We start from the raw sequence: 55,518 nt of genomic DNA, 5'->3' as shown, positions 1-55,518 counted from the left end.
CGCCGTTCGCTGCGGCGGCCCGGCGGACCTACGAGGAGCTGGGCGTCTCCCCGACGCTGCTCGCCGAGGCGGGCACGGTCCGCTACAACCATCCGGATCCGGACTCGGGCCTGGTGGAGCAGGAGTACAACCACCTCTTCGTCGGTCTGGTGCAGTCCACCCTGCACCCGGACCCCGAGGAGGTCGGGGCGACGGCGTTCGTGACCGCGGAGGAGCTGGCTCAGCGGCACGCCGAGGACAGATTCTCTTCGTGGTTCATGACGGTCCTGGACGCGGCGCGGCCCGCGATCAGGGAGCTGACCGGGCCGTCCGCGGGCTGGTGAAGCGGAGGTCCGTCCGGCCCGTCCGGACGGACCCGTACGGTCCGCGGAAGCCGGACCGGCTCAGTGGATGTCCTTGCCGGCTCAGAAGACGCCCGTGGGCTTGAGCGGAAGCGCGGCCCAGATCACCTTGCCGCCGCCGGCCGTGTGCTCGACGTCGCACACCCCGCCGGCCTCCCTCGTCACCTCCCGCACCAGGAGCAGTCCCCGGCCCCCGGTGCGGCCGTGGTCCGCCTCCAGCGGGCTCGGGCGGTAGGGGTGGTCGTCCTCCACCGCCACCCGCACCCACTCGGGACCGACGGCGACCTCCACGGCGAGCATCGGCGACAGCAGCGCCGCGTGCCGGACCGCGTTGGTGACCAGTTCGGAGACGATCAGCAACAACGCCTGAACGGTGTCGTCCGAGACCGGCACGCCCTGGCGGACGAGCAGGTCCCGCACGGCGTGCCGCGCCTGCGGCACCGAGGCGTCCACGGCGGCGGCGGTGAACCGCCACACCCCCTCGTACGGCAGCGGCCCCGTCGGCCGCACGCCATCCGGCGCCCTTCCGCCGCCATCAGGGCGTGGGCCGGACCCTCGCCCTTCGTTCTCCATCGTCCGGTCGCCACCCTTGCGCTCGATTGTCACCACACCTCGAGTGTTGGGAATGCGCTGGTCCGTCCCAAAAGACTGAACACAAGTCAGCAGGTATCGACGACATCTGACCATTGGCGTATGACACGGTCAGTTGTGTGACCGCTCCTGGTCCTTGCCGCGCCACCTTGCGAACTCTTCGGGTTGTAGGCGTTAGTCGAGCCTTCGGCGGCTGCGGATAGCATCCGGCGTATGGAGCCCCAGCTGCTGCACCGCGTCGCCGACGGGGTCGCGACCGTCGTCATCCACCATCCGGCCAAGCGGAACGCCATGACGGCCGGCATGTGGGAGGCGCTGCCGCCGCTGCTCGACACCCTGGCCGCCGACCCCACGGTCCGGGTACTGGTGCTGACCGGGGAGGGCGGCACGTTCTGCGCGGGTGCCGACATCTCCACGCTGAGGGGGTCGCCGGAGCGGGCCCAGACGCTCGCGGTGCGGGCCGAGGAGGCGCTGGCCGCGTTCCCGAAGCCGACGCTGGCGGCGGTCCGCGGGCACTGCGTGGGTGGCGGCGCTCAGCTCGCGGCGGCCTGCGATCTGCGGTTCGCGGAGGAGGGCGCGCTGTTCGGGGTGACGCCCGCGAAGCTGGGAATCGTCTACCCGGCCTCCTCGACCCGGCGGCTGGTGTCTCTGGTGGGACCGGGCACCGCCAAGTACCTGCTGTTCTCGGGCGAGTTGGTGGAGGCGGAACGGGCGCTGCGCACCGGCCTGGTCGAGGAGGTGCTGCCCGAGGGGGAACTCGACAAGCGGGTCGCGGAGTTCACACGTGTGCTGGCCTCACGCTCACAGCTGACGCAGGCGGCTGCCAAGGAGTTCGCGAACGGGCGGACGGACCGGGACGCGTACTGGGCAGAGCAGGCGCGCGGCAGCGGCGACACCGCGGAGGGTGTCGCCGCCTTCCTGGAGCGCAGGCAGCCGCGCTTCGGCTGGACTACGTCAGGATGAAGCGGCTCTTGGAACGGAACTCCTCGACGAGGTGCGCGGGCGCCTTCTGCGGCGCGCCGGCGTCGTAGGGCGGCTGCGGGTCGTACTCGGTGAGCAGTTGCACGGCTTGGGCGTGTTCGTCGCCCGCGATGCGGCCGAGCAGCGTGAGGCCCATGTCGATGCCTGAGGAGACCCCGGCGGCGGTGACGTACTTGCCGTCGAACACGACGCGCTCGCCGGTGGGTTCGGCGCCGAAGGGCTTCAGGGCGTCCAGGGCCAGCCAGTGGGAGGTGGCCCGGCGGCCCCTGAGCAGCCCGGCGGCGGCGAGCAGCAGGGAGCCGGTGCACACGGACGTCGTCCAGGTACTGGTGGCGTCGGCGGCGCGCAGCCAGTCGAGGAGCACCCGGTTCTCCATCTGCCCGGTCTGCCCGGGGCCGCCGGGGACGACCACGATGTCGGGCCCCGGCACCTCGGCGAGCGTCCGGTCGGCGGTCAGCGCGAGGGCCCCGGTGTCGGTGCGCACGGGCCCGGTCCGCTCGGCGACGAAGACGGTCTGCGCGCCGGGGAGCCGGCCGAGGGTCTCGTAGGGGCCGACGGCGTCGAGGGCGGTGAAGCGGTCGTAGAGGACGATGGCGATCTGCATCGGGTTCCTTTCATCGGGCGGGCGCGGAACGAAAGCGGCGGCGGTACTCCGCCGGGGACGTACCGAGCGCCTTGACGAAGGCGCGGCGCATGGCCTCGGGAGTCCCGTATCCGCCGGCGCGGGAGATCTCCTCGATGCCGTCGGCGGTGTCCTCCAGGAGGCGGCGGGCGTGTTCGAGGCGGACGCGGTCGACGTAGCGGCCCGGGGTCATCCCCGTCTCGGCCTGGAAGGCGCGGGCGAAGTGCCGCGGCGACAGCCGGGCGCGAGCGGCGAGGGACTCCGCCGTCGATTCTTGGCGGGCGGCGACATGGCCGCAACGACGAAGACCCCACCTTTCCCGCCATGCCCGGCCTTGCGCTTTCCCGACGTACCGACCAGTCGGTAACCTGCCGGTCATGACCTCTTCCCTGCCGGAGCGCGCCGGGCGGCGCTGCCACAATGTGATCAATCCGCTGCACTCGACGCACTACTTCTCGCCGGATCTGAACCGGGAACTGACCGCCGTGGGCGTGTCCGACAGCAGAGCCGCCTACTTCGCGGTGCGGGCCGCCGCCATGGGCCCCGTGGGCGCGGGTGTGGTGACGGCCGCGTTCTTCAACTTCCACCCCGGGCTGGTGGCACGGCACGTGCCCGCCGTATGGGAGACGGCGTCCCCCCAGGTGGTGCTCGCGGCACGCGCGCGTGCCGTCGACGCGACGCTGCGGCGGCTGCTGGGCGAGGAGACCGTCGCCGCCAAGGAGATGGCCGAGGCGGCGGAGCTCGCGCTGCGCGCGACCGAGGCGTGCACCCGGCACGCGCGCCCGCTGTACGCCGCGCACGCCGATCTGCCGGTGCCCGACGAGCCGCACCTTGCGTTCTGGCACGCGACCACACTGCTGCGGGAGCACCGCGGCGACGGCCATCTCGCGGTGCTGCTGGCCGCGGACCTCGATCCGGTGGAGGCGCTGGTGACGCACACCGCGACCGGCAAGGGCATGTCCCCGAAGTGGGTGCTCGGCACGCGCGGCTGGAGCCCGGACGACTGGGACGCCGCGTGCGGGCGGCTGCGCGAGCGTGGACTTCTCGGTGCGGACGGCGAGTTGACCGAGGCGGGCACCGCGCTGCGCGCGGAGATCGAGGCGGAGACCGACCGCCTGGACCGGGCCCCCTACGAACACCTCGGCGCCGCGGGCGTGGAACGGCTGACGGATCTCGCGGGCGCGCTGCTGACCAGGGCTCTTACGGCCGGGGCCTTCCCGGAGGGCATGATCGGCAAGGGATGAGGTGCCCGGTCGTCTCCCGCTGGTCGACACCGGGAGACGAAAGGGGAAGCTTGTGTTCCGTGCGATCGCAGACGTACTGCGCCAGATCGGCGGCGCCGTCGCGACCGTCGTGACGCTGCCGTTCAGGGCACTGGCCCGGCTGTTCGGCGGGGCTTCGGGCTCCGCCCGCCGGGCCTGAGCGGGCCCGAGCACCCGATCACGGGGCGGCGGAGCCGGGCTCCGCCGCCCCGTGTCGTGCTCCGAGGGCCCGTGTCACATCCGCGGCCGGATCAGCGTGCGTGCCGGGCGGCGTGCGCCCGCCTGGGGGTGTGACACAGCCTGTGTGCCCCCGTTGTCGGTGCGACCTGCCACAATTGCCGCGCAACCTCAGTGGAGAAGGCGGTACGGGATCGTGACGACACCCGGGTCCCTCGGAGCAGGGTCCATCGAAGGCAGGATCGCCGAGGAGCTCGGCGTACGGGAGCGGCAGGTGAAGGCCGCGGTCGAGCTGCTGGACGGCGGCTCGACGGTGCCCTTCATCGCCCGCTACCGCAAGGAAGCGACCGAGATGCTCGATGACGCGCAGCTGCGCGTCATCGAGGAGCGGCTGCGCTATCTGCGTGAGCTCGAGGAGCGGCGCACGGCGATCCTCGAGTCGGTGCGCGAGCAGGGCAAGCTCACCGAGGAGCTCGAGGCGCGGATCCGGGGCGCGGAGACCAAGGCGCGCCTGGAGGACATCTACCTCCCCTACAAGCCGAAGCGCCGCACCAAGGCGCAGATCGCGCGCGAGGCGGGACTGGAGCCGCTGGCCGAGGGCCTGCTCGGCGACCCGACGGTGGAGCCTCTGGCCGCCGCGGCCGCGTTCGTCGACGGCGACAAGGGAGTGCCGGACCCGCAGGCCGCGCTGGAGGGCGCGCGGGCGATCCTCACCGAGCGGTTCTCGGAGGACGCGGACCTGATCGGCGAGCTGCGCGAGCGGATGTGGGTGCGCGGGCGCCTGGCGTCCAAGGTGCGCGAGGGCAAGGAGGAGGCGGGCGCCAAGTTCGCCGACTACTTCGACTTCGCCGAGCCCTTCACCGAGCTGCCCTCGCACCGGGTCCTCGCCCTGCTGCGCGGCGAGAAGGAGGAGGTCCTCGACCTCGTCCTGGAGCCGGAGGAGCCGACGGACGGCCCGTCGTCGTACGAGGGGATCGTGGCGCACCGCTTCGGGATCGCCGACCGCGGCCGCCCCGGCGACAAGTGGCTGCTGGACACGGTCCGCTGGGCGTGGCGCACCCGCATCCTGGTGCACCTCGGCATCGACCTGCGGCTCAGGCTGCGTACGGCGGCCGAGGACGAGGCCGTCAAGGTCTTCGCGGCCAACCTGCGCGACCTGCTGCTCGCCGCGCCCGCCGGCACGCGCGCGACGCTCGGCCTGGACCCCGGTTTCCGTACGGGCGTGAAGGTGGCCGTGGTGGACGCGACCGGCAAGGTGGTCGCCACGGACGTCATCCACCCGCACGTCCCGGCCAACAAGTGGGACGAGGCGATCGCCAAGCTGGCCCGGCTGGCCAAGGAGCACGCGGTCGAGCTCGTCGCGATCGGCAACGGCACGGCGTCCCGCGAGACGGACAAGCTCGCCGGTGAACTCATCTCCAGGCACCCCGAGTTGAAGCTGACGAAGGTGATGGTGTCCGAGGCGGGCGCATCGGTGTACTCCGCCTCCGCGTTCGCCTCGCAGGAGCTGCCGGACATGGACGTGTCGCTGCGTGGCGCGGTCTCCATCGCCCGCCGTCTGCAGGACCCGCTCGCCGAACTGGTGAAGATCGACCCGAAGTCGATCGGTGTCGGCCAGTACCAGCACGACCTGTCCGAGGTGAAGCTGTCCCGCTCGCTGGACGCGGTGGTGGAGGACTGTGTGAACGGCGTGGGCGTTGACGTCAACACGGCGTCGGCTCCGCTGCTCGCCCGGGTCTCCGGAATCTCCTCCGGGCTCGCGGAGAACATCGTGGCGCACCGCGACGCCAACGGCCCGTTCACGTCCCGCGCCCAGCTGAAGAACGTGGCGCGGCTCGGGCCCAAGGCGTACGAGCAGTGCGCGGGCTTCCTGCGGATCCGGGGCGGTGACGACCCGCTGGACTCCTCCAGCGTGCACCCGGAGGCGTACCCGGTGGTCCGGCGCATGGTGAAGACGACGGGCCAGGAGGTGGCGTCGCTGATCGGGAACACGGCGGTGCTGCGCTCGCTGAAGGCGTCCGACTTCGTGGACGAGACGTTCGGTCTGCCGACGGTGACCGACATTCTCAAGGAGCTGGAGAAGCCGGGCCGCGACCCGCGGCCCGCGTTCAAGACGGCCAGCTTCAAGGAGGGCGTGGAGAAGATCTCCGACCTGTCGGCCGGGATGGTCCTGGAGGGCGTGGTCACGAACGTCGCCGCGTTCGGCGCCTTCGTCGACGTCGGCGTCCACCAGGACGGTCTGGTGCACGTGTCCGCGATGTCGAAGACGTTCGTCAAGGACCCGCGGGACGTGGTGAAGCCGGGTGACATCGTCAAGGTGAAGGTGCTGGACGTCGACATCCCGCGCAAGCGGATCTCGCTGACGCTGCGGCTGGACGACGAGGCGGCCCCGCAGAGCCAGCCCTCCGGCGGCGCCCGGCAGCGCGGCGGGCGTCCCCCGCAGCAGCGCCAGGGCCGTCAGGGCACAGGCTCCCGTCAGGCGCCCCCGCCGTCCAACAGCGCGATGGCGGACGCACTGCGCCGGGCCGGCCTGCTCGACCAGAAGCCGGGCCGCCGCTGAGGTGCAGGGCCCGGGCCCTGCTCCGTCGCAGGGCCCGGGCCCGTGTTCGCCCCGGCCGAGCCGTGCGGGATCAGGCCGTCACACAATGTCGGCCAGGCGGGCCACCTGGGCCGGGTCGAGGCCGTAGCAGTAGAGCATCACCTCGTCGGCGCCGAGGTCGGTGAAGGCGGTGATCGCCTCACGGATCTGTGCCGGCGTGGTGAGCATCCCGGCGACCATCCGGTCGGCCATGCCGGTGAAGGCGTAGTACGCGTGCATGGCGGTCCGTGCGTCGTCGATCACGCCCCGCGGGCCGAGCGCCACATTGACCTGCGCGACGAGGCGGGGCTCGCCGTCGCGGCCGTACTGCTGCCAGAACCGGCGAACGGTGTCGAACAGGCCGCCCGCCCAGGAGGGAGGCGCGGCGGCCAGGAAGCCGTCTCCCCACCGCGCGACGCGTTCGAGCGCGGCCGGCTTGAAGCCGCCGAAGAGGACCTCGGGGCCGCCCTGACGAGCGGGCGCCGGTCCGACCGGGCCGACGTCCTCACCGTACGGCTCGCCCGACCACAGGCGCCGCATGACCTCCATCTGCTCGTCGAGGCGCCGGCCCCGGGTGCGCGGGTCGGTGGCCGTGGCCCGGTGGTCGTCGTCACGTCCGCCGATGCCCAGGCCGAGGACCAGCCGCCCACCGGTCATCCGGTCCAGGGTGGCGGCCTGCTTGGCGAGCAGGGCGGTGTCGCGCAGCGGGGCGAGCAGCACCTCGGTCTGGACGCGGATGCGGGAGGTGGCGCCCGCGAGGACGGAGAGCGCGACCAGGGGTTCGGGGTTGTCGTAGACGAGCCGGTCGAGCAGGCCGAGGGTGCTGAAGGGCCCGGTGTCCGCGTGCCGCGCCCAGGTGAGCAGGGTGGTCGGGTCGCCGATGGGCAGACCGATTCCGATGTTCATGCGGGAGACCTCCGGAAGGAAGGGTCGACAAGGACGGCTGCCGCCCCTCCGGCACCTCGGTGAGGTGGGACGCTCCCGCTCTGCGGCGTACTTCGGGGGAACATCTCATCGGAGTGAACTCACTGTAGAACTACGGGAGTTCGGGGAACAAGCCGATTACCCGTCGCGGTCACCGGTGTTCGGTCACCTTGCCGTCCGCCACCTCCAGGCGGCGTGTCACCCTTACCGCGTCCAGCATCCGGCGATCGTGCGTGACGAGGAGCAGGGTGCCCTCGTAGGAGTCCAGGGCCGACTCCAGCTGTTCGATCGCCGGCAGGTCCAGGTGGTTCGTCGGCTCGTCCAGGACCAGCAGGTTGACGCCCCGGCCCTGGAGCAGCGCCAGCGCGGCACGGGTGCGTTCGCCCGGGGAGAGGGTCGCCGCCGGGCGCAGGATGTGGTCCGTCTTCAGGCCGAACTTGGCGAGCAGGGTGCGGACCTCGGCCGGCTCGGTGTCCGGGACCGCCGCGCGGAACGCGTCCAGCAGGGACTCCGGGCCGTGGAACAGCTTCCGGGCCTGGTCGACCTCGCCGACCAGGACGCCCGAGCCGAGGGAGGCGTGGCCCGCGTCCAGCGGGACACGGCCGAGGAGCGCGCCGAGCAGCGTGGACTTGCCCGCGCCGTTCGCGCCCGTCACCGCCACCCGGTCCGCCCAGTCGATCTGGAGGGACACCGGGCCGAACGTGAAGTCGCCGCGCCGTACCTCCGCGTCCCGCAACGTGGCGACGACCGCGCCCGAGCGGGGGGCGGACGCGATCTCCATGCGCAGTTCCCACTCCTTGCGGGGCTCCTCGACCACCTCCAGGCGCTCGATCATGCGCTGGGTCTGCCGGGCCTTCGCGGCCTGCTTCTCGCTGGCCTCGCTGCGGAACTTGCGGCCGATCTTGTCGTTGTCGCTCGCCTTGCGGCGCGCGTTCTTGACGCCCTTGTCCATCCAGGCGCGCTGCATCTGGGCGCGGTCCTGGAGGGCGGACTTCTTGTCGGCGTACTCCTCGAACTCCTCGCGGGCGTGCCGGCGAGCCCGCTCGCGTTCCTCGAGGTAGGCCTCGTATCCGCCGCCGTAGAGGTTGATCTGCCGCTGGGCGAGGTCGAGTTCGAGGACCTTGGTGACCGTGCGGGTGAGGAACTCCCGGTCGTGGCTGACGACCACCGTACCGGCGCGGAGCCCGCTGACGAACCCCTCCAGCCGCTCCAGGCCGTCCAGGTCGAGGTCGTTGGTGGGCTCGTCGAGCAGGAAGACGTCGTAGCGGGACAGCAGCAGGGAGGCGAGGCCGGCGCGGGCCGCCTGCCCGCCGGACAGGGACGTCATCGGCTGGTCCAGGCCGACGCCCAGGCCGAGGGAGTCGGCGACCTCCTCGGCACGTTCGTCGAGGTCCGCACCACCGAGGGCGAGCCAGCGCTCCAGGCTCGCCGCGTAGGCGTCGTCCGCGCCGGGCGCCCCGTCGACCAGTCCCTGCGTGGCCTCGTCCATCGCGCGCTGGGCGTCGGCGACGCCCGTGCGGCGGGCCAGGAACTCCCATACGGTCTCCCCCGGCCGGCGCTCCGGCTCCTGCGGGAGGTGCCCGACCGTCGCGGTGGGCGGGGACAGCCGCAGCTCGCCCTGCTCGGGGCTGAGCAGTCCGGCGAGCATGCGCAGCAGGGTGGACTTGCCGGCGCCGTTGGCACCGACGAGCCCGATCACATCACCGGGCGCGACGACGAGGTCGAGCCCGGTGAAGAGCGAGCGGTCGCCGTGCCCGGCGGCGAGGTTCTTGGCGACGAGGGTGGCAGTCATCAGACCGCCGATCCTAACGGCCGCCCGATGCCGCCCGCGCCCGGATTCTCACCGCGTCATGGGCTCCACCAGCACACTTCCCGAGGTCCGCGCCACCAGGAACGCCTCGCCCTTCACCGCCTTGGGGTCAAGGGCGATACGGTGACGGCCCGGCTCCAGGATGCCGTCGAAGACCTCGCTGGTGTGGGTGCGGTAGAGGCGGTCGAGGCGGTGGGCGGTGAGACGGACGCGGCAGGCGGAGGCCACCTCGACGTACGCCGCGCCGTCGGTGGCGGCCAGTCCCGTCAGGCGGCGCTGCTGCACCGGGGCGCGGTCCAGCGCCTGTTCGATCTGGGCGACGAGGAGCGGGACGATCGGGGCGAGCCCGTCGACGTGGGCCACGTCCAGCCCGGCGTCCTCGAAGGAGCGGCGTACGGCGGCCCGTTCGTCCGCCGTGACCGCCCGGCCGAAGGCGACGGCACTGTACTGACGCAGTTCCTCGGCGGGGACGCCGGTCGCGTCATGGGTGATGTCGGCGCCGATGCCGATGGTGCGCAGGGCGGCGGCGAGCTTGGCGAGCACGGCGACACGGGCGCCGATCAGCAGCACGCGGCATCGGGACGCGGGGGCGCCGCCGTCCAGCAGCGCGCCCAGCGCGGCACGGTACTGAGGGCCGTGGAAGCGGAAGGGGCCGATGCCGTGGTAGCCGTTGAGTTCCAGATCGGCGGTGTCGTCGGTCTGCCAGGCGAAGTCCCGCCAGATGTAGTCGTCGCCGTCGCGTTCGATGACCGCGGTGACCGCTCCGCACCCGAGGTCCGCGCACTCGGGGCAGCCGTACAGGACGTACCGGCCGCCCGGCAGCGGCGCCCCGGTCTCCAGCAGCAGACCGCGGACCTGCGCGGCGAAGATCGCGGGCGGGATGTCGGAGGCCAGCGGGGAGACGGCGTCCAGGTCGGAGAGCCGGTGCAGCAGCGGGCGTCCGTCGACGAGGAAGTCCACGAAGTCCCGGTGCGCTTGGTAGTCACCACCGGTGAGGACGGCACCGGCCCGCATGGCCGGTGCCAGACCGAAGGCCGCGTATTCGGCAGACATGCCGTGAGTATCCCCACACGGGGGGTGATGTGAGCACGGCAGAACGGATTCGGTCGGCGTACCGGGGTGGCCGGGGGCGGCCGGGTCGTGGACCCGGCCGCCCGGGGTGGTGCCGGACGCCGTGCGCCGCCGTCAGATGCCGCCAGGGATGCGGTGGACCCTGTGCGGGCTCCGCAGGCCGTACGGCGTGGTGGGCGCCGCAGTGGGCGGCGTCGCCCCGGAGGTGGCGCCCGCGAACGCCGCGGCCCCTCCGACGAGCGGCACCCGGGCCGCCGTGCGGGACAGGTCCACGGTCAGGGTGGGCGTGGTGGACGGAGGGGCGATGAGGTCCTTGTCGGTGCCGGCGACGATCAGGGCCAGCCGGTGGCCCTTCGGGACGACGTGGTCGGTCGCGGCCAGGTCGAGCGTGATCGTGTAGGGCTTGCCCGGCGTCAGCGGGACGCCCTTCGCGTCCGAGGCGTAGTGGCCGAGGTCGGCCCAGCCGCGGCTGAACACCGTGGAGGTGACGTCCGCCTTCTTGGCCTGGGTGACCTTGAAGCAGGCGCTGTCGCCGGCCGTGCTCGCGCCCCAGCAGGTGCGGTCGGTGAGCGTGGTGATGCCCTCCGCGGAGTCGGCGTAGTCGCGGATCGTGTCGGGGCCGAGGTCGACGAGCACGGCGGACAGGTGGGCCGAGGAGGTGGTGGGCGTGACGGTGACGGTCACCGTGGAGGAGCCGGAGATCCGCAGGTCCTTCGACAGCGTCGGGGTGACGAACCCGGCCTTGTCCGGGGTGGACCGGTCGATGTGCGCGGCCCAGTCGGTCTCGGTGAGCCGCGGGTCGTCGGTGAAGGTCTCGGTGCCGGTGCCGGTGCGCAGACCGAGGGTGCCGACGCCGGCGCGGTCGCCGTGGCCGGGACGCAGCGTGGTCGTGGCCGTGTCGCGGGGCGGCCAGACCGTCGATGTGACCCACTGGTCGGGGTGGCGTTCCATGTCGGCCATGGGCTCGCGGTCGATGCCGTTGTCGTAGCCGAGGAGTTCGTGGTCGAACCAGCGGTGCAGGGTGTCCACCCACTGGGCGCGCCGGTAGTCGAAGGGGTCTACGTGCCCGGTCTGCGAGAGCCAGATCTTGCGCTTGACGCCGTGCTGGGCGAGGGCGTTCCACCACTGGCCGAAGTGCTTGGTGCGCACGTTGAGGTCCTGCATGCCGTGCACGAGGAAGACGCTCGCACGGACCTTGCCCGCGTCCTTCACGTAGTCGCGTTCGGTCCACAGCGGTGTCCAGTCACCGTTGCGCGGCGCGCCGTCGACGAGTTGGTGCTGCACGGCGGCGCACTTGGCGCGGGCGTCGGGGCTCTCGACGTAGTCGGACAGCCAGTTGGGGCCGGAGTCGTACAGGGGTGCGCCCTTGGCGAAGTAGTAGTCGTACCAGGACGAGATGGCGCTGATGGGCACGATGGTCTTCAGGCCCTTGACGCCGGTGGCGGCGACTCCGTTGGCGATGGTGCCGTCCCAGCTCTTGCCGATCATGCCGGTGGCGCCGTCGGTCCAGGAGGCCGTGGCGGGCGTGGTGCCGGTGCGGGTGGTGTAGGCCCTGGCCCGGCCGTTGAGCCAGTCGATCACGGCCTTGGCGGACCGGATGTCGGAGCGGCCGCCCACGTCAACACAGCCGTCGGAGCGATCGGTTCCGGCCAGGTCGACGCCGACGAAGGCGTAGCCGCGCGGTACGAAGTAGTTGTCGTAGAAGAGCGGCATCTGGACGACGTGGCCGCTCGAGTCGTAGGTCTTCTTCTGGCTCTCGTTGCCGCGCCCGCAGCAGGAGTAGTAGGGGCTGGCGTCCATGATGACGGGAACCTTGCGGCCGCGGGCCGCCGGTTCGCGGGGCCGGACGATGTCGGCGGCGACACGGTCGGGCTTCCCGTCGCCGTCGCCGTCCAGGCCGGTGTCCACCCAGACGGACTCTCGGATGGCGTTGTCGTACGAGTAGACGGGCCGGCTCTCCCGGGGCGCGCTGTGGGCGGCCGACGGGGTGAGGAAGACCGCCAGGAGCGCGGCTGTGGCCGCCGTCGCGAGCGGTCCGAAGGCTCTGAGGGGGGTGCTGATCCGCATGCGCGGGACGGTACCGGGATCAACTCTCGTGCAGAAGAGGGCACCTGAGGGCCAGTCGGGTCGAGCGAGGCCGGGGAGGCCGGATGGACGGGGTGGCTCATGTCGGCCGGATGGCGATCGTGTGACAGGGGGTGCCATGGACATGCCGGGGCATGCGGGGTGTGAATAGGGTCCGGACACAACAGACCTCGTGCCCCTACGACTTGGAGTTCTCGTGCACCGCAGACTCATCGCCCCGGGCGCACTAGCGGCGGCTTCCCTGTTGCTGGCGATCCCGGCATCGGCGGCCGCCTTCCAGCCCGGTGCCCCGGGTATCGGCGATCCCTACTACCCGTACTACGGCAACGGCGGATACGACGTCTCCCACTACGACCTGCGACTGACGTACCAGCCGAAGACGGACGAGTTGCAGGGCACGGCGACGATCCTGGCCCGGACGACACAGGATCTGTCGCGGTTCGACCTGGACTTCCTGCTGGATGTGAGCGAGGTGCGGGTGAACGGCGCGAAGGCGTCCTTCACCACCTCGGGCCAGCACGAGCTGGTGGTCACACCCGCCGCCCCGCTGCCGAAGGGCACGCCGATCACCGTCGTGGTCCGCTACAGCGGCGTGCCGTCCAGCAAGAGCGCGTACGGCTTCACCACCTGGCACCGCACCCCGGACGGCGCGGTCGCCGCGGACGAGCCCGAGTCGGCGTGGTGGTGGTTCCCGAGCAACGACCACCCGAGCGACAAGGCGACGTACGACGTGTCGGTGGCCGTGCCGGACGGCACGCAGGCGATATCCAACGGCACGCTGCAGTCGACGAGTTCCAAGCTGGGCTGGACCCGCTACAACTGGCGGGAGAACAAGCCCCAGGCGACGTATCTCGCCACCCTCGCGATCGGCAGGTTCGACATCACGACGAGCACCTCGGACGGCGGTGTCCCGATCGTCAACGCCTACAGCAAGGACCTGGGCGACAACGACGGGGCCGCGCGGGCGAGCGTGGAGCGCACCGGTGAGATCGTCGACTGGCTCAGCGGGTACTTCGGGCCGTATCCGTTCAGCTCGGCGGGCGGCTACGTGCCGAACACGACCACCGGGTACGCCCTGGAGACGCAGACCCGGGTGTACTACAGCCCGAAGCAGTTCGCGAACGGCTCCAACACCTCCGTGGTGGTGCACGAGCTGGCGCACCAGTGGTACGGCGACGACGTGTCGCTGAAGGGCTGGAAGGACATCTGGATCAACGAGGGCTTCGCTCGGTACGCGCAGTGGCTCTGGTCGGAGCACGAGGGCGAGGGCACGACGCAGGAGCTGGCGGACTACGTGTACGCCTCGCATCCGGCCGACGACGCCTTCTGGACCGTGAAGCCGGGTGACCCGGGACCGGACAACCAGTTCGACATCGCGGTCTACGACCGTGGTGCGCTGGCCATCCAGGCGCTGCGGAACGAGATCGGGGACGACGCGTTCTTCGCCGTCCTGAAGGGCTGGCCGAAGGAGCACGCCTACGGCAACGCCTCGGTCGCCGACTTCCAGGCGTACGCGGAGAAGGTGTCCGGGAAGCCGCTGGGGGCGCTCTTCGACACCTGGCTGTTCCAGCCGTCGAAGCCGGCGGCACCGGCGGCGCACGCCGCGTCCTTCGCACCGGCTTCGGCCGACGTGACGCAGCCGAAGTCCTGGAAGAAGATCGCGGCGACGAACCCCGTGCACTCCGGCTGATCGGCGGCCATCGGACCCGACCGGCTCGTCGGGTCCGATGCCGGCTCCGCGACGTGGACGTACGCGGAGCTCGGCCTCGGGCACGGCGCGCGACCCGGGCGCCGCTCCAGCCGCAGAGCGGTTACTTCGTGAGGTCGGCCAGTTCCTGGTTCGCGGCCTGTTCGATTCGGCGGCGCAGCGCGAACCAGCCGCCGACGAGCAGGGCCGCGATCACGGGGATGAGCAGCAGGGTCTTGCGGCCGACCTCTGGGTCGTTCCACATCAGGCCGAGGCAGATCAGCAGGAACGCGATCGTCGCGATCTCCGTGACCGGGCTGCCGGGCAGCCGGAAGGACGGCCGGGTGACGTGGCCCGCCCGGGCGCGGCGGACGAAGACCAGGTGGCAGATCATGATGATCACCCAGGTGCTGACGATCCCGAGGGAGGCCACGTTCAGCACGATCTCGAAGGCCTGGCTCGGCACGAAGTAGTTCAGGCCGACGCCGATCACACAGACCGCACAGGTCAGCAGGATGCCGCCGTAGGGCACCTGGCTGCGGTTCATCCGCGCCGTGAACTTCGGCGCCGAACCCGCCATGGCCATGGAGCGCAGAATGCGGCCGGTGGAATACAGGCCGGAGTTCAGCGAGGACATCGCGGCGGTGAGGACGACCAGGTTCATCACGTCACCCGCGCCCTGGACGCCGATCTTCGACAGCACGGTGACGAAGGGGCTCTGGTCCCCGGAGTAGACCGAACCGGGCAGCAGCAGTGCGAGCAGGACCACCGAGCCGACGTAGAACAGACCCACACGCCACATGATCGAGTTCACGGCGCGCGGCACGACCTTCTCAGGCTCCGCGGTCTCGCCCGCGGCGACACCCACCAGCTCCAGGGCCGCGTAGGCGAAGATCACGCCCTGCATCACCAGGACGACGGGCATGAGCCCGTGCGGGAAGATCCCGCCGTGGTCGGTGATCACGCCGAGACCGGGGGTGCGGCCGTCCACCTCGTGCCGCGTGGCCAGCAGGAAGATGCCGACGAACATGAAGGCCACCAGGGTGGCGACCTTGATGATCGCGAACCAGAACTCCATCTCGCCGAAGATCCTCACTGAGATCAGGTTCACCGCCAGCACGACCGCGAGGGCGATCAGGGCGAGCACCCACTGCGGGATGGAGGTGAAGAAGCTCCAGTAGTGGGTGTAGAGCGCGATGGCGGTGATGTCGGCGATACCGGTCGTCGACCAGTTCAGGAAGTACATCCAGCCGGCGACGTACGCGCCCTTCTCGCCGAGGAACTCGCGCGCGTACGAGACGAACGACCCGGACGACGGCCGGTACAGGACCAACTCGCCGAGGGCGCGCACGACGAAGAAGGCGAAGACGCCGCAGACCAGGTACGCCAGCGCGAGGGCGGGACCCGCGTTGTGCAGCCGTCCTCCGGCACCGAGGAAGAGTCCGGTACCGATCGCCCCGCCGATCGCGATCATGTTGATGTGGCGGGGTTTGAGGTCCTTGCTGTAACCGGCGTCGCCCGCGTCCGCGGGCGCCCGGGTCGCATCGGTGTGGGATGCGACCGCGGCCGTGTTCACGGCGTCCTTGCTCACGAGTGGATCTACTCTCTGGTACGCCCGGCGCTGGGGTGGTGCGCGGGTTTCCGGATGGGGCTCGGTCCGGCCACCCCTGACGCGGCACAGACCAAGGCCTCACCTTCTCGCAGAGGCCGATTTCCATGCGATGGCGCACGTCACAGAGCGGGACTTCTCACATGTTCACCACATGGGCGTCCCAAAGTGGTCATACAAGCACGGCGGGGGACCCGTGCAGGGCTCCTGGCCCCGGGTCCCCCGGCCGTCTCAGCGGGCGTCGTCCACCGTCTCAGTGGGCGTCGGTGAACCGCTCCCCCTTCTCCGCCTTCTGCACCAGCAGCGCGGGCGGCGTGAACCGCTCGCCGTACCGCTCGGCCAGCTCCCGGGCGCGGGCCACGAAGCCGGGCAGGCCCCCCTCGTAGCCGTTGATGTACTGCAGGACGCCGCCGGTCCAGCCGGGGAAGCCGATTCCGAAGATCGACCCGATGTTGGCGTCGGCCACGGAGGTCAGCACGCCCTCCTCGAGGAGCCGGACGGTGTCCAGCGCCTCCGAGAACAGCATGCGCTCCTGCATGTCCCGGAACGGGATCTGGTGCCCGGGCCTGGTGAAGTGCTCCCGCAGCCCCGGCCACAGCCGGCCGCGCCTGCCGTCCTCGCCGTACTCGTAGAACCCGGCGCCGCCGCTGCGCCCGGTGCGGCCGAACTCGTCGACCATGCGGTCGATGACGGCCTCCGCCGGGTGCGGTGTCCAGGTGCCGCCCGCCTCCTCGACGGCCCGCCTGGTCTCGTTGCGGATCTTGCGCGGCAGGGTCAGCGTCAGCTCGTCCATCAGGGACAGCACCTTCGCCGGGTAGCCCGCCTGGGCCGCCGCCTGCTCGACGGACGCCGGCTCGATGCCCTCGCCGACCATCGCGACGCCCTCGTTGATGAAGTGGCCGATGACCCGGGAGGTGAAGAAGCCGCGCGAGTCGTTGACCACGATCGGCGTCTTGTTGATCTGCCGCACCAGGTCGAAGGCGCGCGCCAGCGCCTCCTCACCGGTCCGCCTCCCCTTGATGATCTCGACCAGCGGCATCTTGTCGACCGGCGAGAAGAAGTGCAGTCCCACGAAGTCGGACTGCCGCTCCACACCCTCCGCGAGCGTGGTGATCGGCAGGGTGGAGGTGTTGGAGCACAGCAGCGCGTCGGGCTCGACGACGTTCTCGATCTCCTGGAACACCTTGTGCTTGAGCGCCGGGTCCTCGAACACGGCCTCGATGACGGCGTCGCAGCCCGCGAGGTCGGCGGCCTCGGCGGTGGGGGTGATGCGGGCCAGCAGCGCGTCCGCCTTCTCCTGGGTCGTGCGCCCCTTGGTGACCGCCTTGGCGCACAGCTTCTCGGAGTAGCCCTTGCCCTTGACGGCCGCCTCCAGGGAGACGTCCTTCAGGACGACCTCGATGCCCGCGCGGGCGCACGCGTAGGCGATGCCCGCGCCCATCATGCCGGCGCCGAGGACGGCCACCTTGCGGACCTGGCGGGGTTCGACGCCCTTCGGGCGGTTGGCGCCCGAGTTGACGGCCTGGAGGTCGAAGAAGAACGCCTGGATCATGTTCTTCGCGGTCTGCCCGGTGACCAGTTCGGTGAAGTAGCGCGCCTCGATGGTCAGGGCGGTCTCGAAGTCGACCTGGGATCCCTCGACGGCCGCCGCCAGGATGTTCCGCGGGGCCGGATAAGGGGCGCCGTTCAGCTGCTTCTTCAGGTTGGCCGGGAAGGCGGGCAGGTTGGCGGCGAACTTCGGGTTGGACGGCGTACCACCCGGGATCTTGTAGCCGGGCCTGTCCCACGGCTGGTGGGACTCGGGGTTGGCGTCGATGAAGGCGCGGGCCTTGGCCATCATCTCCTCGGGGGTCGCGGCCACCTCGTGGACGAGACCGTTCTCCAGCGCGCGCCGTGGGGAGTACTGGGTGCCCTGGAGCAGCACCTTCAGCAGGGCGTCCGCGATGCCCATCAGGCGTACGGTGCGGGTGACGCCGCCGCCCGCCGGGAGCAGACCCAGGGTGACCTCGGGCAGGCCGATCTTGGAGCCGGGGGCGTCGAGGGCGACGCGGTGGTGGGAGGCCAGCGCGATCTCGTAACCGCCGCCGAGGGCCGCGCCGTTGAGGGCGGCGACGACCGGCTTGCCGAGGGTCTCGATGCGGCGCAGGGAGTTCTTGATCGCCACGCCGGTCTCGAACGCCTGCCGGGCGTCCTCGGGGCCGGCCTTGATCATGTCCTTGAGGTCGCCGCCCGCGAAGAAGGTCTTCTTCGCGGAGGTGTAGATAATGCCGCGGATGGTGTCCTTCTCTGCCTCGGCCCGCTCGGCGATCGCCGCGATCGACTCCTTGAACGCCTGGTTCATGGTGTTCGCGGACTGGTTCGGGTCGTCGAGGACGAGGGTGACGACGCCGGTGCCGTCCTGCTCCCAGCGGATGGTGGTGGACTCAGTGCTCATCGGGGTGCTCCGTAAGGTCCGTTGGATCCGTCGATCCGTTCGATCCGTTGGGGGGAAGGTCAGACGCGTTCGACGATCGTGGCGATGCCCATGCCGCCGCCCACGCACAGCGTGGCAAGGCCGTACCGCTTGTCCTGCCGCTCCAGTTCGTCGACCAGCGTGCCGAGGATCATCGCGCCGGTCGCGCCGAGCGGGTGGCCGAGCGCGATGGCGCCGCCGTTGACGTTGACCTTGTCCAGGGAGAGCCCCATGTCCTTGGCGAAGCGCAGCACCACCGCGGCGAACGCCTCGTTGATCTCTACGAGGTCGATGTCGTCGATCGTCAGCCCGGCCTTGGCGAGGGCCTTGCGGGTGGCGGGCGCGGGACCGGTGAGCATGATCGTCGGCTCGGAGCCGGAGACCGCCGCGGACACGATCCGGGCCCGGGGCCGCATCCCGTACCGCTCGCCGGCCTCCTTCGACCCGATGGCGACGAGGGCCGCGCCGTCGACGATGCCGGAGGAGTTGCCCGCGTGGTGGACGTGGTCGATCTGCTCGATCCAGTGGTACTTCTGCAGCGCCACCGCGTCGAAGCCGCCCAGTTCGCCGATGTCCGCGAACGACGGCTTGAGCCCCGCGAGCGAGTCGGCGGTCGTGCCGGGCCGCATGTGCTCGTCGTGGTCGAGGACGACGAGACCGCTGCGGTCCTTCACCGGGACCACGGAGCGGTCGAAGCGGCCGTCCTTCCAGGCGGCCGCCGCCCGCTCCTGCGACAGCGCCGCGTACTCGTCGACGTCCCTGCGGGAGAAGCCCTCGATGGTGGCGATGAGGTCGGCGCCGATGCCCTGCGGCACGAAGTTGACGGTCATGTTGGTCATCGGGTCGGCGAACCAGGCGCCGCCGTCCGAGGCCATCGGGACGCGGGACATGGACTCGACGCCGCCCGCGAGCACCAGGTCCTCCCAGCCGGAGCGGACCTTCGCCGCGGCGAGGTTGACCGCTTCCAGACCGGACGCACAGAAGCGGTTCTCCTGGACGCCGGCCACCGTGTCGGGCAGTCCGGCGGCGATCGCGGCGATCCGGGCGATGTCGGAGCCCTGGTCGCCGACCGGGCTCACCACACCGAGCACGATGTCGTCGATCGCGGCGGGGTCGAGATCGGGAAAACGCCGCCGCGTCTCGTGGATGAGCCCGACCACCAGGTCGATGGGCTTGGTGCCGTGCAGGGCGCCGTTGGCCTTGCCGCGCCCGCGCGGGGTGCGGATCGCGTCGTAGACGTACGCTTCGGTGCTCAACTGTCAGCCTTTCGGTGAGGGTCGGCCGGGCAGGCGCGGCTCAGGAGGGTCGAGAGCTTCATCGGTCGCGGCCCCGAGGAGTCGCGGCACGTCCCAGTCGCGGGCGACGTCCTCGGTGTCGGCGCCGGGCTGGGCGGGCCCGCCGTGCACCGCTGTATGGGTGACCGAGAAGCGGGGGGCGGGCGCGGGCTGGGTGATGCCGCCGTGGTCGGTGAAGGTGCCGCGGGCGGCGAGGTGGGGGTGCGCCGGCGCCTCCCGGAGCGACAGGACGGGCGCCACGCACGCGTCGGAGCCTTCGAAGACGGCGGTCCACTCGTCGCGCGTGCGGGTCTTGAAACGGGCCGCGACCATCTCCCGGAGTTCACCCCAACGGGCGACGTCCTTGCGGGCCGGGGCGCGGTCCGCGATCCCCAGCAATTCCACGAACTCCGTGTAGAACTGCTGCTCGAGGGCGCCCACCGCCATGTACCGGCCGTCGGCCGTCTCGTAGGTGCCGTAGAACGGGCAGCCTCCGTCGAGCAGGTTGGCACCGCGCCGGTCCTGCCAGCCCCCGGCGGCGAGCATGCCGTGGATCATCGAGGACAGGTGGGCGGTGCCGTCGACGATGGCCGCGTCCACCACCTGGCCGGTCCCGGTCGCGCGGGCGTGGTGGAGGGCGGCGAGAACACCGACGACGAGGTAGAGCGCACCTCCCGCGTAGTCGCCGACGAGGTTCGCGGGGATCGCGGGCGGCGCGTCCGGGGCGCCGATCATGCCGAGCGTGCCGGTGAGCGCGATGTAGGCGATGTCGTGTCCGGCGCGCGGGGCGAGCGGGCCCTCCTGGCCCCAGCCGGTCATCCGGCCGTAGACGAGCCGGGGGTTGCGGGCGTGGCACGTCTCCGGGCCCACGCCGAGGCGTTCCGCGACGCCCGGGCGGTAGCCCTCGATGAGGATGTCGGCGCGCTCGGCCAGGTCCAGGACGCGGGAGGGGCCCTCGCCGGTCTTCAGGTCCACGATGACCGAGCGCTTGTTGCGGTTGGTGACGTCGTACTCCGGGTCGATGGCGAGCCCGGAGCCGTTCGGCCGGTCCACGCGGACGACATCGGCGCCGAGGTCGGCGAGGAGCATGCCGGCGAACGGCCCGGGTCCGATACCGGCCAGCTCGACGACGCGCACGCCGGCGAGGGGGCCCTGCCCCGGCGTCCTTGCTACTGCCATCCAGCCCCCAGCTCCGTGACACACCCGATGCGACATCGGTGATGTTGAGAACGTGTTCCAGTACGGGCACTATCCGATCGAGCAAGCGCTTAGTCAAGCACGGGTCCCGACCGCGTACTCTCCGTATGCGCATTCTCGCCTCACGGTAGTCGCAGCCACCGACAACGGCGCGGGAGGGAGCTGTCGCCGACCGGGCGTCAGGACCCCCACTCCAGGACCGTGACGACCATCCCGACGATCCAGGCGAGCCCCGCGAGAACGGCGAGCAGCAGAGCGGCCGTCACGGCTCGCTCGACGGGCTGGGCGGAGTGGCTCACGGTCTTGGGCGCACGGTGTGTCGTCATGCGCCCCACCCTGCCGATCATGGCGGTTCGGCCACATCCGTACACGTACTCAGGCGCCGTACTCAGGCCGCGGACCCGACGGCCTCCTTGAGGGCACGCCGGCAAAGGCTGTCGGCGCGCCGGGTGGACTCGGGGATGCGGTACAAGGGGGCGAGCGCGAGGGTGTGCGCGCAGGCGGCGCCGAGGCCGACGCGGTGCCCCACGGAGACGAACACCGGCTTGACGCCCGCCTGGGTGCGCAGAGCGCTGCCGACCTCGTCGGTGCCCGCGAGGAGCGGGCTCCTGCTGCCGCGCTCGGTCCCCGGCTCCGCGTAGGTGAAGGTGAACGGGTTCTTGGCGACGCCGATCGTGGGCAGTCCGGTGAGGACGCCGAGGTGGCTCGCCAGACCGAAGCGGCGCGGGTGGGCGAGGCCGTAGCCGTCGCAGACGACCAGCCCGGGATCGCGGTCCAGGGCCTCCAACGCGGCCAGGACGGTGGGGATCTCACGGAAGGCGAGCAGACCGGGAACGTACGGGAAGGAGACCTCGCCGACGGCCGTGGCCTCGGCGAGAGGGGCGAGCGTGCCCGCGTCCAGGACGACGGCCGCCGCCGCGACCACGCCGCGCTCGTCGTCGTAGGCGACGTCGACCCCCGTCACGGGGCCGGTCCCGGGCGGCGGCCCCGGTTCGTCGAGGATCACCCGACCGCGCAGCTCGTCCTGCACGGCACGGGCCTCTTCTTCGGTCGCGGGCCAGCCCGCGGGGGTGCGTACGGTGGTCATGGCGGTGACGAGCGTACGACGCCGCGGCCCGCCGTCACTTGCCCAGCGCGCGCTGCAGCTCGCTCTTGTTCATGTCCGAGCGGCCGCGGATGTTGCGCCGCTTGGCCTCCTCGTACAGCTGGTCGTACGTCTGTCCCTGGGAGCCCTTGCCCGAGCGCTGTCCGCCGCGCTTGGCGGACGACTTGTCCTGGGTGGACGTGCGGCTCGCGGTCTTGGACTCACCGGAACGGGCGCGCTCCTTGTTCACGGTCCGCGCCGCGATCTCCTTGGCGCGCCCCTCGCTCTCCCCGCGGTCGCGCGCGCTCTCCTTGATGTGCTCGTACTGACGTTCCCGCTTGGGGCTCGAGCCGCGTGGCATGACCGTCACTTCCTCTCCGATGCGGGTGCCTCACGAGTACCCCGTTTCGCCGCGCTTCACCGTCAACGCCCGCCCGGGAACCGTACGCGCGTGCGGGGTGTCCTCTCCGGTGTCACGGGGACCGCGGGACACCGGAGTGATCGCCCTCACCGTGCACCGTCCGGTGGCATGGACTCGGTGACAGAGGTCACTCGCATTTCATGTGCACGGATTGGCCGATTCCATCGTCTCTTCAAGTGCCTGGTCTCATCCGCCCGAAGTCCGTCCAGCCGTCACAAGGGAGCAAGGCGTTGTCCACCGTCATCGAGCAGCCCGTGGAGGCCCGTCTCGTCGCTGCCGCGCCGCGCATGCCGAGCATTCCGGCCGTGCTCCACTACGACCGGCGCGACCCGTTCGCCGTCCGCATGACCTTCCCCGCCCCGGCCACCCTGGAGGGTGTGGAGGTGTGCTGGACCTTCGCCCGCGAACTCCTCGCCGCCGGCCTGGAGGGCCCGGAGGGTCACGGGGACGTCCGGGTGCGGCCGTACGGCTACGAGCGCACCGTCCTGGAGTTCCACGCCCCGGAGGGCACCGCCGTGGTGCACGTCCACTCGGACGCGATCGAGCGCTTCCTGCGGCGGACCACCGAGCTGGTGCCGGTGGGTCTGGAGCATCTTCAGGTGGACCTGGACCACGACCTGGCAGAGCTGATGCGGGACGCGTGCTGAGCTCCTCGGTGCGCCCTCTCGCCGTCCTCAGGTGCGACGGCGCGTGCGGGCCGTCCGGTCGCGCCCAGTCGGGGGAACCCGGACACGGTCACGGCCCCGCTCCCATCAGGACTTCTGACGGCCCCCGTCCAACAGCCCGTTGAGTTCCCCGTAGTCGAGGCCGGCGGCCAGTACGTCGTACGTCCGGCCAGTGCGTCGTACGTCCCCGCGTCGAGCAGCTCCCGTGCGGCGCGGCGGACCAGGGCGTGGGCGGCCTGCGCGATGCCCGAGCCGACACTGATCCGGGCGACGCAGAGGGCGGCCAGTTCGGCGACCGTGGGCGCGCCCGGGCCGGCCATCGCGTTCAGCGGGCCCTCGATGCCCTCGGCGAGGGCCTTCACCGTCACCGGGTCGACGGCCCCGGGGACGAAGCGGTTTTAAATGCGTTGACGCTCTCCCGAGCCCCTCGTACGGTGTTCAACGCTTCTGTTGCCGCCGGGAGGAGAAGGACGTTGCTCGTCTGAGGTCTTGAGACACCGCGTCACACAGCGCTGACCGTGCCTGTGTGCGTCGCGTGCGACCTCGGCGTTCGAGCCGTCCTTTCGGTGCGGAGCTTCCTCTTCCCTCCGTTCGTGGACCGTCGCCTCATGCGGTGTCTCACACGCGTTGCCCGACACCCCCCTGAGCAGACGCGAGGCCCGCATGGCACCTTCCATCACCTGTACGTCCCTGTCCTTCTGCTGGCCCGACGGCACCGCCGTCTTCGACGACCTCCAGGTCGCCTTCGCCGCCGGCAGGACCGGACTCGTCGGAACCAACGGGTCCGGGAAGTCCACCCTGTTGAAGCTGATCGCCGGTGAACTCACCCCGGCTTCGGGCACCGTGCGCGTCGCGGGAGCGGTCGGACACCTGCCGCAGAACGTGGCGCTCGACACCGCCCTGCGGGTCGACGAGGTCCTCGGCATCGCCGCCCGGCGCGCCGCGCTGCACGCCATCGAGGCCGGCGACGTGGCGGAGGAGCACTTCATGACCGTCGGCGACGACTGGGACGTGGAGGAGCGCGCCCAGGCGATGCTCGGCGAACTCGGCCTCGGCCACATCGGGCTGGACCGCACCGTCGGCGAGGTCTCCGGCGGCGAGTCCGTCCTGCTGCGGCTGGCCGCGCTGCTGCTGCGCCGCCCGGACGTGCTGCTGCTCGACGAACCCACCAACAACCTCGACCTGTACGCGCGCAGACGGCTGTACGCGGCCGTCGAGGCATGGCCGGGGGTCATGGTCGTGGTCAGCCACGACCGGGAACTCCTCGACCGTGTCGACCAGATCGCCGATCTGCGCGCCGGGGAGATCACCTGGTTCGGCGGCACCTTCTCCGCGTACGAGGAGGCACTGGCCGTCGAACAGGAGGCGGCGGAGCGCATGGTGCGGGTCGCCGAGGCCGATCTGCGCAAGCAGAAGCGCGAACTGACCGAGGCGCAGGTGAAGTTGGCGCGCCGCAAGCGGTACGGGCAGAAGATGTGGGACGACAAACGCGAACCGAAGATCGTCATGGGAGCGCGCAAACGGGCCGCACAGGAGTCGGCGGGCAAACACCGTCTCCTGCACGAGGAGCGGCTCGCCGAGGCCAGGGAGCGGCTGGACGAGGCGGTCGAGGCGGTGCGGGACGACGACCAGATCCGCGTCGACCTGCCGTTCACGGCGGTACCGCCGGGGCGCTCCGTTCTGACGCTGCGGGACCTGGAGCCGGCCTACGGCGCCCGTGTGCACGGCGGCCTGGAAGTGCGCGGTCCCGAGCGGATCGCGCTGGTCGGGCGCAACGGCGCGGGCAAGACCACGCTGCTGCGCACGATCGCGGGCGAGTTGGAACCGGTGGCGGGCGAGGCGACGGCGCATGTGCCGCTGCGCTTCCTGCCGCAGCGGCTCGACGTGCTCGACGACTCGCTGACGGTCGTGGAGAACGTGGCCCGGTTCGCGCCCGCCGCCACCAACAACGGGATCCGGGCACGCCTGGCCCGCTTCCTGTTCCGCGGCGGCCGGGCCGACCAGCCGGCCGGGACCCTGTCGGGCGGCGAGCGCTTCCGCGCCGCCCTGGCCGCGCTGATGCTCGCCGAGCCCGCGCCGCAGCTGCTGATGCTGGACGAGCCGACCAACAACCTCGACATGGCGAGCGTGCGGCAGCTCACCACGGCCCTGGAGTCGTACGAGGGCGCGCTGGTCGTGGCGAGCCACGACCTGCCGTTCCTGGAGTCGATCGGCATCACACGCTGGCTGCTGCTCGACGGAGAGCTGAAGGAGACCACGCCGGAGGCCGTCGGGAGGTCCGACCGGCCCTGACCGGGGGCGGCGCCCGGTTCGCACGGTGGCGGAACCCGGGGCTTTGTCCCCGGGTTCCGGACCTGCATGATGGCGGGCGACATCATCAGCCGAGACGGAGTTCCGCACGTGCCCAGCAAGAAGGCCCTCATCCGCCGACCCAGCCCGCGCCTTGCCGAGGGACTGGTGACCCACGTCGAGCGGGAGAAGGTCGACATCGATCGCGCGCTCGAGCAGTGGGAGGCGTACGCGGGGAAGCTGCGCGAGCACGGCTGGGAGACGATCGAGGTGGAACCGGCCGACGACTGCCCGGACTCGGTGTTCGTCGAGGACACGGTCGTGATGTACAAGAATGTCGCACTGATCACACGACCGGGCGCCGAGTCACGGCGCGAGGAGACGGCGGGCGTCGAGGAGGCCGTGGCCCGGCTGGGCTGTTCGGTGAACTGGATCTGGGAACCGGGCACCCTCGACGGGGGTGACGTCCTGAAGATCGACGACACGATCTACGTCGGCCGCAGCGGACGCACCAACGCGGCCGCCGTCCAGCAGATGCGCGCGGTGTTCGAACCACTGGGCGCCCGAGTGGTGCCGGTGCCCGTCACCAAGGTCCTGCACCTGAAGTCGGCGGTCACCGCGCTGCCCGACGGCACGGTCATCGGCCATGTGCCGCTGGTGGACAAGCCGTCGCTGTTCCCACGCTTCCTTCCGGTGCCGGAGGAGTCCGGAGCGCACGTCGTGCTGCTCGGCGGCGACAGGCTGCTCATGGCGGCCGGCGCGCCGAAGACGGCGGACCTGCTCGCCGACCTCGGTCATGAACCGGTCCTGGTGGACATCAGCGAGTTCGAGAAGCTCGAGGGATGTGTGACGTGCCTTTCGGTGCGGCTGCGGGAGTTGTACGACTGACCGACCGGCTGAGGCGGCCACCCGCTCGTCCGCGTCGTCGCCGTCCACCCGCGTCGGCGGGGACTTCCGTATGCCCCGGACCGAGCCTCCTCCTTGGGGTCTTCCAGGGGCACGGGCGGGGTCTTTACAGCGCGCTTAACCTACGGATTCGTAACCTACGGATTCGTAGCCTACGATCCCGTAAGTTCCGGCACCGCTCGCCGACTGCACCGCTGTTCCTCCCCGTCTCCCTGGAGTTCCTGTGACGATCACCTCCCCCCACCTCGGCAGCCCCTCCGTCTGGACCGACGCGCGGCTGCTGTACGCCCTGGAGGAAGTGGTCGAGAACGAGCTGAACCGGCACCTTAAGGTCGCCAAGGACTGGATGCCGCACGAATACGTCCCCTGGAGCGACGGCCGCAACTTCCCGGGTTTCTTCGAGGACGGCGTGGCCTGGGAGAAGGAGCAGTCGAAGGTCACCGACATCGGCCGGATCGCGCTGGTCGTCAATCTTCTGACGGAGGACAACCTCCCCAGCTACCACCACGAGATCGCCACACTGTTCGGCCGCGACGGAGCGTGGGGCACCTGGGTGCACCGATGGACGGCGGAAGAGGGTCGGCACGGCATCGTGATGCGGGACTACCTGCTCGCCTCCCGCGCGGTGGACCCCGACCAGCTGGAACGTTTCCGCATGGCGCACATGAGCGAGGGCTTCGAGTCGGACAACCGGCACTCGATGCTGCACTCCGTCGCCTACGTCGCCTTTCAGGAGCTGGCCACCCGTATCTCGCACCGCAACACCGGCCACCAGTCCGGCGACCCGGTCTGCGACCGGATGCTGGCCCGCATCGCGACCGACGAGAACCTGCACATGGTGTTCTACCGGAACCTGCTGAAGGCCGCGTTCGAGATCGCGCCCGACCTGACCATGCAGGCGGTGCGGGACGTCGTGGTGGGCTTTCGCATGCCCGGCCACGGCATCCCCGGCTTCGAGCGTGCCGCCGCGCAGATGGCGATCGGCGAGGTCTACAACCTGCGCATCCACCACGACGACGTACTCCAGCCGGTGCTCCGCTTCCTGAAAGTCCTGCAGATCGACGGCCTGGGCCCCGATGGCCTCCGGGCTCAGGAGGAACTCGGCCTGTTCATGGACGGCCTCGACACCGAGGCCACGCGGTTCGACGAGAAGTTGGCCGCCCGCAAGGCCCGGATGGCGGCCAGGGCCGAGGCGTAACCGCGCCGGGTACCCCCGCCCGAGTCCGTATCGGCCTCGGGATCCGCCGCAAACGCCACCTCGCGCCACCCTGTTCGCCGCACTGAAGCATCCCTCAGCATGCATATGCCGGGTGGACGTCCGCGCGGGCCAACCCGCCCGGCCTGTCCCTGTCGTACGCCTGGTCGGGCCGGTCGGGCCGGTGGCGCCCCTGGAGCGGGTCATGACGAATGCGATGTGGATGCGAGGCGTCCAGTGGCTGGCCGCCGCCGCACCGGACCCGCCTGCCTGCGCACAGCAGTGGGAGCGGGGCGACGGGACGGTGCTCCTCGAGGCCGGACGCCACTGGGACGTGGTGAGCGTTCCGCGTCGGCTGGGGCTGCTCGCCCTGGACATTCTGTGGGACGACCCGCTGCGGACACCCGGACCGACGCTGGTGGACTCGGCGGCGCTCAGGGTGGGTTTCTTCGTACCGCCGGATCCGCCCGGTCACTGGGCCGGCGCCGGGGTCCGCCATGCGAGCAGGGGTGCCTGGGTCGCCGTGCCCCCGCCGTACCGGCCCGCCGGTTCCCTGGAGTGGATCGTCCCGCCCGACGGAAGCGGGCTGCTGCATTCCCCGGTCGTCCTGCGGCGGGCTCTGCGCCGGGCGGCCGAGACGCTCGCCGTACTGGCAACCGTCAGGGAGGACTGACCCCCGGCCATCCCCCGGTCACAGGGCTGCCACGTCCTACGCGGCCTCGTAGTGGTGGGCGTCAGCGCCGCGCCACTTCACCCACGCCGGATCGTCGAGCAGGTCCTCGGCGTCCGGCAGCCCGGCCCGGCCGAGGAACTCGATCACGTCCTCGTCGGAGAACGCCACCCCCAGGCTCTCCCCGCGCGCGGTCACCCGGCGGCCGCCGGTGCCCGACGGCGGATGAACGATGACTGGAGCCCGTCCGAACATGTCTCCAGCATCGTCCCGGGCGTCCGGCCGCGCATCCGGACGGGTGGGACTCTCACTTGCGGTGCGGCGCCCGCCTCAGCTGCAGGCGCTCCTTCTCGGACAGCCCGCCCCAGACGCCGAACCGTTCGTCGTGGGTGAGCGCGTATTCGAGACACGCGGCACGACTCGCGCACAGCCCGCAGATACGCTTCGCCTCCCGCACCGAACTGCCCGGCTCGGGGAAGAAGAAATCGCCCCCCGTCTGCGCACAGAGCGCCTGGTCCTGCCAGGGGATGTCGGACGCGATGATCGCTTCGATGTGCATGGCGGAGATCGTGCCGCGCGGCGAAAAACGTTCGATCAACACGTGATCAACGACGCGCCGGCCGTCCCACCGGGCCCGCCGCGAATAGGGACGACGCCCCACGACCTCGCAGGCTCGACGTCGTGCGGCGCGACCTCGCAGGGCTCCCGTCGTCGTGCGGTTCCCGACCTCGTGCGGCTGCCGATGATGTCCTGGCCCCATGGCGCCGCGCACGGCGGCGCGCCGAGAAAAGCACGACGAGAGCGGACGCTGCCGATCGGACGTCGTCACAGGAACCCGCCGCGTCATTCCGGCGGCGATTGTCAGTGGGGGGTGGAAGACTCGGCAGAGCAGGCACCGGGAACCCTCGAAGGAGGGCAGAGATGCTCACCACCCGTTTCGTCAACGGCGCTCCGAACTGGCTCGACATCGGCACCCCGGACATCGACGGCGCCAGCGCCTTCTACGGCGGCCTCTTCGGCTGGCAGTTCCAGTCGGCGGGCCCCGACGCCGGCGGCTACGGCTTCTTCCAACTGTCCGGCAGGACCGCGGCCGGCGGCATGCAGGCCACCCCGGAGCAGGGGCCGTCGTCCTGGACCGTCTACTTCCAGAGTGCCGACGCGGAGGCCACCGCCAAGGCGGCCGAGCAGTCGGGTGGCAGCGTGCTCATGCGGCCCATGGACGTGATGGGTGAGGGCCACATGGCCGTCCTCGCCGATACGGCCGGCGTGCCGTTCGGCATCTGGCAACCGGGCCGCACCAAGGGCATCGAGGTGGCCGGCGACCCGGGCTCGCTGTGCTGGGTCGAGCTGTACACGCCGGACATCGCCCGCGCCGCCGCGTTCTACCGCCAGGTGCTCGGCTGGGAGACCGAGGGCTTCCCCTTCCCCGGCGGCACGTACACGTGCATCAACCCGGACGGCGGCGGCCGGGACGACATGTTCGGCGGCCTCGTCCCGCTGGCCGACGACCCCACGGAAGCGGAGGCCGGTGCGCACTTCCTGCCGTACTTCGAGGTCACGGACGCAGACGCCATGGTGAGCAGGGCGCAGGAGCTGGGCGGGAGCGTCGGGACGCCCGCGACGGACATCGAAGGGGTGGGCCGTATCGCCCGGCTCGCCGACCCGTACGGGGCCCGCTTCGCAGTGATCAAGAGCGCACCGCCGCAGCCGCAGCAGAGCTGACGCCGGTCGGTTCCGGGCGCGGCGCCGGGCTTCTGTTCGCACGCACCGCGCCCCGCTTCCAAAGGAGCAGTCGACCGGCAACTGGATACTCCTGCGCACCGCCGGCCGGACGTGTCGGGGGCGGCGTACGACGCAATCCACGCCGGTTCACGGTGACGGTCGGTTCACGACCGTGGCGTCACGCCGACGCCCGCCGTACCAGCGTCGTCGGCAGCACCACGCTCGACGGAGCGCCGCCCACTCCCGGCTCGTCACCCCGCCGGTCGAGGCCGCGCAGCAGGAGCCGGGCCATCAAACGGCCCATCTCCTCGATGTCCTGGCGGACCGTCGTCAGTGGCGGGTCGGTCTGTTCCGCGACCGGCAGCATGTCGTCGAAGCCGATGACGGCGACGTCGTCGGGCACCCGGCGGCCCTCGGCGCGCAGCACCCGCAGGGCACCTGAGGCGCTCAGGTCGTTGGCGGCGAACACGGCGTCCAGATCCGGGCAGCGGACCAGCAGCTCCCGCATCGCCCGTTCGCCGCCCGCGGGTGTGAAGTCCCCCGCCACGATGAGCCCCGGGTCGGCGTCGGCCATCACGTCGCGGAACCCGTCGAGTCGGTCCACCGCGGACGTCTGGTCGAGGGCGCCGGCGATGTGCGCGATGCGGCGGCGGCCGAGCCCCACGAGATGGCGCACTGCCTCGCGGGCACCGCCGCGGTTGTCGCTGTCGACGTAGACGGCGCTGCGGGTGCCGTCGCCCCAGCCCGGCCGCCCGCCGAACACGGTGGGCACCCCGGCCCGCTGCACCAGCTCGGGCAGCGGGTCCTCGAGGTGCAGCGAGAAGACGAGCGCGCCGTCGACGTGCCCGCCGGCGAGATAACGGCCGACCCGGGCGTGGTCGGCGCGGCCTTCCGTCAGCAGCAGGACGAGCTGGGAGTCGTGGGCCGTCAGTTCCTTGCTGATACCGCGCAGTTGCAGGGCGAAGAAGGGGTCGGCGAAGATGCGGGTCTCCGGTTCGGCGATCACGACGGCGACCGCGTCGTGCCGCTTGGTGACCAGGCTGCGCGCGGCCTGGTTCGGCACGTACCCGAGTTCCTCCACGGCGCGACGCACCCGCTCGACGAGGGGTCCGCGCACTCCGTCGCCGCCGTTGACGACGCGGGACGCCGTGGCCCGGGAGACCCCTGCCCGGGCGGCCACGGCCTCCAGCGTGGGGCGCGGCGCGGTCTCGGTCACGTGGAGCTCCTCCCCGGCGGTTGCCGATCAGGATAGCCCCGGCCGTCCCACCGCTGAGAGCGCTCCCGGATCTAGTGCTTGTGCGACGAATCGTCGTACTCGGGGATCGTTCCGTCTTCTCTCCGCACGAGGAACAGCCCTGCCATCCCCTTGTCGGAGTGCCTTTGGACGTGGCAGTGGTACATCCACGCGCCCGCGCCGCCCGACTCACCCGCGATGACCTGGAAGCCGAAGGAGGCACCGGGACCGACGACCCTGGTGTCGATGAGCGGGCTCGAGTCCTCGGGACCGGCGAGCAGTCCCGTGCGGTTGTCCGCCCACCGGTGACCGTGCAGGTGGAACGTGTGGAAGTCGTCCCCGTGCGTGATCATCACGAACTCGACGCGCTCCCCCACGACGGCCTCGAAGGTGGGTCCGGCGTGCCCCTTGCCGTTGTTGATCGACGTCTCGTTGAACACGATGGTGTGCGTGGTGTCGGGGAGGATGTCGCCCTGACGGCGCACGATCAAGCCGCCGAACAGGCCCGCGCGTACGCCACCGGTGCCGTGCGAGGTGCCGATGGCATGGTCGTGGTAGTGCCAGTAGCCCGCGCTGCCCTCCCGATAGGTGCCGTCCTTGCGGCGGCCGGGGGCGTGTGTCTTCCACACGTAGGTGCGTTTGCGGCCGGGTTTCACGAGACTATTGGTGAGCTTCGTTCCGTCGTTGCTGATCGTGTAGTCGACCCCGTGCACATGCAGGCCCGTCGAGACGTCCAGCCGGTTCTCGAACTCGATGTACAGCGTGTCGCCCTCGACCAGCTCGATCACCGGGCCCGGAATGGTCGCCTTCTTGCCTGCGAGGCCATAGCCCATCCGTCCTTTGCCGAGCTCCGCGGCGAAGAGTTTGATGTGCCTCTCCCTGCCACCGGCGGGCGCCGTCCGCGCCCCATCGTCCGCGAATGCCTCAGGAGCGAGTGACAACGATGTCGCGACGGCGGCGCCGCCGATCAGCATCCTCCGGTGGAAGCTGCGTCTGTCCATGCGGAACTCCCCATCCTCGTACGCAATTCATGGAGAAGAGCCGCTGGGGCGAACGTCGGACCGGTAGCGGCACAGCGCGAGCTTATCCGCACAAAGGACACTTTCTTAGTAATGACGACATACCGACATATAAGTGTCGGGGACCCGTGTGACGTCCGCGCTCTGATCAGGGGACGTCAGCACGCGTCACGAGGCGGCCGGGCCCCCGGGGGTCTCCGGCTTCCGCTCCTGCCGTGCCCGGCTCGGCTGCACGCGTTTCGGCTCGCCCGGCATCTTCGGGTACTCGGGCGGATAGGGCAGATCTCCGAGCCCGTGGTCGTGTTCGTCGCGGCGGGCGAGTTCGAGGAGCGCCTCCAGGGAGAAGGCGTGGTCATCCATGTCCGCGTGGACGTCGCCCAGTTCGGCGAACCGGCGGGGCATGGTCGCGAGGTCGAAGTCGCGGGGCTCCGCGTCGTCGACCTCCTCCCAGCGCAGCGGCGCCGACACGGGGGCATGCGGCCTCGGGCGCACCGAGTAGGCGGAGGCGACGGTACGGTCGCGGGCGGTCTGGTTGTAGTCCAGGAAGATCTTCTCGCCCCGCTCCTCCTTCCACCAGGCGATGGTCACGTGCTCGGGCATCCGCCGCTCCATCTCGCGCCCGACGGCGATCGCGGCGCGGCGCACCTGAGTGAAGGTCCAGCGGGCCTCGATGGGCACGAAGACGTGCAGGCCGCGGCCGCCGGAGGTCTTGGGCCAGCCGCGCAGCCCGCCGTACTCGTCGAGGACGGCGCGCAGTTCATGGGCGGCACGCACCGCGTCGGCGTAGTCGGTGCCGGGCTGCGGGTCGAGGTCGATGCGCAGTTCGTCGGGGCGGTCGACGTCGGCGCGGCGCACCGGCCACGGATGGAAGGTGAGCGTGCCGTACTGCGCGGCCCAGACGACGGCGCCGGCCTCGGTCGGGCACATCTCGTCGGCGCTGCGGCCGCTGGGGAAGGTGATGTGCGCGGTGGGGATCCAGTCGGGCATGCTCTTGGGCGCCCGTTTCTGGAAGAACCATTCGCCGGTCACCCCGTCCGGGTAGCGCTCCAGGGTGGTGGGCCGGTCGCGCAGGGCGCGCAGGATGCCGGGCCCGACGGCCATGTAGTACTGCGCGAGGTCGAGCTTGGTGAAACCGCGCTCCGGGAAGAAGACCTTGTCCGGGCTGGACAGCCGTACCGTCCGCCCCGCCACCTCCAGCTCCACCGCATCGCCCATGCGAGCCACGGTAGGCGCCCGCCTCCCTCCTCGCACACCGGGCGAACCGCCTCGCCGGGCAGCAGAATCGAAGGCATGGACCTGCCGGTGATGCCCCCTGTGAAGCCGATGCTCGCCAAACCCGTGGCGGCTATCCCGCCCGACATGCAGTACGAGGCGAAGTGGGACGGCTTCAGGGCCATCGTGTTCCGCGACGGTGCCGAGGTGGAACTGGGCAGCCGTACGGGGAAGTCGCTGACCAGGTATTTCCCCGAGCTGGCGGAGGCGCTGAGGGCGCGGCTGCCCGAGCGGTGCGTGGCGGACGGGGAGATCGTGATCGCGCGGGAGGGCCGCCTGGACTTCGACGCGCTGACGGAGCGGATCCATCCGGCGGACTCGCGGGTGCGGATGCTGGCGCAGAAGACCCCGGCGTCGTTCGTGGCGTTCGACCTGCTGGCGCTGGGCGACGAGTCGCTGCTCGACGTTCCGCTGGCTCAGCGGCGCGCCCTGCTGGAGCGGGCGCTGTCCGGAGTGCGGCCGCCCGTCCACCTGGCCCCGGCGACGACGGACCGCTCGGTGGCCGAGCAGTGGTTCGAGCAGTACGAGGGCGCGGGCCTGGACGGGGTGATCGCCAAGCCGCTCTCCCTGCCCTACCGTCCGGACGAACGCGTGATGTTCAAGGTCAAGCACGAGCGCACGGCGGACGTCGTGGTGGCGGGCTACCGCTTCCACAAGAGCGGTCCGGTCGTGGGGTCGCTGCTGCTCGGGCTGTACGACGACCGGGGCGCGCTCCAGCACGTGGGGGTGTCGGCCGCGTTCCCGATGAAGCAGCGGGAGCGGCTGGTGGAGGAGCTGGAGCCGCTGCGGATGGACGATGTCACCGGGCATCCCTGGGCGGCCTGGTCGGACGAGGAGGCGCACGAGACGGCCCGGCTGCCGGGGGCGCCGAGCCGCTGGTCGGGGAAGAAGGACCTGTCCTGGGTGCCGCTGCGGCCGGAGCGGGTGGCGGAGGTGGCGTACGACCACATGGAGAACGGCGAGCGCTTCCGGCACACCGCGCGCTTCCGCCGCTGGCGCCCGGACCGGACCCCCGAGAGCTGTACGTACGCGCAGTTGCAGGAGCCGGTGCGCTACGACCTCGCGGAGATCCTCGGCGTCCCGGACTGACGTCCGGCGGACGTTGGCCCTCCGGGCGTCCGGCACTCGGCGGACTTGCCCGGCGGCGGGTGCGGGTGGGGCGCCGGTGGGGGCCGGGTTCGGGTGACGCCCACCGACGAAGGCGGGTTCGGTGACGCCCACCGACCAAGGCGGATGCGGTGACGCCCACCGACCAAGGCGGATGCGGTGACGCCCACCGACCAAGGCGGATGCGGTGACGCCCACCGACCAAGGCGGATCGGTGACGCCCACCGACCAAGGCGGATCGGTGACGCCCACCGACCAAGGCGGATCGGTGACGCCCACCGACGAAGGCGGGTGCGGATGACGCCCACCGACGAAGGCGGATCGGTGACGCCCGCCCGGGCGTGAAGGCTGTCCGGGGCTACGCCCTGCGCCCCAGTCGGCGTTCGATCGCCGCTCCCGCGTCCCGGCGGTCGGGGGCGAGCGCCTGGCGGGCCTCCTCGGGCGAGCCGAACCCCAAAGCCGCCGCGATCGCCTCCCAGGCGACGCCGCCCGCGAGCAGCGCCTCCACCGCGGCGCCGACGGCGACGCCCGCCTCATGGCGGGCCCGGTCCAGCTCGGTGAGGGTGCGCAGCAGGTCGGGTGCCGTCGCGGCGTCCGCGAGGCCGCTCTGGGCCGCGTGCCGTGCCTGGTCGGCGGTGACCCACCAGTCCGCGGAGGTGTGCGGGGAACGGGTGGCGAGGGTCCGGTCCACGGTGTGCCGCCTTCCTTCGCGGATACGCGTCTGGGGTGCCGCGGGGCACCTCAGTCTAGGTCCGCCGATCCGGAATGCGGTGGTCACCGTCCGCTGAACGGACCAGCGGACCGCGCCCGGGCCCACCCTTCGAGCGGCGGACCGGCCCACGTTTCTCCGCGGACTCCTGGCTCCCCGGACCGTGGGATCAGGACTTGGCCGCGAGGGGTTCCGCCGGGTTGCGCAGGCACTCGGCGGCGTCCGCGACACGGCGGATGAGGTCCAGGAAGAGGGTCTGTTCCCCGGGGGTGAGCGGGGCCAGGAAGACCTGGTTCATCCGGGCCGTGCGCACGGTCAGCTTGCGGTGCGTCCGCACACCGTCCTCCGTCAGGCGCAGCATGAAGCGGCGGCCGTCCTGCGGGTCGCGCACCTTGTCGAGGAGTCCGCGCCGGCCGAGACGGCTGATCACCTCGGCGATCGTGGACCGGTCGAGGCCCACCCGCTCCCCCACCGTGCGCTGGTCGAGGCCCGGCTCGGCGACGAGCGCGTTCAGGACCGCGAACTGCGGCGAGGTGATCTCCTCCGAGACCATCGTGTTCCACAGCAGGTAGTGCGCCTGCTGCAGCCGCCGGGCCAGGTGCCCGGGGTGGGCGGAGAGGTCCACCGCGGCCATGAGCGCTCCTCAGCGTCCGTCCGTCGTACTTCGGTCATTCCATTGGTGCACTGAACAATACCGCCTGTACGCCGCCTCGGCCTCTGGTCCGCATCCACTGGTCTCGCTGGACTCTTGACGACTCAGGCGTCGGGTGGCAGCGTGATTGAGACCTCGGAGAAATAGTCAGTGCGCTGAGTAATTCGCGGTCCTCGTGGTTTCGAAGACGGATGGGGCTTCACGGATGGACAAGGTGGTCGCCACGGCCCTGGAGGCGGTGGCCGACGTGCCGGACGGCGCGTCGCCGGCGGTGGGCGGGTTCGGGCTGAGCGGTGTGCCGAACGCGTTGATCCAGGCGCTCCACGAGCGCGGGCCGTCGTCGTCGTGATGACCCACACCGCCAAGGACGGCAGCCCGAGGACCCTCCCCCACGCTCGCCTTCGCTCGGGCGGGGGGACTCCCACGGCGCCTCCGGTGCCCGTCTCTCCGGCACGGTCGCCCACCAGCTCGCCCGTCCCGGCTCCGGCACCGGCGTCGCCACCCTGTGCATCGGCTTGGGTCAGGGCCTCGCCCTCGTCCCCGCGCCACGGAAGCGTTAGGAACCTCCATGACTCCCACTCAGCAGGACATCGACCTGGAGATCGCGGCCGAACACGCCGCCTACGAGAAGCGGGTCGCCGACGGCGGGCAGGTCGAACACCATCCGCGCCGCGACTACGCGCCCTACCGCTCCTCGGTGCTGCGGCATCCCCAACAACCGCCGGTCACCATCGACGTCACCAAGGACCCGGAGCTGGTCGAGCTGTCGTCCCCGGCCTTCGGAGAACGGGACATCACTGAGATCGACAACGACCTCACCCGGCACCACCGGGGCGAGCCCATCGGGGAACGGATCACCGTCTCGGGCCGCCTGCTCGACCGCGACGGACGTCCGATCCGGGGCCAGCTCATCGAGATCTGGCAGGCGAACGCGGCCGGCCGGTACGCGCACCAGCGCGAGCAGCACGAGGCGCCGCTCGACCCCAACTTCACGGGCGTCGGCCGCACCCTCACGGACGACGACGGCTTCTACCGTTTCACCACCATCCAGCCGGGCCCGTACCCGTGGCGCAATCACGTGAACGCCTGGCGCCCGGCCCACATCCACTTCTCGCTCTTCGGAACGGCGTTCACGCAGCGACTCGTGACGCAGATGTACTTCCCGAACGACCCGCTGTTCCCCCACGACCCGATCCTGCAGTCCGTGACGGACGACGCCGCCCGGCAGCGGCTGGTCGCGACGTACGACCACAGCCTGTCGGTACCGGAGTTCTCGCTCGGCTACCACTGGGACATCGTGCTCGACGGCCCGCACGCCACCTGGATCGAGGAAGGACGCTGACCTGCCATGACGAGGATCGACACGAGCAGTCCTGAGAGCGTGCTGCCCACCCCGTCGCACACGGTCGGCCCCTTCTACGGGTACGCCCTGCCGTTCCCGGGCGGCGGTGACATCGCGCCGATCGGCCATCCGGACACCATCACCGTCCAGGGGTACGTCCTCGACGGCGAGGGAAATCCGCTGCCGGACGCCTTCGTGGAGCTGTGGGGCCCGGACCCGGAGGGCGGCATCCCGACCACCGACGGCTCGATCCGCCGCGATCCGGCGACCGGCGGCTACCTGGGCCGCAACGGGGTGGAGTTCACCGGCTGGGGCCGCGTCCAGACCGACGCGGGCGGCCACTGGTACGCCCGCACGCTGCGGCCGGGCGCACGTGGGCGCAGCGCCCCCTACATCAGCGCCTGCGTGTTCGCGCGCGGTCTGCTGATGCACCTGTTCACGCGGATCTACCTCCCCGGAGACGAGGTGGCGCTCGCCGCTGACCCGCTGCTCGCCCAGCTGGAGCCGGAGCGCCGTGACACGCTGATCGCGGCGGACGGGGGCAACGGCACGTACCGTTTCGACATCCGCCTTCAGGGCGAAGGCGAGACGGTCTTCCTGGAGTTCCGGTGACTTCTGCAGAGTCCGGCACCGGCCTGCTCGCCCCCGGGTGGGCCGGCTCCCCCGCCGCGTCCGCCACGAGCGACAGCGCGTATCTGCGGGCGCTGCTCGACGCGGAGGAGGCACTGACCCGTGCGCAGGCAGGGCTGGGGCTGGTCCCCGGGGAGGCGGCCACGGCGGTGGCCGCGGCGGCCCGGTCCGGTCGCTTCGACATCCGGGACATTGCGCTGCGGGCCCGGGACGGCGGCAATCCCGTGATCCCGCTCGTCGCCGACCTGACGAAGGCGGCCGGTCAGGAGTACGGACCGTACGTCCACCGGGGCGCCACCAGCCAGGACATCCTGGACACCGCGACGATGCTGGTCGCCGCGCGCACGCTGGACGTGGTCCTGGCCGATCTGGAGCGTACGCAGGAGGCGCTGGCCCGGCTCGCCGCCCGCCACCGGGACACCGTGCTGCCCGGGCGGACGCTCACCCAGCACGCGGTGCCGACGACGTTCGGGCTGAAGGCGGCCGGCTGGCGGTCACTGGTGCTGGACGCCCGGGACCGGCTGGGGGCCGTACGCGACGGGCTGCCCGCTCAACTGGGCGGCGCGGCGGGCACACTGGCCGCGTTCACCGCGTACGGTGCGCAGGATCCGACGGCGCTCGTGGCCGCGTACGCACGGGAACTCGGCCTCCGCGCACCCGAGTTGCCGTGGCACACCCTGCGCACCCCCATCGCCGACCTCGCGGGCGCGCTCGCCTTCACGGCCGGGGCGCTGGGCAAGACGGCCACGGACGTCCTCACCCTCTCCCGCACCGAGATCGCCGAGGTCGCCGAGGGTGCGGGCGGTGGCTCGTCCGCGATGCCGCACAAGGCGAACCCGGTACGGGCGACACTGATCGCGGCGGCCGCCCGGCGCGCACCGCAGCTCGCGGCCACCCTCTACGGGTCACTGGCCGCCGAGGACGAACGTCCGGCCGGAGCCTGGCACGCCGAGTGGGAGCCGCTGCGCGATCTGCTGCGGCTGGTGGGCGGCTCCGCGCACGACGCGGTGCACCTGGCCGAAGGCCTCCGGGTCGACACGGACGCCATGCGCAACCACCTCGGCCTCACCCACGGGTTGATCGTCTCCGAGCGGCTGGCGGCGGAGCTGGCGCCGGTGCTGGGCCGCGCCCGCGCCAGGGAGCTGCTCACCGAGGCCGCCCGGCGCGCTCGCACCGAGGGCCGCACGCTCGCCGAACTCCTCGCCGAGAACGCCGAGTTGCAGGACGTCGACCTCGACGCCCTCACCGACCCGGCCCAGTACACCGGCTCCGCGGGAGCCCTGACCGACCGTGCCCTGGAGCGCTCGTGACCGACAAGCTGCTGCACCACCGCATCGAGGGTTCCGCCACCGCTCCCCCGCTGATCCTCGGCCCCTCGCTCGGCACCTCGTACGCCCTGTGGGACCCGGTGGCACCGGAGTTGTCCGTCACGCACCGGGTGATCCGCTGGGACCTGCCCGGCCACGGAGGCTCGGCCCCGGACCTCATCGGGCCCGGCGCGACGGTCGCCGACCTCGCCGAACTGGTCCTGGCGCTCGCGGACTCGCTGGGCGTCGACCGGTTCGCGTACGCCGGCGTGTCGCTCGGGGGCGCGGTGGGGCTGCACCTCGCCGTGCACCATCCCGAGCGGATCTCGTCACTGGCCGTCATCTGCTCGTCCGCGCACTTCAACGGCTCCAAGCCGTGGGAGGAACGCGCCGCGCTGGTTCGCCGCGAGGGGCTGGCGCCGGTCGCCGCGACGGCCGACTCCCGCTGGTTCACGGCCGGGTTCACCGTGCCCCGGCTGGTGCAGGACCACCGGGAGGCGGATGCGGAGGCGTACGCGGCCTGCTGCGACGCGCTCGCCGCGTTCGACATCCGTGACCGGCTGGCGTCGATCACCGCGCGGACGCTGCTGATCGCGGGCCGCCAGGATCCGGCGACGCCGCCCGCGCATCTGCGGGAGATCGCCGACGCGGTGCCCGGCTCCGCGCTCGTCGAGATCCCGGGCGCCTCGCATCTTGCGCCCGCGCAGTGCCCGAAGGCCGTCCTGGCGGCGATGCGTACGCACCTGACCGGAGCGCCGGAGCGCGGAATGGAGGTACGCCGCCAGGTCCTGGGCGACGCCCATGTGGACCGGGCGCAGGCGCGCCAGACCCCCTTCACCGCCCGCTTCCAGGACTTCATCTCCCGCTACGCCTGGGGCGAGATCTGGACCGACCCGACGCTGTCCCGCCGTGAACGCAGCATGATCACGCTGACGGCACTGGTGGCGCACGGACACCACGACGAGCTGGCCATGCACGTCCGGGCGGCCCGGCGCAACGGCCTGACACCGGAGGAGATCGGCGCGGTGCTGCTGCAGACGGCCGTCTACTGCGGGGTGCCGGCGGCGAACTCGGCGTTCGCGGTGGCGCAGCGGGTGCTCGCGGAGGAGGACGAGGCCGGAGGGTGACCCTGCTGGTCGTAGCTTCAGCAGCACCCCTCACAGCCGCCCGCGCGTGCCTAGGGTGGAGGCATGTCGACTGTTCTCATCACCGGTGCCACCTCCGGACTCGGCCGGTACGTCGCCTTCGAACTGGCCCGTTCCGGACACGTGGTCCTCGCCCACGGACGCGACGCGGGCCGCACCGACCGGCTCGTCGCGGAGTTGCGCACCGAGGGCGAGGCGCACGGTTTCGTCGCCGACCTGGCCTCGCTCGCCGAGGTGCGACGGCTCGGCGACGAGGTCGCCGCGGCGCACCCCGGGCTGGACGTCCTGATCAACAACGCGGGAGTGGGCAGCGGCGCGCGCGGCTCCGGGCGCGAGGTCAGCGCCGACGGCCACGAACTGCGGCTCGCGGTCGACTACCTGGCGCCGGTCGCCCTCACCCGCGCCCTGCTGCCGGTGCTGCGGCAGAACACCCCCGCCCGGATCGTCAACGTGGGCTCGGCCGGCCAGGAGCCCGTGGACTTCGACGACCCGGAGCTGACCCGCGGCTACAGCGGCGTCTCGGCGTACTGCCGCAGCAAGTTCGCCCTGGCCGCGCACACCTTCACGCTGGCGGAGGAGCTCCAGGGCACGGGTGTGTCGGTGAACGTCCTGCATCCCGCGACGTACATGGACACGGCGATGGTCCGCGAGGCGGGGGTCGCTCCCTGGAACACGGTGGCGGACGGGGCGGCGGGGGTGCTGGCTCTGGCGACGCAGGAAATCGGCAGCGGCGGATACTTCGACGGGGCCAGTCCTTCGCGGGCGCATGAGAGGGCGTACGACCGTGAGGTGCGCAAGCGCCTGGAAGCGGTCACGGATCAACTGCTGGCCCCGTAGGCGCGCCCGCGAGGGGCGCGCGGTCACGGCGCTCCGACAGCCTCCAGCGCGTCCCGCGCCCGGATGGCCAACCCGTCCGCCCCACAGGACTCCGCCAGCGCAAGCCCCCGTTCGAGTTCGGGCACCGACCTCGTGGCGATCCCGTACTCGACCAGCGCGGCGGCGTGTTCGTACTGGCAGGGTGAGGCCTCGAGGTACGCCACGGCCTGGGCGGCCAGGCGCACCGCACGCTGCCCGGTCTGGAGCGCGGCGGCCACCCGAAGGGCCTCGCCGATGGCCGTGTCGGTGCCCAGGAACTCGGCCTGCCGGCGGGCGACGGCGGCCAGATCCGCCGCACGCCGCGGATCGTCGGCGGCCAGTGCCCGCGCGAGGTCCCCCGCCCAGGGGGCCAGCACCGTGTTGTGGCCGCGCCCCGCGCACGCCTTCTCCGCGGCCTCCAGTTCGCCCACGGCCTCCTCGGTCCGCCCGACGGCAAGAAGCAGCCGGCCGCGCACGGAACGGGTGTCGGGCAGCACGATCGTGGACGGGTACGGAGGTGCGAAGCCGTACCGCTCGGCGAGCGACCAGGCCTCCTCGACGTGCCCGCGGGCGAGCAGCGTGTCGACGAGGCCGCAGGTCGCCGACCAGTACAGGGGCAGCCCGCGCCCGACGCGCTCGGCGAGGCGCAGCGACTCGCGCAGGGAGGTCTCCGCGTCCCGCAGCCGGCCGCGCCTGCGGTGCGCCAGTCCGACGTAGGCGTGGGCCAGGGCGAGATGACCGCCGCTCCAGCCGGCGGACTCGTACGCGCGCAGGCCCTCCGTGAACAGGCTCTCGGCCCGGTCGAGCCGGTCGCTGTAGGCGTAGGCGCTGCCCAGCATGAGCAGAAGTTCGATGCCCCACTCGGTGTCGGTCCAGCCGAGTCCCGGGGCGAGGCGGCCGTTGACGAGGGCGCGGTCGCACACTTCCACGACCTCTTCGGCGCTCTCCCCGTGGGTCATCGCGTCGAAGCCACGCAGGATGAGCAGGGCCCGCTCGGAGTTGTCCCTGCCTGTGCAGGTGCGGGCGAGTTCGGCCAGCTCATGGGAGCGTGCCGGGGAGTCCTCCTCGGCCGCGTGGATGCTCTCCCACATGTAGTGGACGGCCTGCAGGCGCATCCGGGAGGGGCCCGGTTCCAGTCGGGCGGCCTCCTCGTCGACCGTGCGGATGGCGTCGTCGAGCTGGTCGTTGTGCAGCAGGGCCTGGGACAGGCGGTGGACGGCGTCCACCCGGTCGTCGCCTTCCAGGCCCGGCAGGGCGAGGGCGGCCCGGAGGTAGTCGATGGTGGTGGCCGGTGAGGTCAGCAGCGTGGCGCAGCCCAGTTCGTACAGCACGTACGGGTGGACCTCGGGCCTAGGCGGTTCGGCCAGGGCGCGCTCCAGGCAGCGGCGGGCCGCTTCGGGGGCACCGACGGCGAGGTGTTCGCGCGCGGCCTGACGCATCTGCTCGACCAGTTCCTCGTCGTCGTCCGGGTGGACTTCGAGGAGGTGGCGGGAGGCGGCCGCCGCTCCGAGCCCGGAGTCGGTGACGACCCGCGCGGCGATGCCGTGCATGGCGGTGCGCAGGCCGTCGGGGATCGAGCGGTAGACGGCGCTGGCGATCAGCGGGTGGACGAACTCCAGCTCCGCGCCGTCCGTCCGGCCGCCCGCCGCATCCGGTGCGGCCAGGATGCGGGCGGCGCTGAGCAGTTCGGCGCAGCGGGCGGCCTCCTCGGGGCGCATGGTGGCGAGTTCGGCCACCAGGTCCAGGGTGATGCCGGTGCCGAGGATGGCCGCGGCCCAGGCGAACCGGGTGGCGTCGATGCCGAGGCCCTCCAGGCGGGCGACGAGGCCGTTGCCGCGGGCCGAGCGGTTCAGGTCGCGCAGCTCGGCGCACGACGCCTCGACCGGGTCGAGCTGGCTGTCCTGCACCTTGGCGAGCAGTTCGACGGTCTCGTACGGGTTGCCGCCGGTCACGGCCCACACCTCGCGGCAGAACGGGGCGTCGGCGTGCGCGCCGACGGTGGCCCGGGTGAGTCCGGCGGTCGCCTCGGGGGTGAGCGCGCTCAGGGTGCTGACCGGGCGGGGGGCGGCCGCGGTGATCGCGTCGAGGTGGCGGGCGCCCTCGCCGGACGCCTCTCCGGGGCGGAGGGCCACCACGAGGAGCACGCGCAGGTCGGCGAGGCGTTCGCAGCAGGCGGCCAGCCAGTGCAGGGGCTCCTGGTCGGCCCAGTGGGCGTCGTCGACGATGAGGACCAGCGGCCACTCCCGCCGGGCGAGCCGGGAGACGACCTCGACCAGGCCGTCGCACACGCCCTGCGGGTCGGCCTGCCGCTCTCCGGGGTCCGCTATGCCGAGGGCGGGGCCCGCGACTTCGTACCAGTCGCCCAGGTACTCCCGCGCCTCCTCCGGCATCAGGGACAGGAGCACGGGCTGGAGCAGTTGCCGTACGACGTTGAAGGGCACGGCGGTGACGGTCTCGCCGCCGCGCGCCCACCAGACCGCGCAGCCGCGCTCCTGCGCGATGCGGCGTGTCTCGGCGAGGAGGGCGGTCTTGCCGATGCCGGCCTCCCCGCTGAACACCAGCAGACTCCCCGACTCCGAGGGCGACGCGTCGTCACGGAGCGCGTCGACCGCCTCGGTGATGACGGTGAGCTCCGCGTCGCGTTCCCACAGGGAAGCCGAGGCAGCCGCGCCGGGCCGTGCCTCCGTCATCCCGGTACCTCCCCAGGTCGCCCAAACGACGTACGGACATCGAGCCTAGCCGTCCCCGTGCCTCGGTGGAGGGAGGTCGGAGCACCTGTTGCCGCGACGGGTGACGCGAGGCGTCCCGGGGCGACGCGATCGGGCGCCGACCAGCCCCGGCGCGGGTAATGGTCCGTCAAAGTCCGTGCGGAGCAAGCGCATTCTCCACCTTGGCGGCGACGATCGGATTCCGGCGTGCACGTGGTGCCGTGCGGCACGACGGACACGCGGCGCCGCGGCCGGCCAGGCGCCGCCGCGCCCGGGCAGTCGGGCAGTCGGGCAGTCGGGCAGTCGGCTCACCGTGGGCCGGGCGCCCAGGCCGGGCGCTCTCATCTGCCTTTCACTCCCACCTCATACGGTGGAGGCATGACGCAGGTGACTCCTCCCGGGTGGTACCCCGACCCGGGGCAGACAAGTGACGGGCCCGCCACCGAGCGCTGGTGGGACGGCAAGGCGTGGACGGACCGGGTCCGCCCCGTGGACGCGGGCGCCTCGTGGGGTCCGCCGGAGCAGCCGCCGGTCGCCGGCGCGTATCCGGGCGGACCGTTCGCCGCCGCCCCCTACCCCGGTGCCGGGCCCGCCCGGGCGGGGCACGGGGTGCGGACCGGGATAGCCGTGGTGACGGCGATCGTGGTGCTGGCGGGCATAGGCGGCGGTGTGTACGCGCTCACCGCGCGGGACGGCGGGAGCGGCCGCTCCGCGGGCGCCCAGGGTCCGGGCGGCCCGGGCGGCTTCGGCGGCCAGGAAGGCCAAGGCGGCCAAGGTGGTCAGGGGGGCCAGGGCGGGCCGTTCGGCGGGCAGGGCGGACCCTTCGGCGGTGGTTCCGGGGGTTCGGGCGGTCAGCAGCCCGCGCCAGGTCGGTCCGGGCAGCCGGGGACCGAGGACGGATACGCCACCGACCCGTTCAACGGCATCAGCATCCCGGTGCCCGCCGGCTGGACCGGCCAGACCGTCGAGGGCGGGGCGGCCGTCCAGTCGAACGACACCTACAAGTGCCCCGGTGACTCCTCAAAGACCTGCAACACCGGCGGGGCCTACTCCGCCTCCGCCGAGCAGCAGGGGCTGACGGCCACGACCGCTCGGGCGGCGGCCGAGCAGGACATCGCCAAGAACGCCCAGGAGTCCTACGGCGGCGCGTCCTACGGCGGGATCACCTCGCACCAGGTGCTGGCCTCCGAGGCGGTGACCGTGGCCGGGCAGAGTGGCTACATGGTCCGCTGGAAGGCCGTCACGGCCAAGGGCACGGACGGCTATGTCGAGTCGCTGGTCTTCCCGTCGCCCGCCGACTCCCGGCAGCTCGTCGTCGTACGCTTCGGCCTCGACGCCGGGTCCGGCGCGCCCAAGCCGTCCGTCATGGACCAGATCGCCAAGGGCATCAAGGAGTCGTCGGCGGGCGGCGCCGGGCAGAGGGTCTAGGGGGCTAGGGGAGTCGTTCGGCGACGAACCCCCTGGCTGCCGCCCCGGCCGATGCGATGCGGCCGGGCGGGGCTCCCCTCCGCTCCGAAGGAGCCCCGCCCGGCCGGGGATGCGCGCCGCCCCCGTCCCCACGGTGCGGCGCGGTCGGGCCGACGTCCGGTCATCCCACGGACGGCGACCCGGTCCTCAGGTGAGCCCCAGGGACGGAAGCACCACGGCCTCGACGAAGCGCGTGAGGTACTCCTCGTCCGCGTACTCCCCCTCCAGGAGGGGACGGACCCGCAGCACGCCCAGCACCTGTGCGGGGACGTACTCGAGCGCCGGATGGCCGGCGGGCACCTCCCCGCGCTCCACACCACGCCGGACGATCTCCTGCAACGCCCTGACCTCGGGCTCGACCAGTGCTTCGCGCAGCGCCCGCGCGAGCTCCGGGTCCTGCATCGCGGCGTGGCCGAGGGCCTGGTGGAGCTTGGTGTCCCGGCGCGACCACTCGGCCGCGGTCCGCGCCACGGCGCGCAGGTCCCCGGCGAGCGAACCGGTGTCGACACCCGCGAACCGCGGGCAGCGACTGGCCCTCAGGGCGGCGGCCACGAACTGCGGCTTGGTCTTCCACTGCCGGTACAGCGTCGACTTGCTGCACCGGGTGACGGCGGCGACGCCCTCCATGGTGACCGCGTCGTAGCCGCATTCGCGGATCTGCTCCAGCACGGCGTCGAAGAACTCCTGCTCGCGCTCGGGCGTGAGCTTGGAGCGGCGCGAGGCGGCCGCCGACTGCGGTGCCTCCGCTGCCTGCGACGTCATGGCTTCTGCTCCTCGGTCGTGGTGCCGGCCGGGTGGGCCGCTTCACACCAGTGTATCGATACGCCAGTGTACCGGTACGCGAGCGTATCGGTACACTGGCGTATCGATGAGCCTTGGACAGGACCCACTCCTCTGTCGAGTGGGTCCCCTCCTGGGCTCACCACGCACCACCCCACGCACGTACTGTCAGCAAAGGGGGGCGGGGATGGATTCCCGCACCGAGCCCGAGGGAGAAGGGGCGGCCGCGATACACCGGCCGCCCCTCGTCCGCGAGCTCCTTCTCGTCGCCGGGCTGTTCCTGGTCTACAAGTTCGGCCGGCAGCTCGCGAACGGCCACACCGTGGAGGCGTTCCACAACGCGCACCGCGTCTGGGACTGGGAGCGCGCGCTGCGGCTGCCGGGTGAGGGCGCCGTGCAGTCCGCACTGCTGCACGGTGACACCCTCGTACGCTCCGCGAACCTCTACTACGTGGCCGTGCACTTCACGGCCACCGCGGCCTTCCTGGTGTGGCTGTACCTGCGGCGGCCCGACCACTACCTGTGGGCCCGCCGGGTCCTCGCCCTGGTCACCGGCGCGGCGCTGGCGCTGCACCTCACGTTTCCGCTCGCCCCGCCGCGGATGCTCCACATGGGGCACCTGGTGGACACCGGGCAGCTGTACGGGCCGACGGTGTACGGGGCCAGGCCGGCGACCGACTCGATGGCGAACCAGTTCGCCGCCATGCCCTCGCTGCACTTCGGCTGGGCGCTGATGGTCGCGATCGGCCTGATCGCGGCGACCCGGTCCCGATGGCGGTGGCTGTGGCTGCTGCATCCGCTGGTGACGCTGCTCGTGATCGTCGGCACGGCGAACCACTACTGGCTCGACGCTGTGGTGGCGACGACTCTGCTGGGCATCGCTCTGGCCCTGGTTCCCGGCCCGTCGGCGAAACCGCAGGGAATCGCGCCGGCGGCGCGGCACGCGGTGCCGGCGGCGAGGTCCGCGGAGCCCAGGACCGCCGACGGACCCGGTCTGGTGGGGGCCGGGCGATGAGCGCCGCCGTCCTCGCGATCGTCCTGTCCCTGTTCTCCGCGGTCGCGTACGCGGCGGCCGCTGTGGCTCAGGAGCGGCTCGCCGCCCGGGAGAGCGGGACCGGTGTGGTCCGGCTGCTGGCGCGCGGCGCCTGGTGGTGGTCGGTCGCGCTGAACGCCTCCGCCGCGCTGCTGCACGTGGCCGCCCTCAAGTTCGGTCCGCTGACGCTGGTTCAGCCGCTCGGCGCGCTCACCCTGGTGGCCGCGGTGCCGCTGGGGGCGCGGGCGGCGGGGCGCCGGGTCCGCGGGGTGGAGTGGCGGGGCACGGCCCTGACGCTGCTCGGTCTGGCCGCGCTGCTGGTGACGGCGTCCGGGCCGGAGCCGGACGAGGTGCTGAGCCTGCCCGAGGCGCTGGCCGTGGCCGGGGCGACCACCGCCGTGATCGGCCTGCTCTCCCGGCCGGGCGCCCGCCCGGGGCTTCGGCACGCGACCGCTTCCGGCTTCGCGTCCGGTGTCGCCTCGGCACTCACCCAGACCGTGACGGTGGCGGCGACGGACCGCTCGGCTGCGCCGCTGAGCGCGCACGTCGTCGTGGTGGCGCTGCTGGTGGCGCTGTTCGCGACGGCCGGCCTGCTGCTGTCGCAGACCGCGTACCGGGACGGCCTCGGTGCGCCGCTCGCGCTCGTCACTCTCGCGAACCCGCTCGCGGCGGCGGTGATCGGCCTCAGCCTGCTGGGCGAACGCCTCCAGGGCGGCGCGGCAGGTCTGCTCCTCGCGGCGGCGGGCGCGGGCCTGGCGTCCTGGGGCGTGGTGACCCTGTCGCGGTCCGGCCCCGCTGCCCCGGCCCCGGTCGACGACGACCACCCGGTCGCCGCGGTGCTGGCTCTGGAGCCCGGGCCGGCGCCCTTCGAGCCGTCGTTGCCCGCTCCGCGGCCGGCGCCGGAGCACCTGACCACCCTGTGAACACACCGGTGGCCGGCACGTGTGCACGTGCCGGCCACCGCCGTTCTTCCGTCTTCGCCCGCCTCAGCCGAGGCCGCGGGAGTCCTGCTTCAGCGCCGTGTCCACGGTCAGTGCGGTCGCCACCACCAGGCTCAGCAGCGGCTCGGGCAGTTGGTAGTGGATCTGCAGGACGTAGTTGTCCGCAGTCGTGAACATCGTCTTCGCCAGGCCCTCCCAGGTCTTGGTGATCCTGGCGACCTCGTTCTCGGCATGGTCGACGATCGCGAAGTTCCAGGCGCGCCAGTTCTCCGCCTTGATCGCGCCGACCTGCCGACCGTCCACGTCCATCGCGAAGTGGATCTTCCCGATCATGTTCTGCTGGACGATCTCGCCGACGACCTGACCGTCCGGGCGCGCCACGACCACCCGCGACTTGAAGACCTTCGCGGGCCGGGTCAGCAGCAGCTGCGGCTGCCCGTAGGCGTCGCGGATCTCCAGCTTGTGGGTCATGAACTGGTCGAGACTGGAGACGAAGCGCACCGCCTTCTTCAGCGTGCTCTGCCCGACCTCCGTCACCGATCCGATCTGGTTGCCGTTCTGGTCGAAGACGCTGTACTCGTTCGTCAGCTCGATCAGCTTGGCCTTCTGGTTCACGACCAGCACCGGTTCGGTGAACAGCGTGCCGCCGCCGGGGCCGCTCGGGGCGACCCCGGCCTGCTGCTGCACCTGGTGCTGGACGCGCTGATCGTGGGCCGCGGCCTGGTGACCGTGGGACTGTTGGCCGTGGGGCTGGTGGCCGTAGGGCTGCTGACCGTACGCCTGCTGACCGTATCCCTGGGGACCCCCCGCCTGCTGCGGCTGCTGCGCCGCGGGCGCCTGCTGAGGCGCCTGCGACGCGGCCTGGGCCTGCTGGTCGGCGTGGGTGTGCTGCGTCCACTGCGAGCCGTCCCAGTAGCGCAGCGTGTGCGGTGCGCCGTGGGGATCGGGGTACCAGCCTGCAGGCGTGTTCGAATGCGTGGTCACCGGGGCACACTACCGCGAGCCGGCCGGAGAACCACCGGCACCGGATTCTCCCGTCAGTCCGTAATGATCGCGGGGTCGCTCACACCCGGCCGCCCGTTCTCCACGTGCCCGGCGAAGCCGCGCAGGAAGGACGGGTCGGCCTCGGAGGTGACGGTGAGGTCGTACCAGCGCCTGCTGGACCCGAGGTCGACGGTGTGCTTCACGGTGGTGCCGGGGCGCACCGTGACCGTCTGCGGGCGGCCGCCGTAGCCGCTGGTGACCTTCAGCTTCACCGTGCCGGAACCCTTGTTGGTGAACGTCAGCGCGAGGTCGTCACCGCTGTGCCGGGCGGTGACCTCGGGACCGACGGCCGAGCCGCGGCCCTTGAAGACGCGCAGGAAGCCGTTCGGACCGTGCACGGTCAGGTCGTAGGAGCCGCCGGAGTACGCCGAGTTCCAGGTGTCCGAGACCGACGTGCCGGCCTCGGTGGTGTAGCTCCAGGGTCCGTCGGTGCGGTTGCCGGAGGTGACCAGGAAGGCGGCACCGGCGTGCGCGCCGGAGGCGAAGGTCAGGGTGAACTTCCCGGCCGCGGTGTCCGCCGAACCGTCCACGGACGGTGCGTACTTCAGCGGGCGGGTGGGCCGCAGACCGCGCTCCTGCTTGGGCAGGACACCGTTGGCCGGCGGGGTCGGCACATAGTCGGGGTGGCGGTCCCCGTCCGGCGGCTGGTAGCCGTCGGTGGACGGCAGCGCGACCGGCTTGGTGTCCTTGCGGGAGAAGTCGAAGGCGGAGGTCAGGTCGCCGGATATGGCGCGCCGCCAGGGCGAGATGTTCGGCTCGTGGACACCGAAGCGGCGTTCCATGAACCGGATGATGGAGGTGTGGTCGAGCGTCTCGGAGCAGACGTAGCCGCCCTTGCTCCACGGGGAGACGACCAGCATCGGCACGCGCTGCCCGAGCCCGTAGGGGCCGGCGACATGGCTGCCGTCGCCCTTGAAGAGGTCCGGGCCGACATCGACGGTGGACTTGCCCTGCGCGGCGGAGGCGGGCGGGAACGGCGGGATCAGGTGGTCGAAGAAGCCGTCGTTCTCGTCGTAGGTGATGAACAGGGCCGTCTTCGCCCACACCTCGGGGTCGGAGGTGAGCGCGTCGAGGACCTGGGAGACGTACCAGGCGCCGTAGTTGGCGGGCCAGTTGGGGTGCTCGGTGAAGGCCTCGGGGGCGACGATCCAGGAGATCTGCGGCAGCTTGCCGGACTTCACGTCGGCCTTGAGCTGGTCGAAGAAGCCCTCGCCCTTGCGGGCGTCGGTGCCGGTGCGGGCCTTGTCGTAGAGCGGGTCGCCGGGCTTGGCATTCTGGTACTGGGTGAAGTAGAGCAGCGAGTTGTCGCCGTAGTTGCCGCGGTAGGCGTCCTGGATCCAGCCCCAGGAGCCGTTCGCGTCGAGGCCGTCGCCCACGTCCTGGTAGATCTTCCAGGAGACGCCGGCCTTCTCCAGGCGCTCGGGGTAGGTGGTCCAGCTGTAGCCCGCCTCGTCGTTGCCGAGGACCGGGCCGCCGCCCTTGCCGTCGTTGCCGGTGTAGCCCGTCCACATGTAGTAGCGGTTCGGGTCGGTGGAGCCGATGAACGAGCAGTGGTAGGCGTCGCAGATGGTGAAGGCGTCGGCGAGCGCGTAGTGGAAGGGGATGTCCTCGCGCTTGAGGTACGCCATGGTCGTGGAGCTCTTGGACGGCACCCACTTGTCGTACTTGCCCCCGTCGAAGGCGGCGTGTCCGTCGTTCCAGCCGTGCGGCAGGTCCTGGATGAAGGCGAGGCCCAGGTCGTCGGCGTCGGGGTGGAACGGCAGGATGTCCTTCGTGCCGTCCGACTGGTGCCAGACCGTCTTGCCGTTCTGCAGGGTCACCGGACGCGGGTCGCCGAAGCCCCGGACGCCTCTGAGGGTGCCGAAGTAGTGGTCGAAGGAACGGTTCTCCTGCATCAGGACGACGATGTGCTCGACGTCCTCGATGGTGCCGGAACGGTGGTTGGCGGGAAGGGCCGCGGCGCGCTCGATGCTGCTGGAGAGCGCGGTGAACGCGGCAGTGCCGCCCGCGAGTTGGAGGAATCGGCGCCGATTCACTTCAGGCATGACGGGGTGACCTCTTGTCCTGACGGGGCGCGATACGCCCAATGGTGAGGGAACCTGCGCGAAGGGAGTGTTCCAGGAGCACCAAACGTCAGGAAAGGGTCCGGTGGCGCCCATGTGAAAGTCGGCGGTACGGGAGATGTGGGGCGCGCCAAGGGCCGTTGTGGTGTCGGCCAAGACCCGGTGCGGGATCCGTCAAGAGCTGCCCAAGGGGGTCGGTCACGGGACCGGCCGCGGGCGGGCCCGCTCGATCAGGTGTGGCGTCCGCCGTCCGCCGTCGGGCCGATGGGCAGTGCCAGGTGTGCCAGGTCGTCCGGCCGGGGAGTGGTCACCGGCCAGAGCGGCGCGGGGGTCCCGTCGACGACGGCCGCCGGGGCGTCGGTCAGCTTCATCCGCTCGCGCAGACGGCCGTAGAAGTCCATCGGGCCCAGCCGGATGGCCCTCAGGCGCCGTGGGGCGGGGTACACGCCGATCCAGTCCCCGGGGTACAGGACGCCCCGCAGCTGGCCGTCGATGCTGACGGCGGCCTGGCCCGACCGTTCCAGCACCTTCAGCGCGACGGGTTCGTCGGGGGCCGCCACGACCGAGCGGTTGAACGCCATGTGCGGGGCGACCGGCGTGAAGACCAGGGCTTCGGCGCGGGGCGAGACGACCGGGCCGCCGGCGGCGAAGCTGTAGGCCGTCGAACCCGTCGGTGTGGCCACCAGCAGTGCGTCGGCGGAGTAGGAGGCCAGCAGCCGTCCGGCGAAGTAGACGCCCACCGACACCTGCCGGTCCCGTGCCAGCTTCTCCAGTACGACGTCGTTCAGCGCCATGACGTTCAGCGGGATGCCCCAGTCGTCGCAGACCTCGCAGTGGGCACGCACCTGCGGTGGCGGCAGGAGCGGTCCGCGGCCGTACCGTGTGAGCGCCTCCATCTCCGGCGGCACCTCCAGCCGGCGCGAGGCGCGCAGGGTGAGCAGCATGCGGTGGTCGACCGAGAAACGGTTCTGCAGGACGGCGTCCAGCGCCTGGCGTACCAGCGTGACGGGCACCTCCGTCAGGAAACCCACCCGGCCGATGTCGACCCCCAGGACCAGGGCGTCGTTCTCGGCTGCCAGCCGGGCACCGCGCAGGAAGGTCCCGTCTCCGCCCAGGGTGACGATGAGATCCGGGTCGCCCGCGGATTTCACCTCGTCCCGGGCATGGCGTCGCTCACCGTCCTGCCACACGTCGATGTCCGCGTACTGCAGTGCGTGCTCGGCGCACCACGCTCGCACAGTCCGCGCCGCGTCCACGGCTTCGGCGCGGCCGCCGTGGACGACCAGACCGATACGTCCCACCGTCACGACTCCGCCTCCCCGTCACCTCGCGGATGATCGCCCGCTGCGCGGGCCCGGGCGTCTGCTCACCACGCCCACCTCCAGTCTGACGGCGTTCGGTCCCCACGTCAGCGCGGGACGCGCTCGGACGTGGACGCCCGCGGTGCGGAGCACGAGCGGAAACGGCCGGACGTCGCTCTGTGTGAGCGCCTTCTCGTCAGCGCCCGCCCGCCGCGGCCCCGGCACGGGACCGTGTAGCCGACCGGTCGGCCCAAGGCGGTGACCATGGGGTTCCCTTACGCGTCTGGTGACCGGGACCGCTGCCGGTACCGGCCCCCGGTCCGAACTGGGCTCGGCACATGGTCCTGGGACATCGCGAGAGCGGGCCGACGCCCTGTGCCCCCGTGTGCCCCTCGTAGACGGCGGCCGCGCGCAGGACGGCGTCGCCGGCGTGGTGCGGCCCGATGATCTGGAGGCCGACCGGCAGACCCTCTTCCGTGAACCCCCAGTGGGACGGTGCGGGCCGGATGCCCGGCTCGGACGTGCTCGCCGAACCCATCAGCGGCCGCCTCCGGAGTGATCCACCCAGCGGCGTCGCTCCGCAGCCGCTGCCAGTGATGAACTAGCCGCATGAGAAGGCCCTGACCAGCTCATTCGTAGAGACGCTTCCGCCTGACAGAAGCCGCCTTGCGCGGCAACCACAGCCGTCGGGAGCCTGATGCCGACCACGGCACGCGGGGCGACGACGCCCCGCTCTCAGGGACGGGAACGCCATGCCTCACATGACCGCCTTCGCCAGGAACCAGTGGTACGTCGCCGCCTACAGCCAAGAGGTCGGGCGTGAGTTGCTCGGCCGTACGATCCTCGGCGAGCCGCTCGTCTTCTACCGCACCGAGGACGACGGCACCGCCGTCGCCCTGGCCGACCGCTGTGTCCACCGCCGCTTCCCGCTCTCGGAGAGCCGGCTCGACGGGGACCGCATCGTGTGCGGGTACCACGGGTTCACGTACGACGCGACTGGCGCCTGCGTGTACGTGCCGGGGCAGCAGCGCATCCCGCGTACGGCCCGTGTCGCCTCCTACCCGGTCGTCGAGCAGGACTCCCTGGTGTGGGTGTGGATCGGTGACCCGGAGCTGGCCGACGCGGGGACCATCCCGCGGGCGAAGCACCTCGACTCCCCGGACTGGGTCACGGTGCGCGGCATGGAGCCGATCGACGCCGACTACGGCCTGCTGGTCGACAATCTGCTCGACCTCTCGCACGAGACGTATCTGCACGGCGGCTACATCGGCACGCCGGAGGTCGCCGAGACGCCGATCACCACAGAGGTCGACGAGGGCGCCGGCATCGTGCGGGTCAGCCGGCACATGGACGACGCCGAGTGCCCGCCCTTCTACGCCCGCTCCACCGGTATCGAGGGCCGCATCACCCGCTGGCAGGACATCGAGTACCACGCCCCCTGCCTCTACCTGCTGCACAGCCGGATCGCGCCGGTCGGCGTCCTGCCCGAGCCGGACGGCGGCGATCCGAACGGCTTCCACACCGAGATCACCTACGCGATCACCCCGTCCTCCGACGGCAAGGTCTACGACTTCTGGGCCGTCTCCCGGGACTTCGCGAAGGACGACGAGGAAGTCACCACGTTCCTGCGCGACTTCAACCACACGGTCGTCATGCAGGACGTCGACGCGCTCAACCTGCTGCAGAAGACGCTCGGCACCGAGCGGGCCGGCTACCAGGAGCTCAGCATCAACATCGACACCGGCGGTCTCGCCGCCCGCCGTATCCTCGCCCGACTGGTCGAGGAGGGCGACAAGCCGGTGGAGAAGGTCCAGTGAGCACGCCTCCCGGTTCCGCGCTGCGCGAGGTCTACCGCATCGACTGGCTCCCGGGCACCGACATCCTGCACGGCACCTGCCACTGCGGCGCCGAGCACACCGCCCAGGACCCGGTGGAGATGTGGGAGTGGATGCTCGCGCACCCCGAAGGACACCAGCCCCAAGGAACCACCTCATGAGCGCGTACGAAGCCGAACTCGTCGTCGACCGCCGTGAGCCGGCGGCCGAGGGCGTCCTCGCCCTCACCCTGCGCCATCCGCTGGGCGAGGAACTGCCGGCCTGGGAGCCGGGCGCCCACGTCGACGTCCTGCTCGGGCCGGGACTGGAACGGCAGTACTCACTGTGCGGCGATCCCGCGGACCGGCGGACCTGGCGCATCGCCGTGCTCCGCGAGGCCGACGGGCGGGGAGGGTCGGCTCACGTCCACGAGCAGGTGCGCGAGGGCGACAAGGTGCGGGTGCGGGGACCGCGCAACCACTTCCCCCTGCTCCCCTCCCCGCGTTACCGCTTCATCGCCGGCGGCATCGGCATCACGCCCATCCTGCCGATGCTCGCCGCGGCCGAGGCGGCGGGCGCCGAGTGGACCCTGCTGTACGGCGGCCGCACCCGCCGCTGCATGGCGTTCACCGCGGAGTTGGAGCGCTACGGGGACAGGGTCACCGTCGCCCCGCAGGACGAGACCGGGCTGCTGGACCTGGCCTCGGTGCTGGACGACGTGCCCGACGGCACGCTCGTCTACTGCTGTGGCCCCGGCCCGCTGCTGGACGCGGTGGAGGCGCGCTGCCCCGCCGACACGCTGCGCGTCGAGCGGTTCCAGCCCAAGGAGCAACCGGCCGGGGACGACGGGGAGTTCGAGGTCGTCCTCGCACAGAGCGGCCGTACGCTCACCGTCCCGCCGTACGTCTCCATCCTCGACACCGTGCGCGACGCCGGCGTCGAAGTGCTGTTCTCCTGCACCGAGGGCACCTGCGGCACCTGCGAGACCGATGTCCTGGAGGGCACTCCGGACCACCGGGACTCGGTGCTTACGGAGGAGGAGCGGGAGTCCGGCGAGATGATGATGATCTGCGTGTCCCGGTGCCGGGGTGGCCGGCTGGTGCTCGACCTCTGACCGGGGGGGCGTTCCCTGATGGACCGGGGCCCTGATGGACCGGAGCCTCTGATGGACCGGAGCCTCTGATGGGCCGGGGGGCGTTCCCGATGGACCGGGGCTTACGGGCCCGTCCCGCTGGCCCCCGGCCCTCGCGCCCCGGAACCAGGACCGGACCCGGTGCCCCGGAACCAGGACCGGACCCGGTGCCCCGGTACCAGGACCGGTGTCCTAGATCCGGCTCTCCGTCGCCGTGTCCGCCGACAGTCGCTGGGCGACGTAGATCGGGAGCACCGACAGCAGGACCAGCACCGCCGCCACCACGTTCACGACCGGCGCCTGCTGAGGGCGTGTCATGTTGTTGAAGATCCAGATCGGCAGGGTCTCGA

At 71.8% G+C, this 55,518-nt stretch carries 51 protein-coding genes and 3 pseudogenes (2 of these 54 running past the window's edge); 26 read left to right on the top strand and 28 right to left on the bottom strand.

Annotated features, from left to right (window positions below):
• Positions 1-323, top strand: the 3' portion of a protein-coding gene (gene idi / locus ACFYZE_RS07980) for an isopentenyl-diphosphate Delta-isomerase (RefSeq protein ID WP_388990019.1). It extends 271 nt beyond the left edge of the window; 323 of the gene's 594 nt are visible here — the last part of the coding sequence; its start codon lies beyond the left edge, outside the window; its stop codon occupies positions 321-323.
• A gap of 81 nt (positions 324-404) precedes the next feature.
• Here the strand turns inward: idi and ACFYZE_RS07975 are convergent, their stop codons facing one another.
• Positions 405-914, bottom strand: coding sequence for an ATP-binding protein (locus ACFYZE_RS07975; RefSeq protein ID WP_388990569.1), 510 nt, complete (start codon positions 912-914; stop codon positions 405-407).
• Positions 915-1,145: 231 nt separating this feature from the next.
• Between ACFYZE_RS07975 and ACFYZE_RS07970 the strand changes: the two genes are divergently transcribed.
• Positions 1,146-1,895, top strand: a complete 750-nt coding sequence (locus tag ACFYZE_RS07970; protein ID WP_388990017.1) for an enoyl-CoA hydratase/isomerase family protein — start codon at positions 1,146-1,148, stop codon at positions 1,893-1,895.
• On the opposite strand, the gene ACFYZE_RS07965 is transcribed toward ACFYZE_RS07970, so the two are convergent.
• Both ACFYZE_RS07965 and ACFYZE_RS07960 read right to left on the bottom strand, forming a co-directional pair.
• Positions 1,882-2,517 (bottom strand): DJ-1/PfpI family protein, encoded by a 636-nt coding sequence (locus ACFYZE_RS07965; RefSeq protein WP_388990015.1) that lies wholly within the window; start codon positions 2,515-2,517, stop codon positions 1,882-1,884. The two genes, ACFYZE_RS07970 and ACFYZE_RS07965, sit on opposite strands and share 14 nt — an antisense overlap.
• Positions 2,518-2,527: 10 nt before the next feature.
• Positions 2,528-2,803 (bottom strand): annotated as a pseudogene (locus tag ACFYZE_RS07960) (helix-turn-helix domain-containing protein); the annotation flags it as partial.
• Between the two features lie 109 nt (positions 2,804-2,912).
• Between ACFYZE_RS07960 and ACFYZE_RS07955 the strand changes: the two are divergent.
• From ACFYZE_RS07955 to ACFYZE_RS07945, 3 genes are all read left to right on the top strand, one after another.
• Positions 2,913-3,779: a hypothetical protein gene (locus tag ACFYZE_RS07955; protein WP_388990013.1), complete on the top strand. Its 867-nt coding sequence runs from the start codon at positions 2,913-2,915 to the stop codon at positions 3,777-3,779.
• 52 nt (positions 3,780-3,831) lie between these two features.
• Positions 3,832-3,957 carry an LPFR motif small protein gene (locus tag ACFYZE_RS07950; protein ID WP_258053467.1) on the top strand — a complete coding sequence of 42 codons (126 nt, stop codon included), beginning with the start codon at positions 3,832-3,834 and terminating at the stop codon, positions 3,955-3,957.
• A gap of 213 nt (positions 3,958-4,170) precedes the next feature.
• On the top strand, positions 4,171-6,534 hold the full coding sequence (locus tag ACFYZE_RS07945; RefSeq protein WP_388990011.1) for a Tex family protein: 2,364 nt from the start codon (positions 4,171-4,173) through the stop codon (positions 6,532-6,534).
• 78 nt (positions 6,535-6,612) lie between these two features.
• Here ACFYZE_RS07945 and ACFYZE_RS07940 read toward each other — a convergent pair whose 3' ends face one another.
• The 4 genes from ACFYZE_RS07940 to ACFYZE_RS07925 all read right to left on the bottom strand — a co-directional run bounded on the left by ACFYZE_RS07940 (position 6,613) and on the right by ACFYZE_RS07925 (position 12,424).
• Positions 6,613-7,458: an LLM class flavin-dependent oxidoreductase gene (locus tag ACFYZE_RS07940; protein ID WP_388990009.1), complete on the bottom strand. Its 846-nt coding sequence runs from the start codon at positions 7,456-7,458 to the stop codon at positions 6,613-6,615.
• A gap of 169 nt (positions 7,459-7,627) precedes the next feature.
• On the bottom strand, positions 7,628-9,268 hold the full coding sequence (locus tag ACFYZE_RS07935; RefSeq protein WP_388990007.1) for an ABC-F family ATP-binding cassette domain-containing protein: 1,641 nt from the start codon (positions 9,266-9,268) through the stop codon (positions 7,628-7,630).
• 48 nt (positions 9,269-9,316) lie between these two features.
• A complete protein-coding gene (locus ACFYZE_RS07930) occupies positions 9,317-10,339 on the bottom strand; it encodes an oxidoreductase (RefSeq protein ID WP_388990006.1) in 1,023 nt (340 codons plus the stop codon).
• A gap of 132 nt (positions 10,340-10,471) precedes the next feature.
• A complete protein-coding gene (locus ACFYZE_RS07925) occupies positions 10,472-12,424 on the bottom strand; it encodes a Xaa-Pro dipeptidyl-peptidase (protein WP_388990004.1) in 1,953 nt (650 codons plus the stop codon).
• A gap of 214 nt (positions 12,425-12,638) precedes the next feature.
• Here ACFYZE_RS07925 and ACFYZE_RS07920 point away from each other — a divergent pair, with 214 nt between their 5' ends.
• Positions 12,639-14,132 (top strand): M1 family metallopeptidase, encoded by a 1,494-nt coding sequence (locus ACFYZE_RS07920; RefSeq protein ID WP_388990002.1) that lies wholly within the window; start codon positions 12,639-12,641, stop codon positions 14,130-14,132.
• A 121-nt stretch (positions 14,133-14,253) separates the two neighbouring features.
• Here the strand turns inward: ACFYZE_RS07920 and ACFYZE_RS07915 are convergent, their stop codons facing one another.
• The 7 genes from ACFYZE_RS07915 to ACFYZE_RS07885 form a co-directional block, all read right to left on the bottom strand.
• Positions 14,254-15,720: an amino acid permease gene (locus ACFYZE_RS07915; RefSeq protein ID WP_388990000.1), complete on the bottom strand. Its 1,467-nt coding sequence runs from the start codon at positions 15,718-15,720 to the stop codon at positions 14,254-14,256.
• A gap of 271 nt (positions 15,721-15,991) precedes the next feature.
• The gene (locus ACFYZE_RS07910) at positions 15,992-18,172 is read right to left on the bottom strand and encodes a 3-hydroxyacyl-CoA dehydrogenase NAD-binding domain-containing protein (RefSeq protein ID WP_388989998.1); all 2,181 of its coding nucleotides are present in this window, start codon (positions 18,170-18,172) and stop codon (positions 15,992-15,994) included.
• 59 nt (positions 18,173-18,231) lie between these two features.
• Positions 18,232-19,446: an acetyl-CoA C-acetyltransferase gene (locus ACFYZE_RS07905; protein WP_388989996.1), complete on the bottom strand. Its 1,215-nt coding sequence runs from the start codon at positions 19,444-19,446 to the stop codon at positions 18,232-18,234.
• Positions 19,447-19,449: 3 nt separating this feature from the next.
• The gene (locus tag ACFYZE_RS07900) at positions 19,450-20,643 is read right to left on the bottom strand and encodes a CaiB/BaiF CoA transferase family protein (protein WP_388989994.1); all 1,194 of its coding nucleotides are present in this window, start codon (positions 20,641-20,643) and stop codon (positions 19,450-19,452) included.
• Between the two features lie 197 nt (positions 20,644-20,840).
• The gene (gene mmpA, locus ACFYZE_RS07895; protein ID WP_388989992.1) at positions 20,841-20,987 is read right to left on the bottom strand and encodes a morphogenic membrane protein MmpA; all 147 of its coding nucleotides are present in this window, start codon (positions 20,985-20,987) and stop codon (positions 20,841-20,843) included.
• 62 nt (positions 20,988-21,049) lie between these two features.
• The gene (locus tag ACFYZE_RS07890; protein WP_388989990.1) at positions 21,050-21,748 is read right to left on the bottom strand and encodes an endonuclease V; all 699 of its coding nucleotides are present in this window, start codon (positions 21,746-21,748) and stop codon (positions 21,050-21,052) included.
• Positions 21,749-21,782: 34 nt separating this feature from the next.
• Entirely contained in the window at positions 21,783-22,106 is a 324-nt protein-coding gene (locus ACFYZE_RS07885) for a plasmid stabilization protein (protein WP_200420360.1), read from the bottom strand.
• A gap of 290 nt (positions 22,107-22,396) precedes the next feature.
• Here ACFYZE_RS07885 and ACFYZE_RS07880 point away from each other — a divergent pair, with 290 nt between their 5' ends.
• Complete coding sequence (locus ACFYZE_RS07880; RefSeq protein WP_388989988.1) at positions 22,397-22,813, top strand: SsgA family sporulation/cell division regulator; 417 nt, start codon at positions 22,397-22,399, stop codon at positions 22,811-22,813.
• On the opposite strand, the gene ACFYZE_RS07875 is transcribed toward ACFYZE_RS07880, so the two are convergent.
• The gene (locus ACFYZE_RS07875; RefSeq protein ID WP_388989986.1) at positions 22,762-23,199 is read right to left on the bottom strand and encodes an isocitrate lyase/phosphoenolpyruvate mutase family protein; all 438 of its coding nucleotides are present in this window, start codon (positions 23,197-23,199) and stop codon (positions 22,762-22,764) included. The two genes, ACFYZE_RS07880 and ACFYZE_RS07875, sit on opposite strands and share 52 nt — an antisense overlap.
• A gap of 295 nt (positions 23,200-23,494) precedes the next feature.
• On the opposite strand from ACFYZE_RS07875, the gene ACFYZE_RS07870 reads away from it, so the two are divergent.
• From ACFYZE_RS07870 to ACFYZE_RS07855, 4 genes are all read left to right on the top strand, one after another.
• Positions 23,495-25,123 (top strand): ABC-F family ATP-binding cassette domain-containing protein, encoded by a 1,629-nt coding sequence (locus ACFYZE_RS07870; protein WP_388989984.1) that lies wholly within the window; start codon positions 23,495-23,497, stop codon positions 25,121-25,123.
• A gap of 108 nt (positions 25,124-25,231) precedes the next feature.
• The gene (gene ddaH / locus ACFYZE_RS07865; RefSeq protein ID WP_388989982.1) at positions 25,232-26,008 is read left to right on the top strand and encodes a dimethylargininase; all 777 of its coding nucleotides are present in this window, start codon (positions 25,232-25,234) and stop codon (positions 26,006-26,008) included.
• 241 nt (positions 26,009-26,249) lie between these two features.
• A complete protein-coding gene (locus ACFYZE_RS07860) occupies positions 26,250-27,224 on the top strand; it encodes an acyl-ACP desaturase (RefSeq protein WP_388989980.1) in 975 nt (324 codons plus the stop codon).
• Between the two features lie 202 nt (positions 27,225-27,426).
• Positions 27,427-27,894, top strand: a complete 468-nt coding sequence (locus ACFYZE_RS07855; RefSeq protein ID WP_388989978.1) for a hypothetical protein — start codon at positions 27,427-27,429, stop codon at positions 27,892-27,894.
• A 36-nt stretch (positions 27,895-27,930) separates the two neighbouring features.
• On the opposite strand, the gene ACFYZE_RS07850 is transcribed toward ACFYZE_RS07855, so the two are convergent.
• Together ACFYZE_RS07850 and ACFYZE_RS07845 are read right to left on the bottom strand one after the other, a co-directional pair.
• Positions 27,931-28,146: a hypothetical protein gene (locus tag ACFYZE_RS07850; RefSeq protein ID WP_388989976.1), complete on the bottom strand. Its 216-nt coding sequence runs from the start codon at positions 28,144-28,146 to the stop codon at positions 27,931-27,933.
• Positions 28,147-28,198: 52 nt separating this feature from the next.
• Complete coding sequence (locus ACFYZE_RS07845; RefSeq protein WP_388990567.1) at positions 28,199-28,450, bottom strand: WhiB family transcriptional regulator; 252 nt, start codon at positions 28,448-28,450, stop codon at positions 28,199-28,201.
• Positions 28,451-28,812: 362 nt separating this feature from the next.
• Here ACFYZE_RS07845 and ACFYZE_RS07840 point away from each other — a divergent pair, with 362 nt between their 5' ends.
• Entirely contained in the window at positions 28,813-29,613 is an 801-nt protein-coding gene (locus ACFYZE_RS07840) for a VOC family protein (RefSeq protein ID WP_388989974.1), read from the top strand.
• 178 nt (positions 29,614-29,791) lie between these two features.
• Here the strand turns inward: ACFYZE_RS07840 and ACFYZE_RS07835 are convergent, their stop codons facing one another.
• The 3 genes from ACFYZE_RS07835 to ligD form a co-directional block, all read right to left on the bottom strand.
• A complete protein-coding gene (locus ACFYZE_RS07835; protein ID WP_388989972.1) occupies positions 29,792-30,829 on the bottom strand; it encodes a LacI family DNA-binding transcriptional regulator in 1,038 nt (345 codons plus the stop codon).
• Between the two features lie 71 nt (positions 30,830-30,900).
• Positions 30,901-31,848 (bottom strand): multicopper oxidase domain-containing protein, encoded by a 948-nt coding sequence (locus ACFYZE_RS07830; RefSeq protein ID WP_388989970.1) that lies wholly within the window; start codon positions 31,846-31,848, stop codon positions 30,901-30,903.
• A gap of 186 nt (positions 31,849-32,034) precedes the next feature.
• Complete coding sequence (ligD, locus tag ACFYZE_RS07825; RefSeq protein ID WP_388989968.1) at positions 32,035-33,081, bottom strand: non-homologous end-joining DNA ligase; 1,047 nt, start codon at positions 33,079-33,081, stop codon at positions 32,035-32,037.
• A 75-nt stretch (positions 33,082-33,156) separates the two neighbouring features.
• Here ligD and ACFYZE_RS07820 point away from each other — a divergent pair, with 75 nt between their 5' ends.
• Positions 33,157-34,227: an ATP-dependent DNA ligase gene (locus ACFYZE_RS07820; RefSeq protein ID WP_388989966.1), complete on the top strand. Its 1,071-nt coding sequence runs from the start codon at positions 33,157-33,159 to the stop codon at positions 34,225-34,227.
• Positions 34,228-34,603: 376 nt separating this feature from the next.
• On the opposite strand, the gene ACFYZE_RS07815 is transcribed toward ACFYZE_RS07820, so the two are convergent.
• Both ACFYZE_RS07815 and ACFYZE_RS07810 read right to left on the bottom strand, forming a co-directional pair.
• A complete protein-coding gene (locus tag ACFYZE_RS07815; RefSeq protein WP_388989964.1) occupies positions 34,604-34,936 on the bottom strand; it encodes a hypothetical protein in 333 nt (110 codons plus the stop codon).
• 187 nt (positions 34,937-35,123) lie between these two features.
• Complete coding sequence (locus ACFYZE_RS07810; RefSeq protein WP_388989962.1) at positions 35,124-35,588, bottom strand: MarR family winged helix-turn-helix transcriptional regulator; 465 nt, start codon at positions 35,586-35,588, stop codon at positions 35,124-35,126.
• 223 nt (positions 35,589-35,811) lie between these two features.
• Between ACFYZE_RS07810 and ACFYZE_RS07805 the strand changes: the two are divergent.
• From ACFYZE_RS07805 to ACFYZE_RS07775, 7 genes and pseudogenes are all read left to right on the top strand, one after another.
• Positions 35,812-35,940 (top strand): annotated as a pseudogene (locus ACFYZE_RS07805) (CoA-transferase); the annotation flags it as partial.
• Between the two features lie 85 nt (positions 35,941-36,025).
• Positions 36,026-36,166, top strand: a pseudogene (locus ACFYZE_RS07800) (hypothetical protein); the annotation flags it as partial.
• A gap of 8 nt (positions 36,167-36,174) precedes the next feature.
• Positions 36,175-36,948, top strand: coding sequence for a protocatechuate 3,4-dioxygenase subunit beta (pcaH, locus tag ACFYZE_RS07795; protein ID WP_388989960.1), 774 nt, complete (start codon positions 36,175-36,177; stop codon positions 36,946-36,948).
• 6 nt (positions 36,949-36,954) lie between these two features.
• Positions 36,955-37,560 carry a protocatechuate 3,4-dioxygenase subunit alpha gene (gene pcaG / locus ACFYZE_RS07790; protein WP_388989958.1) on the top strand — a complete coding sequence of 202 codons (606 nt, stop codon included), beginning with the start codon at positions 36,955-36,957 and terminating at the stop codon, positions 37,558-37,560.
• On the top strand, positions 37,557-38,888 hold the full coding sequence (pcaB, locus tag ACFYZE_RS07785; RefSeq protein ID WP_388989956.1) for a 3-carboxy-cis,cis-muconate cycloisomerase: 1,332 nt from the start codon (positions 37,557-37,559) through the stop codon (positions 38,886-38,888). Before pcaG ends, pcaB begins: the two co-directional genes overlap by 4 nt.
• Positions 38,885-40,012, top strand: coding sequence for a 3-oxoadipate enol-lactonase (gene pcaD, locus ACFYZE_RS07780; protein WP_388989954.1), 1,128 nt, complete (start codon positions 38,885-38,887; stop codon positions 40,010-40,012). The genes pcaB and pcaD overlap by 4 nt, the downstream gene beginning before the upstream one ends.
• A 63-nt stretch (positions 40,013-40,075) precedes the next feature.
• Positions 40,076-40,867: an SDR family NAD(P)-dependent oxidoreductase gene (locus ACFYZE_RS07775; protein WP_388989952.1), complete on the top strand. Its 792-nt coding sequence runs from the start codon at positions 40,076-40,078 to the stop codon at positions 40,865-40,867.
• A gap of 23 nt (positions 40,868-40,890) precedes the next feature.
• Here the strand turns inward: ACFYZE_RS07775 and ACFYZE_RS07770 are convergent, their stop codons facing one another.
• Positions 40,891-43,575 carry an ATP-binding protein gene (locus tag ACFYZE_RS07770; protein ID WP_388989950.1) on the bottom strand — a complete coding sequence of 895 codons (2,685 nt, stop codon included), beginning with the start codon at positions 43,573-43,575 and terminating at the stop codon, positions 40,891-40,893.
• 396 nt (positions 43,576-43,971) lie between these two features.
• On the opposite strand from ACFYZE_RS07770, the gene ACFYZE_RS07765 reads away from it, so the two are divergent.
• Positions 43,972-45,021: a DUF2510 domain-containing protein gene (locus ACFYZE_RS07765; protein ID WP_388989948.1), complete on the top strand. Its 1,050-nt coding sequence runs from the start codon at positions 43,972-43,974 to the stop codon at positions 45,019-45,021.
• 186 nt (positions 45,022-45,207) lie between these two features.
• Here the strand turns inward: ACFYZE_RS07765 and ACFYZE_RS07760 are convergent, their stop codons facing one another.
• A complete protein-coding gene (locus tag ACFYZE_RS07760) occupies positions 45,208-45,822 on the bottom strand; it encodes a TetR/AcrR family transcriptional regulator C-terminal ligand-binding domain-containing protein (RefSeq protein WP_388989946.1) in 615 nt (204 codons plus the stop codon).
• Between the two features lie 205 nt (positions 45,823-46,027).
• On the opposite strand from ACFYZE_RS07760, the gene ACFYZE_RS07755 reads away from it, so the two are divergent.
• Together ACFYZE_RS07755 and ACFYZE_RS07750 are read left to right on the top strand one after the other, a co-directional pair.
• On the top strand, positions 46,028-46,855 hold the full coding sequence (locus tag ACFYZE_RS07755) for a phosphatase PAP2 family protein (RefSeq protein ID WP_388989944.1): 828 nt from the start codon (positions 46,028-46,030) through the stop codon (positions 46,853-46,855).
• On the top strand, positions 46,852-47,796 hold the full coding sequence (locus tag ACFYZE_RS07750; RefSeq protein WP_388989942.1) for a hypothetical protein: 945 nt from the start codon (positions 46,852-46,854) through the stop codon (positions 47,794-47,796). Before ACFYZE_RS07755 ends, ACFYZE_RS07750 begins: the two co-directional genes overlap by 4 nt.
• Positions 47,797-47,859: 63 nt before the next feature.
• On the opposite strand, the gene ACFYZE_RS07745 is transcribed toward ACFYZE_RS07750, so the two are convergent.
• The 3 genes from ACFYZE_RS07745 to ACFYZE_RS07735 form a co-directional block, all read right to left on the bottom strand.
• Positions 47,860-48,798, bottom strand: coding sequence for a phospholipid scramblase-related protein (locus tag ACFYZE_RS07745; RefSeq protein WP_388989941.1), 939 nt, complete (start codon positions 48,796-48,798; stop codon positions 47,860-47,862).
• A 53-nt stretch (positions 48,799-48,851) separates the two neighbouring features.
• Positions 48,852-50,903, bottom strand: coding sequence for a phosphocholine-specific phospholipase C (locus ACFYZE_RS07740; RefSeq protein WP_388989939.1), 2,052 nt, complete (start codon positions 50,901-50,903; stop codon positions 48,852-48,854).
• 248 nt (positions 50,904-51,151) lie between these two features.
• Complete coding sequence (locus tag ACFYZE_RS07735) at positions 51,152-52,228, bottom strand: NAD(+)/NADH kinase (protein WP_388989937.1); 1,077 nt, start codon at positions 52,226-52,228, stop codon at positions 51,152-51,154.
• Positions 52,229-52,974: 746 nt separating this feature from the next.
• On the opposite strand from ACFYZE_RS07735, the gene ACFYZE_RS07730 reads away from it, so the two are divergent.
• From ACFYZE_RS07730 to ACFYZE_RS07720, 3 genes are read left to right on the top strand one after another with little or no spacing between them, the layout of a single operon-like run.
• Positions 52,975-54,039 (top strand): Rieske 2Fe-2S domain-containing protein, encoded by a 1,065-nt coding sequence (locus ACFYZE_RS07730; protein ID WP_388989935.1) that lies wholly within the window; start codon positions 52,975-52,977, stop codon positions 54,037-54,039.
• Complete coding sequence (locus tag ACFYZE_RS07725; RefSeq protein WP_388989933.1) at positions 54,036-54,218, top strand: hypothetical protein; 183 nt, start codon at positions 54,036-54,038, stop codon at positions 54,216-54,218. Before ACFYZE_RS07730 ends, ACFYZE_RS07725 begins: the two co-directional genes overlap by 4 nt.
• Positions 54,215-55,150: a PDR/VanB family oxidoreductase gene (locus ACFYZE_RS07720; protein ID WP_388989931.1), complete on the top strand. Its 936-nt coding sequence runs from the start codon at positions 54,215-54,217 to the stop codon at positions 55,148-55,150. The genes ACFYZE_RS07725 and ACFYZE_RS07720 overlap by 4 nt, the downstream gene beginning before the upstream one ends.
• 210 nt (positions 55,151-55,360) lie before the next feature.
• Here the strand turns inward: ACFYZE_RS07720 and ACFYZE_RS07715 are convergent, their stop codons facing one another.
• Positions 55,361-55,518, bottom strand: partial view of an ABC transporter permease gene (locus ACFYZE_RS07715; protein WP_388989929.1) — the 3' portion only. Its footprint extends 658 nt past the window's final position; 158 of the gene's 816 nt are visible here — the last part of the coding sequence; its start codon lies off the right edge, out of view; its stop codon occupies positions 55,361-55,363.

The sequence above is a fragment of the Streptomyces sp. NPDC001796 genome (genome assembly GCF_042892355.1).
Taxonomy (GTDB): domain Bacteria; phylum Actinomycetota; class Actinomycetes; order Streptomycetales; family Streptomycetaceae; genus Streptomyces.
This window is presented reverse-complemented; position numbering and strand designations above follow the sequence as displayed.

Excerpts from the sequence above, each read along its gene's own strand:
- ACFYZE_RS07975 (WP_388990569.1), bottom strand. The coding sequence starts at position 914 with ATGGAGAACGAAGGGCGAGGGTCCGGCCCACGCCCTGATGGCGGCGGA.
- ACFYZE_RS07970 (WP_388990017.1), top strand. The coding sequence starts at position 1,146 with ATGGAGCCCCAGCTGCTGCACCGCGTCGCCGACGGGGTCGCGACCGTC.
- ACFYZE_RS07965 (WP_388990015.1), bottom strand. The coding sequence starts at position 2,517 with ATGCAGATCGCCATCGTCCTCTACGACCGCTTCACCGCCCTCGACGCC.
- ACFYZE_RS07955 (WP_388990013.1), top strand. The coding sequence starts at position 2,913 with ATGACCTCTTCCCTGCCGGAGCGCGCCGGGCGGCGCTGCCACAATGTG.
- ACFYZE_RS07940 (WP_388990009.1), bottom strand. The coding sequence starts at position 7,458 with ATGAACATCGGAATCGGTCTGCCCATCGGCGACCCGACCACCCTGCTC.
- ACFYZE_RS07935 (WP_388990007.1), bottom strand. The coding sequence starts at position 9,268 with ATGACTGCCACCCTCGTCGCCAAGAACCTCGCCGCCGGGCACGGCGAC.
- ACFYZE_RS07930 (WP_388990006.1), bottom strand. The coding sequence starts at position 10,339 with ATGTCTGCCGAATACGCGGCCTTCGGTCTGGCACCGGCCATGCGGGCC.
- ACFYZE_RS07925 (WP_388990004.1), bottom strand. The coding sequence starts at position 12,424 with ATGCGGATCAGCACCCCCCTCAGAGCCTTCGGACCGCTCGCGACGGCG.
- ACFYZE_RS07910 (WP_388989998.1), bottom strand. The coding sequence starts at position 18,172 with ATGAGCACTGAGTCCACCACCATCCGCTGGGAGCAGGACGGCACCGGC.
- ACFYZE_RS07900 (WP_388989994.1), bottom strand. The coding sequence starts at position 20,643 with ATGGCAGTAGCAAGGACGCCGGGGCAGGGCCCCCTCGCCGGCGTGCGC.
- mmpA (WP_388989992.1), bottom strand. The coding sequence starts at position 20,987 with ATGACGACACACCGTGCGCCCAAGACCGTGAGCCACTCCGCCCAGCCC.
- ACFYZE_RS07890 (WP_388989990.1), bottom strand. The coding sequence starts at position 21,748 with ATGACCACCGTACGCACCCCCGCGGGCTGGCCCGCGACCGAAGAAGAG.
- ACFYZE_RS07885 (WP_200420360.1), bottom strand. The coding sequence starts at position 22,106 with ATGCCACGCGGCTCGAGCCCCAAGCGGGAACGTCAGTACGAGCACATC.
- ACFYZE_RS07870 (WP_388989984.1), top strand. The coding sequence starts at position 23,495 with ATGGCACCTTCCATCACCTGTACGTCCCTGTCCTTCTGCTGGCCCGAC.
- ACFYZE_RS07855 (WP_388989978.1), top strand. The coding sequence starts at position 27,427 with ATGACGAATGCGATGTGGATGCGAGGCGTCCAGTGGCTGGCCGCCGCC.
- ACFYZE_RS07850 (WP_388989976.1), bottom strand. The coding sequence starts at position 28,146 with ATGTTCGGACGGGCTCCAGTCATCGTTCATCCGCCGTCGGGCACCGGC.
- ACFYZE_RS07845 (WP_388990567.1), bottom strand. The coding sequence starts at position 28,450 with ATGCACATCGAAGCGATCATCGCGTCCGACATCCCCTGGCAGGACCAG.
- ACFYZE_RS07840 (WP_388989974.1), top strand. The coding sequence starts at position 28,813 with ATGCTCACCACCCGTTTCGTCAACGGCGCTCCGAACTGGCTCGACATC.
- ACFYZE_RS07830 (WP_388989970.1), bottom strand. The coding sequence starts at position 31,848 with ATGGACAGACGCAGCTTCCACCGGAGGATGCTGATCGGCGGCGCCGCC.
- ligD (WP_388989968.1), bottom strand. The coding sequence starts at position 33,081 with ATGGGCGATGCGGTGGAGCTGGAGGTGGCGGGGCGGACGGTACGGCTG.
- ACFYZE_RS07820 (WP_388989966.1), top strand. The coding sequence starts at position 33,157 with ATGGACCTGCCGGTGATGCCCCCTGTGAAGCCGATGCTCGCCAAACCC.
- ACFYZE_RS07810 (WP_388989962.1), bottom strand. The coding sequence starts at position 35,588 with ATGGCCGCGGTGGACCTCTCCGCCCACCCCGGGCACCTGGCCCGGCGG.
- pcaH (WP_388989960.1), top strand. The coding sequence starts at position 36,175 with ATGACTCCCACTCAGCAGGACATCGACCTGGAGATCGCGGCCGAACAC.
- pcaG (WP_388989958.1), top strand. The coding sequence starts at position 36,955 with ATGACGAGGATCGACACGAGCAGTCCTGAGAGCGTGCTGCCCACCCCG.
- ACFYZE_RS07775 (WP_388989952.1), top strand. The coding sequence starts at position 40,076 with ATGTCGACTGTTCTCATCACCGGTGCCACCTCCGGACTCGGCCGGTAC.
- ACFYZE_RS07770 (WP_388989950.1), bottom strand. The coding sequence starts at position 43,575 with ATGACGGAGGCACGGCCCGGCGCGGCTGCCTCGGCTTCCCTGTGGGAA.
- ACFYZE_RS07765 (WP_388989948.1), top strand. The coding sequence starts at position 43,972 with ATGACGCAGGTGACTCCTCCCGGGTGGTACCCCGACCCGGGGCAGACA.
- ACFYZE_RS07760 (WP_388989946.1), bottom strand. The coding sequence starts at position 45,822 with ATGACGTCGCAGGCAGCGGAGGCACCGCAGTCGGCGGCCGCCTCGCGC.
- ACFYZE_RS07755 (WP_388989944.1), top strand. The coding sequence starts at position 46,028 with ATGGATTCCCGCACCGAGCCCGAGGGAGAAGGGGCGGCCGCGATACAC.
- ACFYZE_RS07750 (WP_388989942.1), top strand. The coding sequence starts at position 46,852 with ATGAGCGCCGCCGTCCTCGCGATCGTCCTGTCCCTGTTCTCCGCGGTC.
- ACFYZE_RS07740 (WP_388989939.1), bottom strand. The coding sequence starts at position 50,903 with ATGCCTGAAGTGAATCGGCGCCGATTCCTCCAACTCGCGGGCGGCACT.
- ACFYZE_RS07730 (WP_388989935.1), top strand. The coding sequence starts at position 52,975 with ATGCCTCACATGACCGCCTTCGCCAGGAACCAGTGGTACGTCGCCGCC.
- ACFYZE_RS07720 (WP_388989931.1), top strand. The coding sequence starts at position 54,215 with ATGAGCGCGTACGAAGCCGAACTCGTCGTCGACCGCCGTGAGCCGGCG.